General features: G+C 63.0%; 57 protein-coding genes (2 of these 57 only partly in view). 20 read left to right on the top strand and 37 right to left on the bottom strand.

All coding sequences use genetic code 11. The annotated features are described in order from the left end of the window. The 6 genes from tgt to coaD all read right to left on the bottom strand — a co-directional run. Positions 1–8: the 5' end (the start) of a tRNA guanosine(34) transglycosylase Tgt gene (gene tgt / locus EXZ48_RS11005; RefSeq protein WP_023515788.1), read on the bottom strand. Its footprint begins 1,123 nt before the window's first position; only the first 8 of its 1,131 coding nucleotides appear in the window; it begins with the start codon at positions 6–8; its stop codon lies off the left edge, out of view. Next, positions 5–1,072: a tRNA preQ1(34) S-adenosylmethionine ribosyltransferase-isomerase QueA gene (gene queA / locus EXZ48_RS11000; RefSeq protein WP_130515928.1), complete on the bottom strand. Its 1,068-nt coding sequence runs from the start codon at positions 1,070–1,072 to the stop codon at positions 5–7. Before queA ends, tgt begins: the two co-directional genes overlap by 4 nt. Positions 1,073–1,079: 7 nt before the next feature. Further along, positions 1,080–1,529 (bottom strand): DMT family transporter, encoded by a 450-nt coding sequence (locus tag EXZ48_RS10995; RefSeq protein ID WP_130515926.1) that lies wholly within the window; start codon positions 1,527–1,529, stop codon positions 1,080–1,082. A gap of 81 nt (positions 1,530–1,610) precedes the next feature. After that, entirely contained in the window at positions 1,611–2,126 is a 516-nt protein-coding gene (locus EXZ48_RS10990) for a peptidylprolyl isomerase (RefSeq protein WP_023515785.1), read from the bottom strand. 81 nt (positions 2,127–2,207) lie between these two features. Continuing rightward, positions 2,208–2,777 carry a peptidylprolyl isomerase gene (locus EXZ48_RS10985; RefSeq protein ID WP_023515784.1) on the bottom strand — a complete coding sequence of 190 codons (570 nt, stop codon included), beginning with the start codon at positions 2,775–2,777 and terminating at the stop codon, positions 2,208–2,210. Positions 2,778–2,809: 32 nt separating this feature from the next. Beyond that, the gene (gene coaD / locus EXZ48_RS10980; RefSeq protein WP_130515924.1) at positions 2,810–3,304 is read right to left on the bottom strand and encodes a pantetheine-phosphate adenylyltransferase; all 495 of its coding nucleotides are present in this window, start codon (positions 3,302–3,304) and stop codon (positions 2,810–2,812) included. 249 nt (positions 3,305–3,553) lie between these two features. On the opposite strand from coaD, the gene EXZ48_RS35785 reads away from it, so the two are divergent. Continuing rightward, positions 3,554–3,679 (top strand): hypothetical protein, encoded by a 126-nt coding sequence (locus EXZ48_RS35785; RefSeq protein ID WP_023517300.1) that lies wholly within the window; start codon positions 3,554–3,556, stop codon positions 3,677–3,679. Positions 3,680–3,692: 13 nt separating this feature from the next. Beyond that, on the top strand, positions 3,693–3,839 hold the full coding sequence (locus EXZ48_RS34830) for a hypothetical protein (RefSeq protein ID WP_023517299.1): 147 nt from the start codon (positions 3,693–3,695) through the stop codon (positions 3,837–3,839). A gap of 222 nt (positions 3,840–4,061) precedes the next feature. Here the strand turns inward: EXZ48_RS34830 and gyrA are convergent, their stop codons facing one another. Continuing rightward, positions 4,062–6,845, bottom strand: coding sequence for a DNA gyrase subunit A (gene gyrA, locus EXZ48_RS10975; protein ID WP_037408375.1), 2,784 nt, complete (start codon positions 6,843–6,845; stop codon positions 4,062–4,064). A gap of 242 nt (positions 6,846–7,087) precedes the next feature. On the opposite strand from gyrA, the gene EXZ48_RS10970 reads away from it, so the two are divergent. Continuing rightward, positions 7,088–7,717 (top strand): MarC family protein, encoded by a 630-nt coding sequence (locus tag EXZ48_RS10970; protein WP_023517297.1) that lies wholly within the window; start codon positions 7,088–7,090, stop codon positions 7,715–7,717. Between the two features lie 9 nt (positions 7,718–7,726). On the opposite strand, the gene EXZ48_RS10965 is transcribed toward EXZ48_RS10970, so the two are convergent. From EXZ48_RS10965 to EXZ48_RS10950, 4 genes are all read right to left on the bottom strand, one after another. Further along, a complete protein-coding gene (locus tag EXZ48_RS10965) occupies positions 7,727–8,347 on the bottom strand; it encodes a hypothetical protein (protein ID WP_130515922.1) in 621 nt (206 codons plus the stop codon). Positions 8,348–8,383: 36 nt separating this feature from the next. Further along, positions 8,384–8,824: a hypothetical protein gene (locus EXZ48_RS10960; RefSeq protein ID WP_023514612.1), complete on the bottom strand. Its 441-nt coding sequence runs from the start codon at positions 8,822–8,824 to the stop codon at positions 8,384–8,386. Positions 8,825–9,048: 224 nt separating this feature from the next. Beyond that, complete coding sequence (locus tag EXZ48_RS10955; RefSeq protein WP_130515920.1) at positions 9,049–9,456, bottom strand: cupin domain-containing protein; 408 nt, start codon at positions 9,454–9,456, stop codon at positions 9,049–9,051. 80 nt (positions 9,457–9,536) lie between these two features. Then, complete coding sequence (locus EXZ48_RS10950; RefSeq protein ID WP_023514614.1) at positions 9,537–10,049, bottom strand: single-stranded DNA-binding protein; 513 nt, start codon at positions 10,047–10,049, stop codon at positions 9,537–9,539. Between the two features lie 292 nt (positions 10,050–10,341). Here EXZ48_RS10950 and uvrA point away from each other — a divergent pair, with 292 nt between their 5' ends. From uvrA to EXZ48_RS10935, 3 genes are read left to right on the top strand one after another with little or no spacing between them, the layout of a single operon-like run. Beyond that, a complete protein-coding gene (gene uvrA, locus EXZ48_RS10945) occupies positions 10,342–13,260 on the top strand; it encodes an excinuclease ABC subunit UvrA (protein ID WP_130515918.1) in 2,919 nt (972 codons plus the stop codon). A 4-nt stretch (positions 13,261–13,264) separates the two neighbouring features. After that, on the top strand, positions 13,265–13,888 hold the full coding sequence (locus EXZ48_RS10940; protein ID WP_130515916.1) for a glutathione S-transferase family protein: 624 nt from the start codon (positions 13,265–13,267) through the stop codon (positions 13,886–13,888). 35 nt (positions 13,889–13,923) lie between these two features. Further along, the gene (locus EXZ48_RS10935) at positions 13,924–14,727 is read left to right on the top strand and encodes a DUF72 domain-containing protein (RefSeq protein WP_130515914.1); all 804 of its coding nucleotides are present in this window, start codon (positions 13,924–13,926) and stop codon (positions 14,725–14,727) included. 40 nt (positions 14,728–14,767) lie between these two features. On the opposite strand, the gene EXZ48_RS10930 is transcribed toward EXZ48_RS10935, so the two are convergent. Then, a complete protein-coding gene (locus EXZ48_RS10930) occupies positions 14,768–15,496 on the bottom strand; it encodes a 3-keto-5-aminohexanoate cleavage protein (RefSeq protein ID WP_130515912.1) in 729 nt (242 codons plus the stop codon). A gap of 54 nt (positions 15,497–15,550) precedes the next feature. Next, entirely contained in the window at positions 15,551–17,032 is a 1,482-nt protein-coding gene (locus EXZ48_RS10925; protein ID WP_130515910.1) for an NAD(P)H-hydrate dehydratase, read from the bottom strand. Positions 17,033–17,396: 364 nt separating this feature from the next. Here EXZ48_RS10925 and EXZ48_RS10920 point away from each other — a divergent pair, with 364 nt between their 5' ends. Continuing rightward, on the top strand, positions 17,397–17,735 hold the full coding sequence (locus tag EXZ48_RS10920; protein WP_003515720.1) for a P-II family nitrogen regulator: 339 nt from the start codon (positions 17,397–17,399) through the stop codon (positions 17,733–17,735). A 60-nt stretch (positions 17,736–17,795) separates the two neighbouring features. Beyond that, positions 17,796–19,205, top strand: a complete 1,410-nt coding sequence (glnA, locus tag EXZ48_RS10915) for a type I glutamate--ammonia ligase (protein ID WP_023512422.1) — start codon at positions 17,796–17,798, stop codon at positions 19,203–19,205. Between the two features lie 87 nt (positions 19,206–19,292). Here the strand turns inward: glnA and EXZ48_RS10910 are convergent, their stop codons facing one another. Next, positions 19,293–20,324, bottom strand: coding sequence for a TAXI family TRAP transporter solute-binding subunit (locus EXZ48_RS10910; RefSeq protein WP_130515908.1), 1,032 nt, complete (start codon positions 20,322–20,324; stop codon positions 19,293–19,295). A 38-nt stretch (positions 20,325–20,362) separates the two neighbouring features. Beyond that, positions 20,363–21,406, bottom strand: coding sequence for a hypothetical protein (locus EXZ48_RS10905; protein WP_130515906.1), 1,044 nt, complete (start codon positions 21,404–21,406; stop codon positions 20,363–20,365). Between the two features lie 154 nt (positions 21,407–21,560). Here EXZ48_RS10905 and hspQ point away from each other — a divergent pair, with 154 nt between their 5' ends. Continuing rightward, the gene (gene hspQ, locus EXZ48_RS10900; protein WP_050743998.1) at positions 21,561–21,893 is read left to right on the top strand and encodes a heat shock protein HspQ; all 333 of its coding nucleotides are present in this window, start codon (positions 21,561–21,563) and stop codon (positions 21,891–21,893) included. 91 nt (positions 21,894–21,984) lie between these two features. Here the strand turns inward: hspQ and EXZ48_RS10895 are convergent, their stop codons facing one another. After that, a complete protein-coding gene (locus EXZ48_RS10895; protein ID WP_130515904.1) occupies positions 21,985–22,614 on the bottom strand; it encodes an invasion associated locus B family protein in 630 nt (209 codons plus the stop codon). 289 nt (positions 22,615–22,903) lie between these two features. Between EXZ48_RS10895 and EXZ48_RS10890 the strand changes: the two genes are divergently transcribed. Together EXZ48_RS10890 and EXZ48_RS10885 are read left to right on the top strand one after the other, a co-directional pair. Further along, positions 22,904–24,703, top strand: coding sequence for an extracellular solute-binding protein (locus EXZ48_RS10890; protein ID WP_245462022.1), 1,800 nt, complete (start codon positions 22,904–22,906; stop codon positions 24,701–24,703). A 196-nt stretch (positions 24,704–24,899) separates the two neighbouring features. Next, on the top strand, positions 24,900–25,571 hold the full coding sequence (locus EXZ48_RS10885) for a DsbA family oxidoreductase (RefSeq protein WP_130515902.1): 672 nt from the start codon (positions 24,900–24,902) through the stop codon (positions 25,569–25,571). Positions 25,572–25,590: 19 nt separating this feature from the next. On the opposite strand, the gene EXZ48_RS10880 is transcribed toward EXZ48_RS10885, so the two are convergent. The 4 genes from EXZ48_RS10880 to EXZ48_RS10865 form a co-directional block, all read right to left on the bottom strand. Beyond that, positions 25,591–26,364 carry a bifunctional 2-polyprenyl-6-hydroxyphenol methylase/3-demethylubiquinol 3-O-methyltransferase UbiG gene (locus EXZ48_RS10880; RefSeq protein WP_245462003.1) on the bottom strand — a complete coding sequence of 258 codons (774 nt, stop codon included), beginning with the start codon at positions 26,362–26,364 and terminating at the stop codon, positions 25,591–25,593. A gap of 90 nt (positions 26,365–26,454) precedes the next feature. Next, entirely contained in the window at positions 26,455–27,093 is a 639-nt protein-coding gene (locus tag EXZ48_RS10875) for a glutathione S-transferase family protein (protein WP_245461999.1), read from the bottom strand. A 22-nt stretch (positions 27,094–27,115) separates the two neighbouring features. Beyond that, a complete protein-coding gene (mfd, locus tag EXZ48_RS10870; protein ID WP_130515900.1) occupies positions 27,116–30,622 on the bottom strand; it encodes a transcription-repair coupling factor in 3,507 nt (1,168 codons plus the stop codon). Beyond that, on the bottom strand, positions 30,619–30,927 hold the full coding sequence (locus tag EXZ48_RS10865; protein ID WP_037408428.1) for a succinate dehydrogenase assembly factor 2: 309 nt from the start codon (positions 30,925–30,927) through the stop codon (positions 30,619–30,621). The genes mfd and EXZ48_RS10865 overlap by 4 nt, the downstream gene beginning before the upstream one ends. 107 nt (positions 30,928–31,034) lie before the next feature. Here EXZ48_RS10865 and recG point away from each other — a divergent pair, with 107 nt between their 5' ends. Next, on the top strand, positions 31,035–33,140 hold the full coding sequence (gene recG / locus EXZ48_RS10860) for an ATP-dependent DNA helicase RecG (RefSeq protein WP_130515898.1): 2,106 nt from the start codon (positions 31,035–31,037) through the stop codon (positions 33,138–33,140). A 109-nt stretch (positions 33,141–33,249) separates the two neighbouring features. Beyond that, entirely contained in the window at positions 33,250–33,465 is a 216-nt protein-coding gene (locus EXZ48_RS10855) for a hypothetical protein (RefSeq protein ID WP_050744004.1), read from the top strand. A 176-nt stretch (positions 33,466–33,641) separates the two neighbouring features. Here EXZ48_RS10855 and EXZ48_RS10850 read toward each other — a convergent pair whose 3' ends face one another. The 5 genes from EXZ48_RS10850 to EXZ48_RS10830 form a co-directional block, all read right to left on the bottom strand. After that, positions 33,642–34,343: a DUF502 domain-containing protein gene (locus EXZ48_RS10850; RefSeq protein WP_023512649.1), complete on the bottom strand. Its 702-nt coding sequence runs from the start codon at positions 34,341–34,343 to the stop codon at positions 33,642–33,644. A gap of 35 nt (positions 34,344–34,378) precedes the next feature. Next, positions 34,379–34,873, bottom strand: coding sequence for a GNAT family N-acetyltransferase (locus EXZ48_RS10845; protein ID WP_207900400.1), 495 nt, complete (start codon positions 34,871–34,873; stop codon positions 34,379–34,381). Next, on the bottom strand, positions 34,873–36,699 hold the full coding sequence (gene glmS / locus EXZ48_RS10840) for a glutamine--fructose-6-phosphate transaminase (isomerizing) (protein ID WP_023512647.1): 1,827 nt from the start codon (positions 36,697–36,699) through the stop codon (positions 34,873–34,875). The genes EXZ48_RS10845 and glmS overlap by 1 nt, the downstream gene beginning before the upstream one ends. Before the next feature lie 113 nt (positions 36,700–36,812). After that, entirely contained in the window at positions 36,813–38,186 is a 1,374-nt protein-coding gene (gene glmU / locus EXZ48_RS10835; RefSeq protein WP_050744006.1) for a bifunctional UDP-N-acetylglucosamine diphosphorylase/glucosamine-1-phosphate N-acetyltransferase GlmU, read from the bottom strand. A 134-nt stretch (positions 38,187–38,320) separates the two neighbouring features. Further along, entirely contained in the window at positions 38,321–39,973 is a 1,653-nt protein-coding gene (locus tag EXZ48_RS10830; RefSeq protein WP_130515894.1) for a Na/Pi cotransporter family protein, read from the bottom strand. A gap of 281 nt (positions 39,974–40,254) precedes the next feature. Here EXZ48_RS10830 and EXZ48_RS10825 point away from each other — a divergent pair, with 281 nt between their 5' ends. From EXZ48_RS10825 to glp, 5 genes are read left to right on the top strand one after another with little or no spacing between them, the layout of a single operon-like run. Next, entirely contained in the window at positions 40,255–42,144 is a 1,890-nt protein-coding gene (locus EXZ48_RS10825) for a peptidylprolyl isomerase (RefSeq protein WP_130515892.1), read from the top strand. Between the two features lie 15 nt (positions 42,145–42,159). Further along, positions 42,160–43,182 carry an anthranilate phosphoribosyltransferase gene (trpD, locus tag EXZ48_RS10820; protein WP_130515890.1) on the top strand — a complete coding sequence of 341 codons (1,023 nt, stop codon included), beginning with the start codon at positions 42,160–42,162 and terminating at the stop codon, positions 43,180–43,182. 8 nt (positions 43,183–43,190) lie between these two features. After that, positions 43,191–44,006, top strand: a complete 816-nt coding sequence (gene trpC / locus EXZ48_RS10815) for an indole-3-glycerol phosphate synthase TrpC (protein ID WP_130515888.1) — start codon at positions 43,191–43,193, stop codon at positions 44,004–44,006. Positions 44,007–44,019: 13 nt separating this feature from the next. Next, entirely contained in the window at positions 44,020–44,517 is a 498-nt protein-coding gene (gene moaC, locus EXZ48_RS10810) for a cyclic pyranopterin monophosphate synthase MoaC (RefSeq protein ID WP_023512641.1), read from the top strand. Then, positions 44,517–45,740 carry a gephyrin-like molybdotransferase Glp gene (glp, locus tag EXZ48_RS10805; protein WP_130515886.1) on the top strand — a complete coding sequence of 408 codons (1,224 nt, stop codon included), beginning with the start codon at positions 44,517–44,519 and terminating at the stop codon, positions 45,738–45,740. Before moaC ends, glp begins: the two co-directional genes overlap by 1 nt. A gap of 120 nt (positions 45,741–45,860) precedes the next feature. Here the strand turns inward: glp and EXZ48_RS10800 are convergent, their stop codons facing one another. The 12 genes from EXZ48_RS10800 to EXZ48_RS10745 all read right to left on the bottom strand — a co-directional run bounded on the left by EXZ48_RS10800 (position 45,861) and on the right by EXZ48_RS10745 (position 53,837). Beyond that, the gene (locus tag EXZ48_RS10800) at positions 45,861–46,184 is read right to left on the bottom strand and encodes a hypothetical protein (protein ID WP_130515884.1); all 324 of its coding nucleotides are present in this window, start codon (positions 46,182–46,184) and stop codon (positions 45,861–45,863) included. A gap of 125 nt (positions 46,185–46,309) precedes the next feature. Next, positions 46,310–46,570 carry a hypothetical protein gene (locus EXZ48_RS10795; RefSeq protein WP_130515882.1) on the bottom strand — a complete coding sequence of 87 codons (261 nt, stop codon included), beginning with the start codon at positions 46,568–46,570 and terminating at the stop codon, positions 46,310–46,312. Positions 46,571–46,587: 17 nt separating this feature from the next. Next, on the bottom strand, positions 46,588–47,070 hold the full coding sequence (locus EXZ48_RS10790; RefSeq protein ID WP_130515880.1) for a phage virion morphogenesis protein: 483 nt from the start codon (positions 47,068–47,070) through the stop codon (positions 46,588–46,590). A 215-nt stretch (positions 47,071–47,285) separates the two neighbouring features. Beyond that, on the bottom strand, positions 47,286–48,257 hold the full coding sequence (locus tag EXZ48_RS10785) for a capsid protein (RefSeq protein WP_245461997.1): 972 nt from the start codon (positions 48,255–48,257) through the stop codon (positions 47,286–47,288). Between the two features lie 22 nt (positions 48,258–48,279). Further along, positions 48,280–48,822, bottom strand: a complete 543-nt coding sequence (locus tag EXZ48_RS10780) for a phage protease (RefSeq protein WP_130515878.1) — start codon at positions 48,820–48,822, stop codon at positions 48,280–48,282. Beyond that, entirely contained in the window at positions 48,822–49,397 is a 576-nt protein-coding gene (locus tag EXZ48_RS10775; protein ID WP_130515876.1) for a hypothetical protein, read from the bottom strand. Before EXZ48_RS10775 ends, EXZ48_RS10780 begins: the two co-directional genes overlap by 1 nt. A 229-nt stretch (positions 49,398–49,626) precedes the next feature. Continuing rightward, the gene (locus EXZ48_RS10770) at positions 49,627–50,034 is read right to left on the bottom strand and encodes a hypothetical protein (protein ID WP_130515874.1); all 408 of its coding nucleotides are present in this window, start codon (positions 50,032–50,034) and stop codon (positions 49,627–49,629) included. A gap of 101 nt (positions 50,035–50,135) precedes the next feature. Beyond that, complete coding sequence (locus EXZ48_RS10765) at positions 50,136–50,579, bottom strand: regulatory protein GemA (RefSeq protein WP_165909329.1); 444 nt, start codon at positions 50,577–50,579, stop codon at positions 50,136–50,138. Between the two features lie 2 nt (positions 50,580–50,581). Continuing rightward, on the bottom strand, positions 50,582–50,944 hold the full coding sequence (locus tag EXZ48_RS10760; RefSeq protein ID WP_130515869.1) for a hypothetical protein: 363 nt from the start codon (positions 50,942–50,944) through the stop codon (positions 50,582–50,584). Positions 50,945–51,040: 96 nt separating this feature from the next. Then, positions 51,041–51,817, bottom strand: coding sequence for an AAA family ATPase (locus tag EXZ48_RS10755; RefSeq protein WP_165909328.1), 777 nt, complete (start codon positions 51,815–51,817; stop codon positions 51,041–51,043). Then, positions 51,804–52,718, bottom strand: coding sequence for a hypothetical protein (locus tag EXZ48_RS10750; RefSeq protein ID WP_130515864.1), 915 nt, complete (start codon positions 52,716–52,718; stop codon positions 51,804–51,806). The genes EXZ48_RS10755 and EXZ48_RS10750 overlap by 14 nt, the downstream gene beginning before the upstream one ends. Before the next feature lie 57 nt (positions 52,719–52,775). Beyond that, the gene (locus EXZ48_RS10745) at positions 52,776–53,837 is read right to left on the bottom strand and encodes a helix-turn-helix domain-containing protein (protein WP_130515862.1); all 1,062 of its coding nucleotides are present in this window, start codon (positions 53,835–53,837) and stop codon (positions 52,776–52,778) included. Between the two features lie 312 nt (positions 53,838–54,149). On the opposite strand from EXZ48_RS10745, the gene EXZ48_RS10740 reads away from it, so the two are divergent. Further along, a complete protein-coding gene (locus EXZ48_RS10740; protein ID WP_130515860.1) occupies positions 54,150–54,725 on the top strand; it encodes a helix-turn-helix domain-containing protein in 576 nt (191 codons plus the stop codon). A 327-nt stretch (positions 54,726–55,052) separates the two neighbouring features. Continuing rightward, on the top strand, positions 55,053–55,694 hold the 5' portion of the coding sequence (gene lexA, locus EXZ48_RS10735) for a transcriptional repressor LexA (RefSeq protein ID WP_130515858.1). 84 nt of this gene lie beyond the right edge of the window; the window shows 642 of its 726 coding nt (coding positions 1–642); the start codon lies at positions 55,053–55,055; its stop codon lies off the right edge, out of view.

The raw sequence follows: 55,694 nt of genomic DNA, 5'->3' as shown, positions 1-55,694 counted from the left end.
TCGGTCATCGGTGGTCCCGGAAAAGCAGGCTGGAGTCGCCGTAGGAATAGAAGCGGTAGCCGGTGGCGATCGCGTGGGCATAGGCGCCGCGCATCGTTTCAAGGCCTGAAAAGGCGGAAACGAGCATGAAGAGCGTCGATTTCGGCAGGTGGAAGTTGGTCATCAGCATGTCGGCCGTGCGGAAACGGTAGCCGGGCGTGATGAAGATGCCCGTCGCGCCGGACCAGGGCCGGATCGTGCCGTCTTCGTCAGCAGCGCTTTCGAGAAGGCGCAGCGAGGTCGTTCCGACGGAAATGATGCGCCCGCCCCTCGCCCTCACGGCGTTGAGCGCCGCAGCGGTTTCCCCGGAGACGTAGCCGATCTCCTCGTGCATGACATGGTCGGTCGTGTCGTCAGCCTTCACCGGCAGGAAGGTGCCGGCGCCGACATGCAATGTCACGAAATGCCTTTCAACGCCGAGCGCGTCGAGTTTTTCGAAGAGAGCGTCGGTGAAGTGCAGACCCGCCGTGGGTGCTGCGACAGCGCCCTCCTCACGGGCATAGATCGTCTGGTAGTCGCGGCGGTCCGCCTCGTCCTCCTCGCGCTTGGAGGCGATGTAGGGCGGCAGCGGGATATGGCCGACGGTTGCGATGGCGCGGTCGAGATCGGGGCCGGAGAGGTCGAAATGCAGGGTGACTTCCCCGCCCTCGCCCTTCTGCTCCACGGTTGCCGAAAGGTCTTCCGCTGCGCCGAAGGTGATGCGGTCGCCGCGCTTGATGCGCTTGCCGGGCCTGGCGAACGCCTTCCAGCGGTCGCCGGCGATGCGCATGTGCAGCGTCGCGGAGACCTTCTGGCCGCCGGCGCCGTCGCGGTGGCGAATGCCTTCGAGCTGGGCGGGGATGACGCGGGTGTCGTTGAAGACCAGCGCATCGCCGGGACGCAGCAGCGACGGCAGATCACCGACAGTCCGGTCCTGATAGGGCACATCCCTGTCGGGCTCGACGACGAGCAGCCGTGCCGCTTCGCGCGGGCTCACCGGGCGCAGGGCGATGTTTTCTTCCGGAAGATCGAAATCGAAGAGGTCGACGCGCATGGGGGGCTCAGTAAAAACGGATCATCAGCGCACCGGCGACGAGCAGAATTGCCCCCGCGATGCGGCCGAGGGACACTTCGCGCACGGCCATGCCGAGAAAGCCGACACGGTCGAGCAGGATGCCGGCGAGAAGCTGGCCGGACACGGCGAAGGCCATGACGGCCGCAGCACCGATGCGCGGCGTCAGGAAGATGGCGGTCGTGACATAGATCGTGCCGATTGCGCCGCCGGCAAAATAGAGCCAGGTGTCCGGGCCGCGCCAGTCCGGCGCCCTGCCCTCGAAGGCGGTTACGGCGAGAACGACGCACGCGAGGACGAGTGTGCCCGCGAAGAACGAGATGAAGGCGGCCGCTGCCGGCATGCCGAGACCGCGGCCGAGCAGCGCGTTGATGGGGGCCTGGATGGCGATGCACGCGCCCGCCGCAATGCCGAGCAGCGCCCAGAGGAAAGCAGCCATATCGACGTCATCTCTTGAAAAGCGCACAAAGAAAAACCGCGCCCGCCGGGGCGAGCGCGGTCGAAAACGAAAGGTTCTCTATCAGGCCGCTACGTCTGCGGCAACCTTCATCGAGACGATGGTGTCGGGATCGCGCACCGGCTCGCCGCGCTTGATCTTGTCGATATTTTCCATGCCTTCGATGACCTGACCCCAGACGGAGTACTGCTTGTTCAGCCAGGGAGCGTCGGTGAAGCAGATGAAGAACTGCGAGTTGGCCGAGTTCGGCATCTGGCTGCGCGCCATGGAGCAGGTGCCGCGCACATGGCTCATGTTGGAGAACTCGGCCTTCAGGTCCGGCTTTTCCGAACCGCCCATGCCGGCGCGGGCCGGGTTGAAGTCCTTGCCGCCGGTCTTGCCATACTGCACGTCGCCCGTCTGGGCCATGAAGTCCTCGATGACGCGGTGGAAGACGACGCCGTCATAAGCGCCTTCGCGCGTCAGTTCCTTGACGCGCGCGACGTGACCCGGTGCGAGATCCGGAAGCAGCTGGATGACCACCTTGCCCTTCGTGGTCTCCATGATGATGGTGTTTTCCGGATCCTTGATCTCGGCCATGGTCTTTCTCCTTCAAAGGCAGTTGCGCAAAAGGTGTGTCGCCGTTTTGCGATTACAACAGGCGGCACACCAAAAAGTGAATTACTTGCCGACGGTGACCTTGATCATCCGGTCGGGATCGGTGACCGAGCCATTGTTGGCCTCGTCGCCGCGCTTGATCTTGTCGACGTTCTCCATGCCGGAAACGACCTTGCCGACGACCGTGTACTGGCCGTTCAGGAAGTCGCCCGGAGCGAACATGATGAAGAACTGCGAATTGGCCGAGTTCGGGTCCTGCGAACGGGCCATGCCGACCGTGCCGCGCTCGAAGGGCACGTCGGAGAATTCCTGCGGCAGATCCGGCTGGCTGGAGCCGCCCGTGCCGGCCGCATCCGGCTGGAAACCAGCCGACATATCGCCGTACTGGACGTCGCCGGTCTGCGCCATGAAGCCCTCGATCACGCGGTGGAAAGCGACATTGTCATATTCGCCGGCTGTCGCCAGCGCCTTGATGCGCTCGACATGCTTGGGTGCGACCTTGTCGTTCAGTTCGACGACGACGGGTCCGTCCTTCAACTGGATCGTGATGAATTCGGCCGCCTGGGCAACGACGGCGCTGGTGGTGGTCGCAAGGAACAGGGCTCCTGCAAAGGCGAAACGGAGGATGTTCATGATAGCTCCCTAAGGGGTTCAGGATGATGGGCTCAGCCCTTCTTGCGGGTTTTCAACGCCGCAAAGACGGGCGCCGGGACGAACGCGCTGACATCGCCGCCCATGGCCGCGATCTGGCGGACCAATGTGGCGGTAATGGGCCGCGAGGCGACGCCCGCCGGCAGGAAGACGGTCTGCACATCCGGCGCCATCTGGCGGTTCATGCCGGCCATCTGCATTTCATAGTCGAGATCCGTACCGTCGCGCAGCCCGCGGATCAGCATGAGTGCGCCATGCTGGCGCGCGGCATCGACGACCAGGTTGGAGAAGGAGACGACGCTGACATCCCCTGCCCGCGCCGGCAGTGCCTCGGCAATGGACGTGCGGATGAGATCCGCGCGTTCCTCGAAGGAGAAGAGCGGTGTCTTGCCGGGATGGATGCCGATCGCGACGATGACCCTGGGCGCCACGTTCAGCGCCTGCACCAGAACGTCGATATGGCCATTGGTGATCGGATCGAAAGAGCCAGGATAGAAGGCGACTGTCATCGGCGGGGTCCCGTTTGCCGCCTTTTGTCATGGACGGCCCCTTTCCGCAAGGGCGCGGCCTGTCGCAGCCCGCGCTGTCCCCTGCCAAGAACATGAACGCGGCATGAATGGGCCGTTCAAGAGCATTTCAGGCATGCCATGTCTAAATAGAAACATCAAAGCCGGGAACAAAGGTCGCCGTCGCGCATTCTCCCGGCACAATACAGTGAAACAAGTAATGCGTTTCCTTAGGCTTGAAGGAACACGACAATGGCCCTGGCTCTACTCTGCATGACCATGTTCATCGCCCTTACCGCCGCAACCATCCATGCGTTGCGGGAAGAGGATCGTCCGGCAGCGCCGAAAATCGCCGCCCGTGGCAAATGGCTGCGCTGAGCGGGACTTTACCATGGCCGCGCTCACCATCCTCTTCACGATCTTCATCAGCACCGTTTTCACCATCGACTTCGCGCGCACGATTCTTGAACTGAAACGCGACCGCGCAGCCCTGAAGGCGGCCAAGCTGAAAACCCAAGCAGGTGGCTTTGGCGTCTGAGAGCGCCCCCTGCGGCACGGCGCCCCGGCGCAAGACCTGCCGCAGTCCGTATGCCACCGTCAGAGCGGGTAGCATTCCCTCCGGGCTGCCCGCACACTTGAAAAGCCGGACGGTCGTTCCCTGCCCGTCCGGCTTTTTCGTTTCATGAAAAGGGCCTTTCCGGTGAACACCGGAAAGGCCCTTTCTTGTTTAATCGGAACGGCTGGGCTGCTTTCGCCCGGCCTATTCCTCGCTGACCGGGGTCGCATCATCCCCGGCATCGACATCGCCTTCAATGCCCGTACCATCGGCATCGTCCTCGCCTTCCGGCTCGCTGATGCGTTCGACCGAGACGACTTTCTCGTCCTTGGCGGTCGAGAAGATGGTGACGCCCTTCGTCGCGCGACTTGCGATGCGGATGCCGTCGACCGGCACGCGGATCAGCTGGCCGCCATCGGAGACGAGCATGAGCTGGTCCTTCTCCTCGACCGGGAAGGCGGCAACGAGTTCGCCGATCTCGCTGGTCTTCGACGTATCGGTGGCGCGGATGCCCTTGCCGCCGCGGCCCGAGGTGCGGAAATCGTAGGAAGACGACCGCTTGCCGAAACCCTTCTGCGACACGGTGAGGACGAACTGCTCGCGGGACCGGAGTTCCTGGTAGCGCTCCTCCGTGAGGTCGCCGATTTCACCGACCTCCTCGCCGACCAATGCGATATCCTCCTCGTCGACACCGCTGGCGCGGCGTTCGGCGGCGGAGCGCTTCAGGTAGGCCGCCCGCTCCCACGGCTCGGCATCGACATGGCTGACGATCGTCATCGAGATGATGCGGTCGCCGCCGCCGAGCGAGATACCGCGCACGCCGACCGAGTTGCGGCCGGCGAAGACGCGCACGTCATCGACCGGGAAGCGGATGCACTGGCCGAGCGCCGTCGTCATCAGCACGTCGTCATGCTCCGTGCAGGTCTCGACATTGAGGATCTCGTCGCCCTCTTCTTCGAGCTTCATCGCGATCTTGCCGTTGCGGTTGACCTGGACGAAGTCGCTGAGCTTGTTGCGACGCACCGTGCCGCGGGTCGTTGCGAACATGACGTCGAGGTTTTCCCACGTCGTCTCGTCCTCGGGCAGCGGCATGATGGTGGTAATGCGCTCGCCGGGCGTGAGTGGCAGCATGTTGATCAGCGCCTTGCCCTTGGACTGCGGCGTACCGATCGGCAGACGCCAGACCTTCTCCTTGTAGACGATGCCACGCGAGGAGAAGAAGAGTACGGGCGTGTGCGTGTTGGCGACGAAGAGGCGGGTCGCGAAATCCTCGTCCTTCATGGCCATGCCGGAGCGGCCCTTGCCGCCGCGGCGCTGCGCGCGATAGGTGGCGAGCGGTACACGCTTGACATAGCCGGCATGCGACACGGTCACGACCATGTCCTCGCGGGCGATGAGGTCCTCGTCGTCCATATCAGGACCGCCCTCGGCGATCTCGGTGCGGCGCGGCGTGCCGAACTCGTCGCGCACGGCGATGAGCTCATCCTTGACGATGTTCATCATGCGCAGACGCGAGGAGAGGATATCGAGATAATCCTTGATCTCCTCGCCGATCTTGTTGAGCTCCTCGTCGATCTCGTCGCGGCCGAGAGCCGTCAGGCGGGCGAGACGCAGCTCGAGGATGGCGCGGGCCTGCTCTTCCGAGAGATTGTAGGTGAGGTCCTCGTTGATGCGATGGCGCGGGTCGTCGATGAGCTTGATCAGCACGTCGACGTCTTTCGCCGGCCAGCGGCGCTCCATCAGCTGTTCGCGAGCCGTCTGCGGGTCCGGCGCGCGGCGGATCAGGCTGATCACCTCATCGATATTGGCGACGGCAATGGCGAGGCCGACCAAGACATGGGCGCGGTCGCGTGCCTTGCGCAGCAGGTACTTTGTGCGGCGGCTGACGACTTCTTCGCGGAAGGCGACAAAGGCGCGCAGCATGTCGAGCAGCGTCATCTGCTCCGGCTTGCCGCCGTTCAGCGCCACCATGTTGCAGCCGAAGGAGGTCTGCAGCGGCGTGTAGCGATAGAGCTGATTGAGGATGACCTCGGCATTGGCATCGCGCTTCAGCTCGATGACGACGCGGTAGCCCTGGCGGTCGGATTCGTCGCGAAGGTCGGAGATGCCCTCGATGCGCTTGTCGCGCACCAGCTCGGCCATCTTCTCGATCATCGACGCCTTGTTCACCTGGAAGGGAACTTCCGTAACGATGATCTGCTCACGGTCGCCGCGCATCGGCTCGATATGGGCGCGCCCGCGCATGATGACGGAGCCGCGGCCGGTCTCATAGGCCTGACGGATACCGGCACGGCCGAGGATCAGCGCGCCGGTCGGAAAGTCCGGGCCGGGAATGTGCTGCATCAGGTCGAGCAGCTCGATCGCCGGATTGTCGATCAGCGCGACGCAGCCGTTGATGACTTCGGCAAGATTGTGCGGCGGAATGTTCGTCGCCATGCCGACGGCGATGCCGCCAGCGCCGTTGACGAGCAGGTTCGGAAATTTTGCGGGAACGACGACCGGCTCGCTCATCGTGCCGTCGTAGTTGTCGCGGAAGTTGACCGTTTCCTTGTCGAGATCGTCGAGCAGCGAATGGGCGGCCTTTTCCAGGCGGCATTCCGTGTAGCGCTGGGCGGCCGGCGGGTCGCCGTCGATCGAACCGAAATTGCCCTGGCCGTCGATCAGGGGCAATCGCAGCGACCAGTCCTGCGCCATGCGCGCCAAGGCATCGTAGATCGCAGCGTCGCCGTGCGGATGGTATTTACCCATCACGTCACCGGTCACGCGCGCCGACTTCACGTATTTCTTGTTCCAGTCGACGCCCATCTCGCTCATCGAGTAGAGAATGCGCCGGTGAACGGGCTTGAGACCGTCGCGCACATCGGGCAAGGCGCGGGAAACGATCACGCTCATGGCGTAGTCGAGATAGGACCGCTGCATTTCCTCGATGATGGAAATAGGCTCAATGCCGGGAGGGTTCTTGCCGCCGGGTGTCGATTGGTCTGTCAATTTCGGTCACGATCGTTGTTCAGAATCAGAAGAGAATTTTATAGCCTACCGGCGCTGGGAGCGCCAATTTCGCCAGGGGTTTTGAACAGGCTTTTGCAAGTAAAATCCGCCAATTTGCGCATTTTCATGGCGGTGGCATCGCATTGCTCCGACCGCCCTTCCCTTGGGCGGCGCCCTCCCATAACAATAGCCGGACAAGGCTGGAGAAAATCGGCCGCGCAACGGCGAGGGGAACGCCCGACATGCTCAACATCGATCTTCTGGTCAATGCGATCACGACCCTGCTCGTGACCATCGATCCGCCGGGCCTCGCACCAATCTTCCTCGGCCTTACGGTCGGCATGACGCGCCCGCAGCGCACGCAGGTGGCGCTGCGCGGCTGCATCATCGCCTTCTGCATCCTTGCCGTCTTCGCACTGACGGGCGCCGGCGTGCTGTCGCTGCTCGGCATCTCCATCGGCGCCTTCCGCATCGCCGGCGGCCTGCTCTTGTTCTGGATCGCCTTCGAGATGATCTTCGAGCGCCGCAACGAGCGGAAGGAGAAGACCAGCGAGGTGGCGATCACCCGCGATCACATCCACAATATCGCCGTCTTCCCGCTCGCCCTGCCGCTGATCGCCGGTCCGGGCGCGATCTCCGCGACGATCCTCACCTCGGGTTCCTTCCCCTCTGCGCTCGAGCGCGCCGCCCTTATCGGCGTCATCGCGCTCTGCCTCGTCATCCTGTTCCTCTCACTGGTCATCGCCGAGCGCATCGACCGCTTCCTCGGCAAGACCGGCCGCGCGATCCTGACACGCCTTCTGGGCGTCATCCTCGCGGCGCTGGCGGTGCAGTTCGTGGTGGACGGGGTGAAGTCGGCCTTCGCCGGCTAACGGCGACGACTACCCCTTCAGTTCCCGGACATTCAGCAGGTAGAAGGCCCCCATCTGGTCAAGATACTGCTGGTAGAAGAAGCGCCACTTATTGCCCTTGCGCACGCCGACCATGGTGACCTTGACGTCGGTCTGGCCGGGCACGTTCATGTAGTCGGACTTGTGCAGCGTCGACTTGTGGAAGCGCATGCCCTGCCGCAGGCCGGCCTCGTCGATGCGCCCCATCGGCGTCTGCAGGTTTCCGTGCGATGCGGAATAGACGCCACCGCCATGGTTCGTGAAGCCGAACGAGCATCCGTCCATCGCCGGCGTCAGCATCACGTCGGCGTCGCTTTCGAGAACGACGACGTGCTTGAAATCCTGGTCATAGGGCAGCCAGTAGCAGTCCCAGCCGTTGACGTTCTGCGCATTGGTCGACTTTATCGACCAGACATCGACGGTCTTCTCCTTGAACTGGGAAATGATGCCCGTTCCCTTGCGCATGCAGGTGAAGTCGTCTTCCTTGTTCAGCAGAAAGCGTTTCACACCGGGGTTGCGGTATCCTGATTCATAGGCCTGGTACTGGATCAGCAACAGGTTGTTCTTCAGGAAGCTCTCGGGATCGGACGTGATGGCGGTCATGTTCGGCATTGCCGGCTACTCCAGATGTTCTTCTTCGATCACGGATCAGATGACGTTCATGACGTCCGAGCGGTAGTCCTTCTCCTGCTCGCCCGCCGAGAGGAACCAATAGGGCTTCATCACCGCGAAGTTCTGCTTGTCGTCCCGCAGAAGCACATAGGCGCAGTAGACCGTCTGGTCGGCAGGCCGCTCGAATGCCGCGATCCAGGGGTTCTGGCGGGTGCCGATATGCCGGGCATGGCCAAGCTTGCGCTCGATGTCGTTGCGGAATCCATAGAGAATGGCCTTGTGCCCGGCCCGGAAGCCGCGGGCGTCCAGTTCGGTGAAATTCTGCAGGACATGCGGCGGGTCGTCGCAATTTTCGACGTACCATTGAGCAACGGCCATGTAGTCGCTGGCGCGCGCATTGGCGCGACCGTAGCGCGCCTCCTTCTGGAAATCCGTTTTGCCAGCCCGTATCCGCTGGATGAAATTGATCAAACCCATTCGAAAGCCCCCTGTTTTACAAATGAATTTTACTAAAATGCACCTCCGGCCATGCAATAGACGACCCGGGCACGGATCGCTCCCCGTATCCGCGGCCGGATCATGCCGGGAAGAGACTAAGAAAGTCAGAACGACCGGAACGGGATGTTGGCATCTTCGCCCATATGGCCATCCACCCGAACAGCCGGTCCGATACGAAATGGTCTATCCCTGCGGCAGGGCGCTCAGGGATTGTCGGCAAACCATTTGACGATGGCCGGCATGTTTTCCTCGAAACCGCCCGGCAGGAAGACATTGAGCAGACCGACACGCGCATCCGTGCGGTTCTCGAAGTCGTGCATGACACTGGCCGGGATGCGCACGAAGCTGCCCGCAGGCGCTTCCAGCCAGTCCTCGCCAGCCAGAATGCTGGCCGTTCCGGCAATCACATAAAAAAGCTCGATATTGTCGGTGTGGAAATGGGCGCCCGGCCCTGTCGTGTTCGGCTCCAGCCACCATTCGGAAACGCTGTAGGCGCTTGCGGTTTCGTGGTGATCCGCCTTGAACACTGCGTTCATGCGACCGAGTGGATAGGCCCGGCCCTCGCCCGGACGCAGGAAAAGCACATCCGCGGCCGTCTTCTCGTCGCCCATGACGCACCTCCTACCGCATTGCTGCCCGCCGGACGCGCGTTGAGCGGAGGCCGACCTGAATGCCGGCCTCGCTGCCGTCCTCAGAACGGGATGTCGTCGTCCATGTCCCGCGAGAGCGAACCGCCCGAACGGTTGCCGCCGCCGCTGGCGCCACCACCCGAAGACGGGCGCGAGCCGTAGTCGTCATAGTTGGGCGCGCCGCCGAAATCGCCGCCGCCGCGGCTTGCGCCGCCGCCTTCACCGCGGCCGTCCAGCATGGTCAGCGTCGAGTTGAAGCCCTGCAGCACGACTTCCGTCGAGTAGCGATCGTTGCCGGTCTGGTCCTGCCACTTGCGGGTCTGCAGCGCGCCCTCGATGTAGAGTTTCGCGCCCTTTTTCACATATTGCTCGACGACCTTGCACAGGCCCTCGTTGAAGACGACGACATTGTGCCATTCGGTCTTCTCGCGACGTTCGCCGTTGTTGCGGTCGCGCCAGGTCTCGGACGTGGCGATGCGCAGGTTGGCGATCGGCCGACCGTCCTGCGTGCGCCGGATTTCCGGGTCCGCCCCGACATTGCCGATCAAGATCACCTTGTTGACGCTTCCAGCCATACCCGTAACTTCCCGTTGTCGCGCCGGGCGCAGATTGCCCGGCATCATTTCACTACACGAATGCGGCATCTTATCGGCTGCCGGCCATCGGCGCCGCCCCGCAGAGGTGGTAATCCACAGATGAATTGCAGATTTTTGTTCTTTTTTTGTTCTAATAAATCCCTACACTCTTGTCAACCGAATCGGAAACGGGCACGGAATTCTCTGACCCGCACATGGACAGGCCCCGTCCGATCCCTACATAGGGGCCTGATCCGAATTTGATGCGCAACGACCTTCGACGCTGGACACCATGAGCGAACTCAAGACCATTTCCATTCGCGGCGCCCGCGAACACAATCTCAAGGGCATCGACCTCGACCTGCCCCGCAACAAGCTGATCGTCATGACGGGCCTTTCGGGCTCCGGCAAATCGTCGCTCGCCTTCGACACGATCTATGCCGAGGGCCAGCGCCGTTATGTCGAGAGCCTGTCGGCCTATGCCCGCCAGTTCCTCGAGATGATGCAGAAGCCCGACGTCGATCAGATCGACGGCCTCTCGCCCGCCATTTCCATCGAGCAGAAGACGACCTCGAAGAACCCGCGCTCGACGGTCGGCACGGTCACCGAGATCTATGACTACATGCGCCTGCTCTTCGCGCGCGTCGGCGTGCCCTATTCGCCGGCGACGGGTCTGCCGATCGAAAGCCAGACGGTCAGCCAGATGGTCGACCGTGTCGTGGATTTCGGCGAAGGCACGCGCCTCTACATCCTCGCGCCCGTCGTGCGCGGCCGCAAGGGCGAGTACAAGAAGGAACTCGCCGAGCTGATGAAGAAGGGCTTTCAGCGCGTCAAGGTCGACGGCCAGTTCTACGAAATCGCCGACGTGCCCGCTCTCGACAAGAAGTACAAACACGACATCGACGTGGTGGTCGACCGCGTCGTCGTGCGCGCCGACCTTTCCTCGCGCCTTGCGGACAGTCTCGAGACCAGCCTGAAGCTCGCCGATGGCCTGGCGGTCGCAGAATTTGCCGACAAGCCGCTGCCCGTGGAAGAGACGGCTGCCGGCGGCTCGGCCAACAAATCGCTGAACGAAACGCACGAGCGCGTGCTGTTCTCCGAAAAGTTCGCCTGCCCTGTCTCCGGCTTCACCATTCCGGAAATCGAGCCCCGGCTCTTCTCGTTCAACAACCCCTTCGGCGCCTGCCCGACCTGTGACGGCCTCGGCAGCCAGCAGAAGATCGACGCCGACCTCATCGTGCCCGAGGTGGAGCGTACGCTGCGCGACGGCGCCATCGCGCCCTGGGCCAAGTCCTCCTCGCCCTACTACAACCAGACGCTGGAAGCGCTCGGCGCCGTCTATGGCTTCAAGCTGTCGAACCGCTGGTCCGAACTGTCGGCGGCGGCGCAGGGCGCGATCCTCAACGGCACGCAGGAAAAGATCGAGTTCAACTACAAGGACGGCGCGCGTTCCTACAAGACGGTCAAAACCTTCGAGGGCATCGTGCCGAACCTCGAACGCCGCTGGAAGGAAACGGACAGCGCCTGGTCGCGCGAGGAAATCGAACGCTACATGTCGGCGGCCCCCTGCCCGGCCTGCAACGGCTTCCGTCTGAAGCCCGAGGCGCTGGCCGTCAAGATCAACAAGCTGCATATCGGCGAAGCGACGGCCATGTCGATCCGCGTCGCGCGCGACTGGTTCGAGGCGCTGCCGGAGCATCTCAACAGCAAGCAGAACGAGATTGCCGTCCGAATCCTCAAGGAAATCCGCGAGCGCCTGCGCTTCCTCAACGATGTCGGCCTCGAATATCTCTCGCTGTCGCGCAATTCGGGAACGCTTTCGGGCGGCGAGAGCCAGCGCATCCGCCTCGCCTCGCAGATCGGTTCGGGCCTCACGGGCGTGCTCTACGTACTGGACGAGCCCTCCATCGGTCTGCACCAGCGCGACAATGCGCGCCTGCTCGACACGCTCCGGCATCTGCGCGACATCGGCAACACGGTCATCGTCGTCGAGCATGACGAGGATGCAATCCTGACGGCGGACTATGTGGTCGATATCGGCCCCGCCGCCGGTATCCATGGCGGCGAGGTGATCGCGCAGGGCACGCCCGGCGAGGTGATCGCCAATCCGGCGTCGCTGACCGGAAAATACCTTTCCGGCGAACTTTCCGTGGCGATCCCCGGGGAGCGCCGCAAGCCGAAGAAAAAGAAGGAAATCAAGGTCGTCGGCGCGAAAGCGAACAACCTGAAGAATGTTACCGCATCGATCCCGCTCGGCGTCTTCACCGCAGTGACCGGGGTTTCCGGCGGCGGCAAGTCGACCTTCCTGATCGAAACGCTCTACAAGTCGGCCGCCCGCCGCATCATGGGCGCACGGGAAATCCCTGCCGAACACGAGCGCATCGACGGGTTCGAATATATCGACAAGGTCATCGACATCGACCAGTCGCCGATCGGCCGCACGCCGCGTTCGAACCCGGCGACCTATACCGGCGCCTTCACGCCGATCCGCGACTGGTTCGCCGGCCTGCCGGAAGCGAAGGCGCGCGGCTACCAGCCCGGCCGCTTCTCCTTCAACGTCAAGGGCGGGCGCTGCGAGGCCTGCCAGGGCGACGGCGTCATCAAGATCGAGATGCACTTCCTGCCCGACGTCTACGTCACCTGCGACGTCTGCCACGGCAAGCGCTACAACCGCGAAACCCTCGACGTCACCTTCAAGGGCAAGTCGATCGCCGACGTGCTCGACATGACCGTGGAGGAAGGCGTCGAGTTCTTTGCCGCCGTGCCGGCCGTGCGCGACAAGCTGGTGACGCTGAACCAGGTTGGCCTCGGTTACATCAAGGTCGGCCAGCAGGCGAACACCCTGTCGGGCGGCGAGGCGCAGCGCGTCAAGCTCGCCAAGGAGCTGTCGAAGCGCTCGACCGGCCGCACGCTCTACATCCTCGACGAGCCGACGACGGGCCTGCACTTCCACGACGTGGCAAAGCTGCTCGAAGTGCTGCACGAGCTCGTCAACCAGGGCAATTCGGTCGTCGTCATCGAACACAATCTGGAGGTCATCAAGACCGCGGACTGGATCATCGACTTCGGCCCCGAGGGCGGCGATGGCGGCGGCGAGGTGATCGCCGAGGGAACACCCGAGGATGTCGTGAAGGTGGAACGCTCCTATACCGGCCATTTCCTGAGGGAGCTGCTGGAGCGGCGGCCGATGAAGACGATCGCGGCGGAATAGCGCCATGATCCTGATCGGCCAGTATGATTCGTCCTATGTGCGCCGTGTCGGCATCGCGCTGAAACTCTATGGCCTCCCCTTCGAGCACCGGCCCTGGTCGGTGTTCAGCGAGGGCGTCAGGGTGCAGGCGGCCAACCCGCTGATGCGGGTGCCGACGCTCGTGCTCGACGATGGCGATGTGGTGGCCGACAGCCATTCCATCCTCGACTACCTCGATGGCCTTGTCCCGCCGGAGAGCCGTCTTCTTCCGCAGGCCGAACCCGAGCGACGGCAGGCGCTGAAGGTGATGACCTTCGCAACCGGTTTCGCCGACAAGGGCGTCAGCCTGTTCTATGAACTGCACCTGCACGAGGCGCCGTCGACCTATTTCGTCGAACGCTGCCGCGCGCAGATCCTGACCGTGCTGGCGGCGCTGGACGCCGAGCGCGCGGCGCGGCCGGGAGAGCGCTGGTTCGGCCGGCTGACCCATGCGGATATTGCCGTCGCCTGCGCCTGGCGGCATGTCAGCGAGGCCCATCCCGGCCTGGTCGATCCGGCGCGCTACCCCGCCCTGGCCGCCCATTGCGCCGGCATGGAAGCCTTGCCGGTGTTTCAGGAGATTTCCCAGCCCTTCATCGCGCCCGCTTGAAAGGCGCCGCCATCTGTCTGTCGAGGAGAACTGACATGAGCACATCCGGCACCATCAGAACCGGCATCGGTGGCTGGACCTTCGATCCCTGGGAAGGCACGTTCTATCCCGAAAAACTGCCGAAGAAGCGCCAGCTCGAATTCGCCAGCCGCGAATTGACCTCGATCGAGGTCAACGGCACCTATTACGCCTCACAGAAGCCGGAAACTTTTGCCAAATGGGCCTCCGAAGTGCCTGACGGCTTCATCTTCTCGCTGAAGGCGAGCCGCTTCACGACGAACCGCAAGGTTCTCGCCGATGGCGGCGAATCCGTCGAAAAGTTCCTGACGCAGGGGCTCACCGAGCTCGGCGACCATCTCGGCCCGATCCTCTGGCAGTTCCCGCCGACGAAAAAGTTCGAGCCGGAGGACTTCGAGGGCTTCCTGAAGCTCCTGCCGGAGAAGCTGGACGGCCTCGCGCTGAAACACGCGCTGGAGGTGCGCAACGAAACGTTCCTCGTGCCAGAATTCGCGGCGCTTGCCCGCAAATACAACGCGGCGATCGTCTACGCCCAGCATATGGACTATCCCGAGATCGCCGACGTCACGGCGGATTTCGTCTATGCCCGCCTGCAGAAGGGCTCCGACGACGTCGAGACCTGCTATCCACCGGAAGCGCTCGACGAATGGGCGGAGCGGCTCAAGGCCTGGTCCGGCGGCGGCGAACCGACCGATCTGCCGAAGATCGACCCGGCGACCAAGCTGGCGGAGAAACCCCGCGACGTTTTCGCCTTCTTCATCACCTCAGGCAAGGTGAACGCACCGAACGGTGCACGCGAACTGCAGCGGCGTACCGGCTGAGACGGACCGCCGCCCGCCCGTGCCCTCTTCGGCACGGGCGTCAGCCCGGAACCGCCGAGCGGAAAAGCCGGACGGCATCGGAAACCATGTCGGCGTTTCCAGCGGCTCTCTCGCCGTCGAGGCGCAGGCAGCCGTCTTCCAGGCCGACCCGCGTGGACCAGCGTTCCCGGTGTGCGCGCCGGACGAAATGCCAGACAGTCAAATCTGCTCCGTGCAGGAGGATCGGCCGGCGGACACCGGCCTTTGCGAGAACCCGGGCGATCCCGTCCACGATGGCGTCCGCGCTTCGAAAATCCTGTTCCTGATCAATCTCGATGAGGACGCGCAGTGCGCGCCGGCACGCCGGCAGCGCGACGAACCGTTCCGCATCCGCGACGCGCGCCAGCCCCGCCTCGACGCCGACGCCTGTCTGGTGCAGCAGGTCGATGACCGCGGGCGCGTCCGGTTCGGAGAGATTGACCGAGGCGTAGTCGGGACGTTCCTGCCATGCCGCAATGAGGCTGCGTGTGCGCGCGGGGTCACCTTCGATCCAGGCGCCTGTCGACACCCCGATGAATGTGCCGGGGCATCGTTCACGCACGGCGCGCACCGTCTCGTCGACCGCCGCCAGGCTCTCGCGCCCGTCCGGGCCGCGCGGATGGATGTGGAGCTCCGCCGCGCCGGCGGCAATGCAGGCCGCGGCATCGATCGCCATCGCCTCCGCCGTCAGCGGCAGGCACGGATGGTAGTCCGCGGGGCGGGCACCGTTGATGCAGGCCTGGACGATCATGCCGGTCTCCCTCATTCCCGGTTCCGTTCAAGACATAGGCAGCCGGCAGGGTCGTTATGCTGGCCAGGGCGGAATGGTGTCCGGCAGATCCTCCGCCGTCAGCCCCTCGCCCGCCACGCGACCCGCTTCGCCATGGCGCCAGACGGCGCTGGCGGCCGCTTCGAAAGCGGGCATGCCCTGGGCAAGATGCGCACCGACGATGCCGGCAAGCACATCGCCGGAACCGGCCGTCGCCAGCCAGGGCGGCGCGTTTTCGTTGACGAGGACCCGGCCATCCGGCGCGGCGATCACGGTGTCTGCCCCCTTGAGGATCACGATGCCGTTGCTGCGCGCGGCGGCTTTGCGCGCACGGTCGATTTTCGAAAGGGCCTCGTCCATCGCAAGGTCCGGAAAGAGGCGCGCGAACTCGCCGTCGTGCGGCGTCAGCACCAGCCGCGGGGCGCCGGTGGAGAAGCGTGAAAAGAGCATCGCCGGATCCTCGCGGAAGGCGCTGATGCCGTCGGCGTCGAGCACCAGGCGCCGGCCGTTGTCGGCGATGAGGCGCACATAGTCCCTCGCCCGCGCGCCGTCGCCGAAGCCGGGACCGAGCACGAAGGTCTGCAGCCGTGCGTCGTCGATGAGGGCTAAGAGGTCGTCGTCGCTATCGACGGGCTTCAGCATCGCCGCGGTCAGCTGTGCGGCATTTACGGAAAGCGCTTCCCGCGGGGAAAGCAGCGTGACAAGGCCGGCACCGGCGCGAAGGCCGGCCGCAACGGAGAGGCGCGCGGCGCCCGTGGCCATGGCCGGACCGGAAAAGACGGCAAGATGGCCACGTTCGTATTTGTGGGTACCGCTGCCCTGCAAGGGCAGCGCGAGACGCCAGATTGCCGGCGTATTCACGCGCATATGCTCCGCATGCCGGGCCAGAAGGCGCGCGGGGATGCCGATGTCGAAGACTTCGAGCTCGCCCGCGAGGCTGCGGCCGGGCATAAGCAGATGGCCCGGCTTGCGGCACATGAAGGTGACTGTCGCGGTCGCCGCGAAGGCCGTGCCCCGCACCCGCCCGGTCCGGCCGTCGACGCCTGACGGAAGATCCACCGCCAGAACCGGAATGGTGCTGCGACAAACGGCGTCGATCGTCTCTGCGACCGCCTGGGGCACATCCCGCGAAAGCCCCGCGCCGAACAGCGCATCGACAACGACGTCGCCTGCGGTGGGCCTGTAGGCCGCCAGGGGCAGGACGGAGCCGGAAAATCGGGCGAAGGCGCTTGCGGCATCCCCTGCCAGGGCCGAGGGCTCCCCGAGCGCATGCACGGCGACGCAGGCCCCCGCCCCCAGCAGGGCGCCGGCCGCGACATATCCGTCGCCGCCATTGTTGCCCGGCCCGCAGAGCACGACAAAGCGCAGCGCGCCCGGAAAGCGGCGCAAGGCGGCGGCGGCAACCGCCTGCCCTGCCCGTTCCATAAGACCGTAGCTCGAGAGGCTGAGGGCCGCGGCCCGGTCGATCCGGCCCATATCCTCGGGCGTGACGATGAGTGTGTCCATGTCCTTGTGCATGTCGCCACCATGCGCGCAAAGCCATGGCGGAAACAAGCCCGGGGATCGGTCCGACATCAAGCCTGTTTTTTATGCATCTGCATATTCGATATGCTCAAAATTGCAGCTTTACGCGGCAGGTCAGTCGGCTCCACGCCTCGCAGCAGCCCACGATGGCGAAAAGTGACAATTTTTAGGCAGATTCCGCTGGCCCTTTCGCCCGGAAAGCCGCATCATCCACGGCGTGAGGACGGGCAGGAACACACCGGACACGGATTTCATCCGATCCGGCATAGGTTTTGCTCAAGTTGGCATGATACGTGCATTTGATTGTGCAGCGGGCGCACACCGCGCGCAAACGGGAGAAGCGGAGAGACATTTTCTCATGAAAAAGATCGAAGCGATCATCAAGCCCTTCAAGCTCGATGAGGTGAAGGAAGCCCTTCAGGAAGTTGGCCTGCAGGGTATCACCGTCACCGAGGCGAAGGGCTTTGGACGCCAAAAGGGCCACACGGAACTCTACCGTGGCGCCGAATACGTTGTCGACTTCCTGCCCAAGGTTAAGGTCGAGGTCGTTCTGGCGGACGAAAATGCGGAGGCGGTCATCGAGGCGATCCGCAACGCGGCCCAGACCGGCCGCATCGGCGATGGCAAGATCTTTGTCTCCAACGTCGAAGAAGTCATCCGCATCCGCACCGGCGAAACCGGCGTCGACGCCATCTAATCCCGCCCGGCCATCCGGCTGCGGCTTTCATCTCGTCATCTCACACAGGAACGCGACACAATGACGACTGCCAATGAAATCCTCAAGCAGATCAAGGAAAACGACGTCAAGTTCGTCGATCTGCGCTTCACCGACCCGAAGGGCAAGCTGCATCACGTCACGATGGACGTCGGCTGCGTCGACGAGGACATGTTCGCCGACGGCGTCATGTTCGACGGCTCCTCGATCGGCGGCTGGAAGGCGATCAACGAGTCCGACATGGTGCTGATGCCCGACCCGGCGACCGTGCACATGGATCCGTTCTTCGCGCAGTCCACCATGGTCATCATGTGCGATATCCTCGATCCGGTCTCCGGCGAGAGCTACAACCGCGATCCGCGCGGCACGGCCAAGAAGGCGGAAGCCTATCTCAAGGCCTCGGGCATCGGCGACACCGTCTATGCCGGCCCGGAACCGGAATTCTTCGTCTTCGACGACGTGAAGTACAAGGCCGACCCGTACAACACCGGCTTCAAGCTGGACAGTTCCGAGCTGCCGTCCAACGACGACACCGACTACGAGACCGGTAACCTCGGCCATCGCCCGCGCGTCAAGGGCGGCTACTTCCCGGTTCCGCCGGTCGACAGCTGCCAGGACATGCGCTCCGAAATGCTGACGGTCCTCACCGAGATGGGCGTCACCGTCGAGAAGCAGCACCACGAAGTGGCCGCCGCCCAGCACGAGCTCGGCGTCAAGTTCGACACGCTGGTGCGCAGCGCCGACAAGGTGCAGATCTACAAGTACGTCGTGCACCAGGTCGCCAATGCCTATGGCAAGACGGCCACCTTCATGCCGAAGCCGATTTTCGGCGACAACGGCTCGGGCATGCACGTCCACCTGTCGATCTGGAAGGATTCGAAGCCGCAGTTCGCCGGTGACGAATATGCCGGCCTGTCGGAATCGTGCCTCTACTTCATCGGCGGCATCATCAAGCATGCCAAGTCGATCAACGCCTTCACCAACCCGACGACGAACTCCTACAAGCGTCTCGTCCCGGGCTATGAGGCGCCGGTCCTGCTCGCCTATTCGGCCCGCAACCGCTCGGCCTCGTGCCGCATTCCGTTCGGCACCGGTCCGAAGTCCAAGCGCGTCGAAATCCGCTTCCCCGACCCGCTCGGCAACCCCTATCTCGGCTTTGCCGCCATGCTGATGGCCGGCCTCGACGGCATCAAGAACAAGATCCATCCCGGCAAGGCCATGGACAAGGATCTCTACGACCTGCCGCCGAAGGAACTGAAGAAGATCCCGACCGTCTGCGGCTCGCTGCGCGAAGCGCTGGAAAGCCTCGACAAGGACCGCAAGTACCTGACCGCCGGCGGCGTCTTCGACGACGACCAGATCGACAGCTACATCGAGCTGAAGATGGTGGAAGTCATGCGCTTCGAAATGACCCCGCACCCGGTCGAGTTCGACATGTACTACTCCGCCTGATCGGCAGCGACCCACGACGAAAAACCCGGCCTCTGGCCGGGTTTTTTGTTTATCGCGGAGCGTCGCGGCGGCGCGGGAATGCCCTGCCTACGGCTGGAGCCGCTGCTTCAACAGGTTGAGATATTCCTCGTTGCTGTCGTCCGTCGCGCTGGTGGCAGCCGCAGCGGGCTTGCAGGCGGGCTTGTAGTCGAGCGCCATGCCGGCCTTCACGCAGACGCCGACCTGCCAGCCCGGCGGCAGCGCGGTGAGATCCACCGTCTTCCACTTCGGATGGCCCGTCGTCTTCAGCTTGTCGAGGCCGGTGACGATGAGGTTGGAGAAGTCCGCCACCGTCTTGCAGCTGTCGCGGTGATAGGCGTTGCGCTTCGTGTCGTAGTCGTAGGTCATCATCACCGCCTTGACGGCGATAAGATCCACCGGCTTGTCCTGGAAGGAATAGGTGCCGGGCTCGATGCGCGAGGGCGTATAGGTGGCCAGCAGCGGCGCCTCGGTGATCGGTACCAGGTGGAATTTCGTCTTGTCGATGGCGTTGCCGGTAAAGAGCGAGGCGGGCGCGCCGGCAACGTAGAAGAAGGCGTCGATCTCGCCGGAGACAAGCTTCGGCAGCGCCTCGTCCGGGTTGATGTCCATGCGCTCGCCGGCCTTGACCTGAAGGATGTCCATGATGAGCGTGGCGGTGAGGAAGGTGCCCGAATCCTTCTTGCCGACAGCCACCTTCTTGCCGGCGAGATCCTTCAGGCTGCCAATGTCGGTGCGCGCGAGGACGTGGATCTCCTCGTTGTAGAGCGGGAACATGATGCGCACGCCCTTGACGGCCTTCTGCACCTCCGGATCGTTCTTCTCGAAGGTCTTCAGATATTCGAGCACGTCGCTCTGGACGATGCCGAACTGGGTGTTGCGGCGATTGCGCACGCCGACGAAATTCTCCAGCGATCCCGCGCTTTCCAGCACATTGAGCGTCTGGCCGCATTCGGCCCCGAGCGCGGCGATATCGCGGCCGATCTTGATATAGGTGCCCTGCGGGCCGCCGGTCATGATGTTGCGCTCGAAATCCGCGGCGAAAGTGCCCGCGGTGGAAAGCGCCAGTCCGAGCACGGCCAAAAGAACAGATCGCTTCATTCCTGGTCTCCCTTAGAGGATACGTTCAAGGTTACGGCTCAGCAGTCACTGTCGAGGTCGCGCATCAGGTTTCGCAGCGCAAGAACCGGGATGCGGCGGAAGACGCCGCCAAGCGCGCTCGTCACGCATTCGCCGGCCGCAAGCGAGCGTTCGAGCTGGTCGCGTTGTACGCTGGTCAAGGCATCGAGACCGGGCGTTTCGCGCATCGCTTCGGCCACCCGTGCGCCGTTGCGCGGGTTGAGGGTCGGGATGACGGCATCCCGGGCGGCCTCGCCGGTCGCCTCCTTCTCCGGCACCGTCTTGCGGCCATTGTCGTTCGGTTCCTTCGGCAGCGCCATGCAGCTCGCGGCCTCGAGCGCTTCGACCTGCCCCGTCAGAGCCCTGGTGCGCTCGCCAAGGGCCGCGATTTCCGTGTCCTTGCGCTTGATCTCGTCTGCCAGCGCCGGGAGGTTCTTCGTGCGCAGCGCCTCTTCGGCCTTGCGAACCTTGTCCAGCTCCTCACGCAGGCTGGCGGTCTCGGCCTTCAGCGTTTCGGCCTCAGCGCCGCGCGCGGCAGCCTGCTGGGTGCAGGTCTTTTCAAGACCGGCGATCTTGTCGGTCTGGAGCGAAAGGCGCCGCTCGCGGTCCTTGACGGCCTCCTCGGCCTTCTTCCGCTGCGCCTCGGCATCCGCGACGCGCTGGCCGAGCAGTTCGATCTCGTTCTCAAGCGCGGGCACGACCTCCTGCGCAAGCTTGGTGCGTTCGGCGGCGATCGTCGCCACATCCGAATCCGATGCATTCGCATCCTTGCGCAGGGCCTCGACCTGGCGTTTGAGCTTGCCGCTCTCCTCGGTCAGCGCCTGTGCCTTCTGGGTACTTTCCTCGACCTGAGCGGCGCGGGCGTCGAGTTCGCGCGCAAGGTCGGCAATGCGCGTGTCGCGCGCGTCGATCTCGCTGCGCGGAATGGCGTCGTCCATCAGCCGGAAGGCGCCGTAGCCGCCGGCGGCCCCAAGCGCCAGACATATCACGGAGGCGAAGAGGATGCCCCCGACGCCGCTGCTTGCCGCCGATCCGTTACCGCTCCTGCCCCATTGATTGTTCATGCCACCCGATCCACGCGAGACGCCCCCTTTCGAGGTACGCCGAAACCACCGGTGGCGCAAGCGCCCCACCCCCTTGGATAAAGACGTGTCAGGCGGCTGAACTATTGATGTTTCGGCGTATTTACCCAAATATAAGTGGAAAGGTAGGTACGCCATGAAGATGCGTAACGCAAAATTTGCCATTGGCGACATCGTCCGCCATCGGGTTTTCCCCTTCCGTGGCGTGATCTTTGACGTCGACCCGGAATTCGCCAACACGGAGGAGTGGTGGAATGCCATTCCCGCCGAAATCCGGCCATCGAAGGATCAACCGTTCTATCATCTCTTCGCGGAGAACGAGGACACGGAATATGTCGCCTATGTCTCGGAACAGAATCTCGTGCCCGACGAGAGCGGCAAGCCGATCCGCCATCCGCAGGTCCGCGCCCTGATGGATGTGGACAAGGGGCATTATCGCTGGAAGGAGCAGAGCGGCATCTTTCACTGAAGCCGCGCGCTTCGGCCAACCGCCCCTGCTTCGCCCAACAAAAAACCCGGCCGATGGCCGGGTTTTTCATAAGTCTTGCGAAGCGTCTCGCTTACTGGCTCTTGGCAGCCTTCTGGGCTTCCTCGAGCTTCTTGCGGGCTTCTTCCGCCTTCTTCTGCATTTCTTCCTGCAGCAGACGCTGGCGCTCTTCGAGCTGCGACTGCTGGATCGCTTCGCCGTCGAACACGCCGGTGAAGCCTTCAAGCGAAATCTTGATCGGGTTCGGCGCGCGCTGGAAGTTGACCGAGGTCAGGACGAGTTCGCCGCCCTTCTTGAGGCTGGCGAGCATCTGGTCGGTCAGCGGCACTTCGGCGACGCACTTGTCGGGCATGCAGATGGCGTAGTCGAGCTTCTGGGCCTTGCCACCGTCGATCTGCATCTGAACGCCCGGCGGGATCAGACGGGCGCTCGGCACCGAGACCTGCATGATCTTGCGGTTGGTCTTGCCGGCAACGGTGATGAGGCCGACTGCGGTGATGAGCTGGCCGCTATTGGCCGTCAGCAGGTTCTGCACGATGCAGACGTCGTTATCTTCCTGCTTGGTGCAGACCTTGAACCAGCCCTTCGGCGGAACAGCTGCCTGCTGCTGTGCCAGCGAAGCGGAAGGAGCAGCCGCCAGGGCAACGGAAGCAGCAAAGGCGGAAAGCACGGTCCGCTTGATGAGGTGCGATGTGAAGATCATAACGATTTCGGTCTCCTGAAAATCCGGTGCCGGAGCGACAGCGCCCCCTTTGGGTCCCTTTCGGGCGATTTGGTCAGCCGTGCGCTCTCCTGTCGGCGAAATGAGGCATTTGCATGACCCGCTTCGGGGAACCCTGTTACAATGGGCCGCGCCGGATATCCAGCCTTTCTTGATGAAATTCCCGCGTGTATTCGATTTCCCTCACCTGCCACGCTGCCGTCCCGTTTCAAGCGCGTATAATGGCAAAGAATCATCCGGACCCCACGAGGAGACACAATTGCGCCCCTTCCTGACGGCCCTTGCCGCCTGCCTTCTCGGCCTGCCCGCGACCTTCGCCCATGCCGCCCCGGTTCACGGCATCGCCATGCACGGCGCGCCGGCCCTGCCGGCGGACTACAAGCATTTCAGCTACGTCGATCCGGACGTGAAGAAGGGCGGGCGCATCTCCTACGGCGTCGTCGGCACTTTCGATAGCCTCAATCCCTTCATTCTCAAGAGCATGCGCACCACGGCGCGCGGCATGTGGGACCCCGAATTCGGCAATCTCGTCTACGAATCGCTGATGGTGCGCTCGCGCGACGAGGCCTTCACCATGTACGGCCTTCTGGCCGAAAGCGTGGAGTGGGACGACGATCGCAGCTTCGTCGAGTTCCACCTCAACCCGAAGGCACGCTGGGCGGACGGCAAGCCGGTGACGCCCGAGGACGTCATCTTCACCTTCGAGCTGATGCGGGACAAGGGCCGCGCGCCCTTCAGCATCCGCCTGAACAGCGTGGAAAAACTCGAAAAGACCGGCGACAACAGCGTCCGCTTCACCTTCAACGACAAGGGTGACCGCGAGGCACCGCTCCTGATCGCACTCTCGCCGATCCTGCCGAAGCACGCCACCGATGTGGAGACGTTCGACCGGTCGTCGCTCGCCCTGCCGCTCGGCTCCGGCCCCTACAAGGTCAAGCTGGTGAACCCCGGCGAGCGCATCGTCTACGAGCGCGATCAGAACTATTGGGGCAAGGACATCCCCTCCAAGGTCGGTTTCGATAACTACGACGAAATCTCGGTGGAGTACTTCCTGCAGGACAACTCGCTGTTCGAGGCCTTCAAGAAGGGCGCGGTCGACATCTACCAGGAAGGCAATCCGACCAAATGGGCGCGCGGCTACGATTTCCCCGCTGTCCAGTCCGGTACGGTCATCAAGGATGCCGTGAAATCGAAGCTGCCGCCCGTCATGTTCGGCTTCGTCTTCAACACAAGGCGTCCGATGTTCCAGAACGCGGAACTGCGCAAGGCGCTGCTCTATGCCTTCGACTTCGAATGGGTCAACCGCAGCCTGTTTGAAAACGCCTATACCCGCACGGAAAGCTTTTGGCAGAACACCGCGCTGTCCGCGCTCAGCGCACCGATCGACGCACGGGAGCGCGAGATCCTCGGCGATGCGGCGAGCCGGATCGATCCGGCCATCCTCGACGGCACCTACCGTCTACCGGTAACCGATGGTTCGGGCCGCGACCGCAAGGTGCTGCGCGAGGCGATGAACCATTTCAAAGCTGCCGGCTATTCCATCAAGGATGGCCGCATGGTCGATGCCTCGGGCAAGCCGCTCGCCTTCGAGATCATGACGCAGAATGCCGATCAGGAAAAACTCGCCCTCGCCTACCAGCGCTTCCTGGGCGCGCTCGGCATTCGCATCACGCTCAGGACCGTCGATGATTCGCAGTACCAGAGCCGGAGCCAGACTTTCGACTACGACGTCATCATGAAGGCCTTCCTCTCCTCCCTGTCGCCGGGCCTCGAACAGGTGCGGCGCTGGGGATCGCAGGCACGCGACACGGAAGGCAGCGAAAGCTTTGCGGGCGTTGCCGATCCCGACCTCGACCGCGTCATGGCTGCCATCCTTTCCGCCCGCACGGCAGAGGATTTTGGCTCGGCCGTGCGGGCCCAGGACAGGATGCTGCTGTCCGGCAACTATGTCGTGCCGCTCTATCATCTCGGCGAGCAATGGATCGCGCGCAACAAGAACATCGGCCGCCCGGACATGACGCCGCTCTGGGGCTTTCAGCTTCCCGTCTGGTGGGATGAACGGGTGCAATAAAAAGAGGCTATCCCCAGAATTGGGGTTACCTCCAGGTAACCTGTTGAAAGCGGCGGCAAGCCGGCCTATCTCGGCAGTAAGAGCACGGCGCGCCCTATCGGGCCGCCGCCGCCGCAGATGTTTGACACTGCCACGCAGACCGCGCATGCGGCTGCGCGGTGGCCGGGATTGTCCGGCGCCTTGAAAGGAAATGCAGATGGAAGCCATTACGATCGATGTCGTCTCCGACGTCGTCTGCCCATGGTGCTATCTCGGCAAGAAGCGTCTCGAACAGGCGATCGAGGCGGTCAAGGACGATCTCGCGGTCGCCGTGACGTTCCGCCCCTACCAGCTCAATCCCGACATGCCGGCCGAAGGGGTCGACCACAAGAAGCACCTGGCTGAAAAACTGGGTGGCGAGGAGGCGGTAGCGCGCGCGCATGAAATGCTGGCGGGGCTCGGCCAGGAAGCCGGCATCGACTTCGACTTTCCTGCCGTGAAGATCAGCCCGAACACGCTCGACGCCCACCGCCTGCTGCGCTGGGCGATGATCGAAGGCCCCGAGGTGCAGAGCCGCGTCGCGGTTGCGCTCTTCAAGGCCTATTTCGAGGAGGGCCGCAATGTCGGCGATCGTGCCGTCTTGCTCGACATAGCCGAGACCTGCGGCATGGACCGCGCCGTCGTCACTGCGCTCTTTTCGGCCGGCGCGGATGTCGATTCGGTCAAGGAGGAGATCGGCATGGCCCGCGACATGGGCGTGACCGGCGTTCCCTGCTTCATCATCGACAACAAATATGCCGTGATGGGTGCGCAGTCGGTGGACGTGCTGACCAATGCCTTCCGTGAAATCGCGGCCCTGAAGGCGCAGGAGCGCATCGGGAAGAACTGAGCAGGAGGGCGCGGCACCTCTATCCGCCGCGCCGTGCCTCGAACGTCATGGTTCCGGTGTTCTTTCCAGGTGCCTGGCCGAAGACATAGTCGCTGGACACGATGACATCGGAAAACCCGGTCGCCTCCAGGGCAAGCCTGAGTTCCTGCATGCCCCACCAGCGCAGCGTGAAGAGGTCGAGCTCGCTTTCGAGCAGTGCCCCTCTCGACCACCGTTCATAACGCAGGTACGCCGATGTCGTCTGGGACACATAGTCCGGCTCGGCGCGATGGTCGAGCAGGGTTAGGAGATCGCCTTCTGCGGTTTTCCAGCTGCGCGCCGGCGCCGCCGAGCCGAAAAGGCCATCGATCCCGCCTATGTCGATGATGAGCCTTCCGCCGGGCAGAAGGTGAGCATGAAGGCGCCGGAGGAAGGCGAGCGCATCGTTCCCATCGGTGATGAGCTGAAAGGAACCGGCGGGAATGATGGCCGCCGCGAACCGCCTGTCGTAATGAAATGTCTCGAAGGTCTGCTGCGAAAGTCTGGCGACGATGCCGCGGGCCTGACACGCCTCCCGGCCATAGGCCAGCATCTCCTCGGAAGCATCGAACCCGTCTACGTCTATGCCCGCCTCGCGAAGCGGTACATAGACGCGCCCATTGCCCACTGCCGGTTCGAGGACGGGCCCACCGCATTCCTGGAGTCGTGCACGGTAATATTCGACATCACCGAACGAGCGGCCGACGGGTTTGTCCATATTGTAAACAAGTGACGCTAAAGCGCTGTATCTATTATTCATATCTATATTCTCCACGAGAAAAATCTCGCATGCTCAAATTTCCAGTCCCGCGAGATCCAGGAACCGGCAAAGCTGCAGGTTTGAAAAGTTTCCCGAGCTTTGGACTCACGCCCCCGTCGTTGCCACGGAGGAACGCGTCCTGATCCCCTCCCACCAGGCCCGGATTTGCGCAAACTCCGCGAGAAGCGCAGTGCCTTCCGGTGCCTGCTCGAACAGGGCAAACATCGGTACCGCATGAAAATCGGCGAGCGAGGGTTCCGATCCGGCCAGCCAGGGCCCCTCGCCGAGCAGGCCCGAAAGCGCCGCAAGGAAGGTGCGAGCCTTTTCCAGTCCGGCAGCGATGAGCGCCTCATCCGCCGGCTCGGTCTCCATGCGCTGGACATAGACGTCCCAGACCATCGGCCGATAGGCATAGTTGTCCAGCATGGCGACGATCTGGTTCATCCGCGCCCGTTCACGGACATCGCGGGGCTGGAGCGACGGGCCGGAGAAGGCCTCGTCCACATAGCGGGTGATGGCGCTCGTCTCGTAGAGGCGGAAACCGTCATGCTCGAAAGCGGGAATGCGGCCGAAGGGATGACGCGCCTGGTAGTCCGCCGGCAATCCCTGCTCGGCGAACACGTCGATCGGCACGAGATCATAGGACACGCCCTTTTCGTGAAGGGCGATCCGAACGATGCGGACATAGACGCTGTAGGTGGCGCCGTAGACAGTGGCGGACGTATTGGCGGTCGTCATCTTCATCCTCCATCCAGGCGCAACGCACCTACTGTTTCGCAAGCCCTGCAAGCTGCGTCATCACCTGCGCCGCACCCGTCAGCCGCTTTTCCGGCGTCGGGTAGTCACGGGCGAGGAACAGGCTCTGGTCGGGCCGGATCTTGGCCATCGTGCCCTGCTTGGCAATGTAGCCGACCAGCGCCGCCGGGTTCGGAAACTCCTTGTGGCGGAACTGCACGACGACGCCCTTCGGTCCGGCATCGAGCTTCTCGACATTCGCCACGCGGCAGAGCGACTTGATGTAGACGATCTTGAGGAGGTGCTGCACCTCGATCGGCAGCGGCCCGAAGCGGTCGATGAGTTCGGCGCCGAAGGCGTCGATATCGCGCAGTTCGGTGATCTCGCCGAGGCGGCGGTAGAGGCCGAGGCGCAGATGCAGGTCTGGCACGTAGTCGTCGGGGATCATCACCGGCGTGCCGACGGAAATCTGCGGCGACCACCCGCTATCGGCGACCTCCTCGTCACCCTTGATTTCGGCAACCGCCTCCTCGAGCATCTGCTGGTAGAGTTCGAAACCGACCTCCTTGATATGGCCGGACTGCTCCTCGCCAAGCAGGTTGCCGGCGCCACGGATGTCGAGGTCGTGGCTGGCAAGCTGGAAGCCCGCGCCGAGCGTATCGAGCGATTGCAGCACCTTCAGGCGGCGCTCGGCCGTGCCCGTCAGCGTGCGGTTGACCGGCAGCGTCAGGAGCGCGAAGGCGCGCACCTTCGACCGGCCGACGCGGCCGCGCAGCTGGTAGAGCTGGGCAAGGCCGAACATGTCGGCCCGGTGGATGATCATCGTGTTCGCCGTCGGCACATCAAGGCCGGATTCGACGATGGTCGTCGAAAGCAGCACGTCGTAGCGGCCTTCGTAGAAGGCATTCATGATGTCTTCGAGTTCGGTGGCCGGCATCTGGCCATGCGCGACGGCGACCTTCAGCTCCGGCACGTCCTGGCGCAGGAAATCATGGATTTCCGAGAGGTCGCTGAGCCGCGGGCAGACGTAGAAACTCTGGCCGCCGCGATAGTGCTCGCGCATCAAGGTCTCGCGAATGACGAGCGGATCGAAAGGCGAGATGAAGGTGCGCACGGCCATGCGATCGACCGGCGGCGTGGTGATCAGCGAGAGTTCGCGCACGCCCGTCATGGCAAGCTGCAGGGTACGCGGGATCGGTGTCGCCGAGAGCGTGAGCACATGCACGTCGCTCTTCAGCTCCTTCAGCCGCTCCTTATGCTTGACGCCGAAATGCTGCTCCTCGTCGATGACCAGCAGGCCGAGATTGGCGAACTTGATCGACGAACCGAGCAGCGCGTGGGTGCCGACGACGATATCCGTCTTGCCTTCGGACAACTCCTTTTTGGTGAGCGCCAGTTCTTTCGCGCCGACGAGGCGGGAGGCCTGTTGCACGCGGATCGGCAGGCCCCGGAACCGGTCGGAAAAGGTCTTGAAATGCTGGCGGGCGAGCAGCGTCGTCGGCACGACGACGGCGACCTGCACGCCGTTCATCGCGGCGATAAAGGCCGCGCGCAGCGCCACCTCGGTCTTGCCGAAGCCGACGTCGCCGCAAACAAGGCGGTCCATCGGCCGGCCGGCACCAAGGTCTTCGCGCACGGCATCGATGGCATTCGCCTGGTCGTCGGTCTCGTCATACGGGAAGCGGGCCGCGAACTCGTCGTAGATGCCCTCCGGCGAGGCGAGCACCGGCGCGTGGCGCACCAGACGGGCGGCGGCAATCTGGATGAGGCCGCCGGCCATGTCGAGCAGGCGTTTCTTCAGCTTGGCCTTGCGCGCCTGCCAGGCGACGCCGCCGAGCTTGTCGAGCAGCGCATCGGTACCCTCGCCGCCGTAGCGCGTGAGCAGATCGATGTTTTCGACCGGCAGGAAGAGTTTCGCCTCGTCCGCATAGACGAGTTCGAGGCAGGCATGCGGCGCGCCGGCCGCCTCGATGGTGCGCAGGCCGACGAAGCGGCCGATGCCGTGCTCGGCATGCACGACGATCGAGCCCTCATCGAGCCCGGCGACCTCGGTAAGGAAATCCGCGCCACGCTTGCGCCGTTTCGAGCGCCGCACCATGCGATCGCCCAGAATGTCCTGCTCACCGATGACGACGATGTCGCCAGCCTCGAAACCGCTTTCGAGGCTGAGCACGGCCGACCCCGCCTCACCCGGCTTCAGCTTGCGGATATCGGAGAATTTCTCGACGGAAACGACATTGCCGAGACCGTGTTCGGCCAGCACCTGCAGCAGACGGTCGAGCGATCCTTCCGACCAGCCCGTCACCAGCACCTTGGCACCGGACGCCCGCTTGTCGGCAATGTGCTTTACCGCCTGGTCGAAGACGTTGATACGGGCGCTGTCCGCATCCTCGCTGCCGGCAGGCCGGGCCCAGCGCATGCCGGGCCGCGCCGCGATGGTTTCGACATGCCGCGTCTCGCCCTCATGCTCGTTGAAGGGGGAGAGGCGGATGGCAGCGCGTTCGTCGAGCTCGCGGCCGAAGCGCTCGGCATCGAGATAGATGAGGCCCGGCGGCACCGGCTTGTAGGGCGTCGCCTGTGCCACTTGGCCCTTGCCGGGCGTCGCGGAGGCCACGCGGGCGTCGTAGTAGTCGCGTACGAGACGGGAGCGCTCGACAGCCGCCTCACGCACCGTATGGTCCGTGACGATACGGAAGCCGGCGAGATAGTCGAAGGCGGTTTCCAGGCCGTCGTAGAAAAGCGGCAGCCAGTGCTCCATGCCGGCATAGCGCCGACCTTCGGAAACGGCCTGGTAGAGCACGTCGTCTCGCGTCGCAGCGCCGAAGGAAGAAAGGTAGTGCTTGCGGAAATGCGAGATCGTCTCCGGTGTCAGCGTCACCTCGCTCATCGGATTGAGGTCGAGGGAGCGCGCCTGACCGGTCGTGCGCTGGCTGGCGGGATCGAAGGAACGGATGCTCTCCAGCGTGTCACCGAAGAAGTCGAGGCGCACCGGCTCGCCGCTGCCGGGCACGAAAACGTCAAGGATGCCACCGCGCACGGCATATTCGCCAACCTCGCGCACCGTTGCCACGCGCTCGAAGCCGTTGCGCTCCAGCCGTGCGGCAATGTCGTCCATGCGCACCTGGTTGCCGGGCTTGGCGGAGAAGGCAAGGCCCTCGATGATGTCGCGCGGTGCCGTCTTCTGCAGCATGGCGTTGACGGTGACGAGCACAATGGCCGCATGCGGCTTCTTCTGGTGGGCGATCAGCGCGGAAAGGGCGGAAAGGCGGCGTGCCGACACTTCCGCGCTCGGCGAGACGCGGTCATAGGGCAAACAGTCCCAGCCCGGCAGCGTCAGCACCGGAATATCCGGCGCGACGAAGCCGAGCATCTGCTCAAGATCGGGGATGCGCTGGCCGTCCGACAGCACGTAGGCGAGCGGGCCGGAAGAGCGGGCAAGCTCGGCGAGAATCAATGGCTCGACGCCGGATGGTACGGCGCCGATGGTCATCGGCCGGCCGGCGGCCGCAATGTGTTCGGGAGAAAATCCGGGGATCATGCGCGGTCATCTTTGAAGAGCGGCGAGAAATCGGGCCGATAGGCGGCGATGCGCGGGAAGAGGCCGTCGCGGAATGTCTCCGGCACCGGCTTTTCCCCCGTCACCCACTTGATGAGGTCGTTGTCCTCTTCCGCCATGATGCGCTCGAGTTCGTCGAGCTCGATGTCGGAAAGCGTTTCGATCTCCGCATCGGCGAAGGCACCGAGCACCAGATCCATCTCGCGGATGCCGCGGTGCCAGCAACGGAAGAGGATGCGCTTGCGGCGCGGGTCGATGTCGGCGCTGGAGCGTGTCGTACCCGTCATGATCGTGCTCGCTTTCTGCCAGTTCATGCAATTCCGCGTTTCTATAGACCGGCAAAAGCCGCTTGTCAGCCTTGCCAAAGCGTCCTCGTCCGGCGATTTTGGCCGCCATGAGACCTGCATTGCTCGATCCGCTCTTCGCTCCCCTCTCCTCGCTTCCGGGCATCGGCCCAAAGCTCGGCGATCTCTTCGCGCGCCTGCTCGGTCAGGAGAGCATCGAGGACTGCCGGGTCATCGACCTCGTCTTCCATTTCCCGCATTCGATCGTCGACCGGCGCAACCAGCCGGGTGTTGCCCATGCGCCCCAGGGCGTCATCGTTACCATTACCGGCCGCATCGACCGCCACCAGCCACCGCCACCGGGCAAATCGAGCCAGCCCTACCGCGTTTTCCTGCATGACGAGACCGGGGAGCTGGCGCTCACCTTCTTCCGCGTCAAGGGCAACTGGCTGGAAAAAGCACTGCCGATCGACGAGACGGTGGTGGTGAGCGGCAAGGTCGACTGGTTCAACGGCCGCCCGTCGATGGTGCACCCCGATTACATGGCGCGGCTCGGCGAGGCCGACAATGTGCCGCTGGTCGAGCCGGTACACGGCCTTACCGCAGGCCTCACGTCACGCGTGCTGCGCAAGTCGGTGGAAGCGGCCGTCGCCCGCGTACCGCAGCTGCCGGAATGGATCGAGCCGACATTGTTGCAGCGGCAAGGCTTTTCCTCCGCCTTCGACGCCATCCACCGCCTGCACGACCCACGCGACGAGACGGATCTCGACCCGCAGGCACCCGCCCGCCGCCGGCTCGCCTATGACGAATTCCTGGCAGGCCAGATCTCGCTCGCTTTGGTGCGCCAGCGCCTGCGCAAGGTCGCCGGCCGCCCGGTGATGGCGACGGGCGTGCTGAGCCGTCCGGTGATCGATGCCCTGCCCTTCTCGCTGACGAACAGCCAGCAGACGGCCATTGCGGAGGTGCTGAAGGACATGGCAGGCGAGCAGCGCATGCTGCGGCTTTTGCAGGGCGATGTCGGCGCAGGAAAAACCGCGGTGGCGCTGATGGCGATGCTGGCCGCGGTCGAATCGGGCGGCCAGGCGGTGCTGATGGCTCCGACGGAAATCCTGGCGCGCCAGCATTTCGCCACGCTCTCGCGCATGGCGGCGCCTGCCGGTGTCACCATCGACGTCCTGACGGGCCGCACCAAGGGCCGCGAGCGCGACGCCATTCTCGAACGCATCGCCTCCGGCGAGACGCAGGTCGTCATCGGCACCCATGCGCTCTTCCAGGACAATGTCGCCTACAGGGACCTCGTGCTCGCCGTGGTGGACGAGCAGCACCGTTTCGGCGTGCACCAGCGCCTGCGGCTGACCGCCAAGGGCATCTCGCCCCACATGCTCGTCATGACCGCGACGCCCATCCCGCGCACGCTCGTGCTGGCCGCCTTCGGCGACATGGATGTGTCCAAGCTCACGGAAAAACCCGCCGGCCGCAAGCCGATCCAGACGGTCGTCATGCCGCTGGAGCGCATCGGAGATATCGTCGACCGCCTGCGCACCGCGCTTTCCGAGGGCAAGAAGGCCTACTGGATCTGCCCGCTGGTGGAGGAGACGGAGGAGAGCGAACTCATGTCCGTCGAGGAGCGGCATGCGACACTCGCCAGCATCTTCGGCGATGCGGCGGGGCTCGTGCACGGACGGATGAGCGGACCGGAGAAAGACGCCGCCATGCTCGCCTTCAAGAACGGCGAGACGCGGTTGCTCGTCGCGACGACCGTGGTGGAGGTTGGCGTCGATGTACCGGATGCCTCCATCATGGTGATCGAGCATGCCGAGCGCTTCGGCCTTGCCCAGCTCCACCAGCTGCGCGGCCGCGTCGGGCGGGGCGAGGAGGCGTCGAGCTGCATCCTCCTCTACAAGGGGCCGCTCAGCGAGAACGGCCGGGCACGGCTTTCGATCCTGCGCGAGACGGAGGACGGTTTCCGCATCGCCGAGGAGGATTTGAAGTTGCGTGGCGAAGGCGAGCTTCTGGGCACCCGCCAGTCCGGCACGCCCGGCTTTCTGGTGGCAAGCCTCGAAGCCCATGGCGACCTTCTCGAAATCGCCCGCAAGGACGCCGCCTATGTGCTGGAGCGCGATGCGGACCTGACGAGCGAACGCGGCGAAGCGATCCGCACGCTGCTCTATCTCTACCGCCGCGACGAGGCGATCCGCTTCCTGCGTGCCGGATGAAGCGCAGGAGGATTTCGCACAGGAGCGCTTCCGCCACAAAAACGTGATTTCGCCGATGTCCGGCGTGAAGGCATACTTTCCATCGCCCCAGCGAAGAAGGAGAAATGCCATGAAGACAGTTCTCGTAGTCGCAGCAACGCTCGGCCTTTCGGCATCCGCCGCCTTTGCGGAATGCGCCTGGCACAACAAGGTCAATGCGGAAGCCAAGGTCGACAAGACCATCACCACCGCAAGCGTCACCACAACCAGAAAGCAGTCCCGCCTGCCCGCCGAGGAGGGCAAGGTCATCCTGGAAGAGCAGACGGACGCAGCGGTTACCGAATAGCCTTTTCCGGCCGCCCCTTCACGGGGCGGCTCGAAGGCTGAACGCCGACATCACCCGTAAACCTTCCCTCCGTCATCCTCGGGCTTGACCCGAGGATCCATGCCCCAAGCAGGGCCGTGCCGTGACGCATGGATCCTCGGGTCAAGCCCGGGGACGACGTCGAGGGTTCGGTTCCCTCAGCTCTTCTTCTTGCCCTTCGCCTTGCGCTGAGCCTCGCTCTCGACGAGCTGGAGCGGCTTGTCCGGCGGCGTGACGAGGCCGACGGAGATGATGAGCTTGGCGGCGTCCTCCGCGCTCATGTCGAGCGGCACCAGCTTTTCGCGCGGCACATAGACAAGGAAACCGGCGGTCGGAAAGGGCGTCGGCGGCAGGAAGCAGGCAACCATGTCCTTGCCCATCGCACGGAATTTCGTCGCGATCTCGCCGCGCGCATCCGTGGCCACGAAAACGATCGCCCACAGGCCGGGGCTCGGATATTCGATCATCGCCGCCTTGTTGAACGAGGTCCCCTTGTCCTTCAGCACCGTCTCGAAGATCTGCTTCAGGCTCTTGTGTACCGTGCGCACCAGCGGCGTACGGTTGAACAGCCCGTCGCCGAACTCGACGATGGTGCGGCCGATGAGGTTCTTGCCCAGAAACCCGACAAGCGTGATCAGCACCAGCGCCGTCAGGAGCCCGAAGCCGGGAATGGCGAACTGCAGATAGTTTTCCGGATTGTACTGTGCCGGAATATAGGGTTTCACCCAGCTGTCGGCCCAGCGGATGAAGGTCCAGGTCAGCCATATGGTGATGGCGATCGGCGCACAGATGACGAGGCCGGTCAGAAAATTGTTGCGCAGCCGCATGGCGAGCGACTGTCTCGGAACGAGGTCGGTCATCGGATATCCAGCATCTGGCGAGCGTGGGAGGTCACTCAGCCGTAGAAACCCGGATGATAGGAAACCGTTCCCCCGCCGTAAACCGGAGAAAACGCCACGCGCATGAAATACTCCGGTGGCACCCCGTCGAGCGTCAGCTTCGGATCGGCCACAAAGCCGAACCGGCTGTAGTAGGCGGGATCGCCGAGCAGAACGCAGCCGGCCGCGCCCAGGGCCTTGAGGCGCTGCAGCCCCTCCCCGATCAGCCGGCCGCCGATGCCCTCGCCCTGGCGGGCCGGGTCGACGGAGATCGGGCCGAGGCCATACCAGTCCGTACTTCCATCGGACACCGTGACCGGTGAAAAGGCGACGTGGCCCACAATGGCGCCGTCCGCCTCCATCACCAGCGAAAGCGTCAGGGCACCCGCGGCGCGAAGACGGTCGATGATGATATGCTCCGTACCATCGGCATGGGGCGCGGTCTTGAAGGCCGTTTCCGTCAGCATGCGGATGGCATCCACGTCCTCGGGTCGTTCCGGGCGCAAGAAGATCATTCGACGGTCACGGACTTGGCGAGGTTGCGCGGCTGATCGACGTCCGTGCCCATGAAGACCGCCGTGTGGTAGGCGAGAAGCTGGATGGGCAGCGAATAGATCATGGGCGCGATGATCTCGTCGACATTCGGCAGCACGATCGTCGCCATGGTCTCAAGCTTCGAGGCCGCAGCGCCCTTCTCGTCGGTGATGAAGATGATCCGGCCGCCACGGGCTGCGACTTCCTGCATGTTGGAAACGGTCTTTTCAAAGAACCGGTCATGCGGGGCGATGACGATGACGGGCATGTTCTCGTCGATCAGCGCGATCGGGCCGTGCTTGAGTTCACCGGCAGCGTAGCCTTCGGCGTGGATGTAGGAGATTTCCTTGAGCTTGAGCGCTCCTTCCATGGCCAGCGGATAGCTGGTGCCACGGCCGAGATAGAGCACGTCCTTGCACTTGGAGAGGTCGCGCGAGAGCTGCTCGATCGACGGCTGGATGGTGTTGAGCACGCCGGCCATGATGCGCGGCATTTCGGCGAGGTTGCGCACCAGCGCCTTTTCTTCCGCCTCGTTGATCGTGCCGCGCGCCCGGCCCGCTCCCACGGCGAGTGCCGCCAGGACGGCGAGCTGGCAGGTAAAGGCTTTGGTGGAGGCGACACCGATTTCCGGGCCGGCAAGGATCGGGAAGACGGCGTCCGATTCGCGGGCGATGGTCGATTCGCGCGTGTTGACGACCGCGCCGATCTTCAAGCCGTTCTCCTTGCAATACCGCAGCGAGGCGAGCGTGTCTGCCGTCTCGCCGGACTGCGAGATGAAGAGCGCGGCGGAGGCCGGATTCAGCGGGATTTCGCGGTAGCGGAATTCCGAGGCGACATCGATCTCGACCGGAAGGCGGGCATACCGCTCGAACCAGTACTTTCCGACGAGGCCGGCGAGATAAGCCGTGCCGCAGGCGGAAATGGCCAGGCTCGGCACCTTGGAAAAATCGATCTCGGACGCGATCGGGCGCACCGTATGGGCGAGAAAATCGACATAGTGGCTGAGCGCATGGGAAATCGCCTCGGGCTGCTCATGGATTTCCTTTTCCATGAAATGCCGGTGATTGCCTTTGTCGACGAGATAGGCGGCAGCGGACGAGAACTGGCGCGGCCGCTCCACACGGTTGCCGTCGATGTCGAAGACGAAGGCGCCGTCGCGGCCGATCACCGCCCAGTCGCCATCGACGAGATAGGTGATCTCGTTGGTGAAGGGGGCGAGCGCAATGGCATCGGAGCCGAGGAACATTTCGCCGCGACCGTGGCCGATCGCAAGCGGCGGGCCGCTGCGCGCGGCCATGATGGTCGACGGATCGTCCTCGAAGACCACCGCGAGCGCATAGGCGCCGGTGACGCGGCGCAGCATGGCATGCATCGCCTCGCGCCGGCCAAGGCCGTCGCGACGGTGCTTTGCGACGAGCTGGGCGACGACCTCGGTGTCGGTCTGCGTCGTGAAGGTGGCGCCACCGGCGATCAGCTCGTCCTTCAGCTCGGAAAAGTTCTCGATGATGCCGTTGTGCACGACGGCAACGCCATCGACGAAATGCGGATGGGCATTGGCCTCGGTCGGCGCGCCATGCGTCGCCCAGCGTGTGTGGGCGATGCCGATCGTGCCGGCGAGCGGTTCTTCGGCGAGGCGCTTTTCGAGATTGAACAGCTTGCCTTCGGCGCGGCGGCGCACCAGCTTGCCGTCGACGATGGTGGCAACGCCGGCGGAATCATAGCCGCGGTATTCAAGGCGCTTCAGGGCATCGACGAGGCGGCCGGCAACAGGCTGGTTTCCGACGATACCGACAATTCCGCACATGGACCGCTCCGCAGGTTCATTTCGTTCTACTGCATTCGTTTCGTAGAGGTTTTTCGCCGCGGCGCAACACGACGACACTCACTTTCGATTGCAAGCGTTAACGCGGGCAGCGGCTATCCGGCAGCCTTCTTCCTGGCATCCTTGATCGCCTGGTTGCGCTCGCGGATCAGAACGGCCCTGCCCTCCTTGTTCTCCTGCCGGGCCCGGCCGAAGGCGACCGCATCGTCGGGCACGTCCTCGGTGATGACGCTGCCGGATGCGATATAGGCGCCATCGCCGATCGAAACGGGGGCGACGAGCGACGTGTTGGAGCCGATGAAGGCGTGGCCGCCGATGCGGGTCAGGTGCTTGTTGATGCCATCATAGTTACACGTGATGGTGCCCGCGCCGATATTCGTCTTTTCGCCGATGATGGCGTCGCCGATATAGGTAAGATGGTTGACCTTGGCGCCCGCACCGATCTCCGCCTTCTTTACCTCGCAGAAATTGCCGACCTTGGAATGCGGGCCGAGATTGGCGCCCGGCCGCAGGCGGGCATAGGGGCCGATCTCCGCATCCTCGGCGATATGCGCCCCCTCGATATGCGAAAAGGAATGGATGAGCGCGCCGCTTTCCACGGTGACACCGGGGCCGAAGAAGACGTTCGGCTCGATGGTCACGTCAGGCGCGATCTTCGTATCATAGGCAAGGAACACGGTCTCCGGTGCAATCATCGAGACGCCGTCCAGCATCATCCGGTGGCGGCGGCGCTGCTGCCAGAGCCGCTCGATGACCGCAAGTTCGGCGCGTGTGTTGCAGCCGGTCAGCTCCTCCTCCGGAGCCTCGACGGCAATGGCCCGGCCGCCGGCTCCGCGCACCACCTCGACGATGTCGGTGAGATAATACTCACCCTTGGCATTGGCGTTGCCGATCCGGCCGATGAGATCGAGCGCCTTGCGCCCGTCGATCGCCATCAGGCCGCCATTGCAATAGGTGATCGCGCGTTCGGCCTCGCTTGCATCTTTCTGTTCACGGATCGCCAGCAATTCGCCGTTCTCCACGATCAGCCGGCCGTAACCGGTCGGGTCCGCCGTCTCGAAACCGATGACGACGACATCCGCACCTCCGGCAAGGCCCGCGCGGGCGGCCGTTAGCGGCGCATCGGTGACGAGCGGCGTGTCGCCGAAGATGACGAGCACGTCGTCATAGCCCCGGGCGATGGCGTCGCGCGCGGCCAGCACGGCATGGGCGGTGCCCAGCCGCTCGGTCTGGATGTGCACGGAGCTGGTGACCGCCGGGTTCGCCGCCGCCGCCTCCACCTTGTCCGCATCGCGGCCAAGCACCAGTGCGACATCGGAAATGCCGGCGCCGACCAGTGCATCGACCACATGGGCGATCATCGGCCGGCCGGCGACGGGATGCAGCACCTTCGAACGGGAGGATTTCATCCGCGTGCTTTCGCCGGCAGCCAGAATGACGGCCAGGCAGGTGCGCTTCGTTGCAGTCATGGGAATCCTCGTTCACCCGAAATCGACGCCGTTCCTTAGCAAAAACGGAACGGAGGAGACAAAGGGATATTTCTCGGGCGGTCCGCGCAAGCCGCCCGGTCCTTCTATTGGCTTAGCCCTGGACCGCGGGCGCCTCAGCTCGCGCTGCTGCTGCGCAGGCGGCTCTCCGTCAGAAGCCCGCTCTCGTCGAGGATAGGATAGGCGACCGAGACGAGATGGGCGTTGACGCGCTTCAAGTCGCGCAGCATGTCGAGATGCAGCGAGCTCGTCTGGAGGCTGTCGAGCCGGCCGTCGCGAAGGCGTGCCAGATGACGTTCCGAGGACTGCTTCTCCATCCGTCGCACATCCACCTTCACCTCGACCAGCTGACGGGCAAGCCCGGCGTCCCGCGTGACGAAGATCGTCTGGGCGATGCGCAGGTTCTCGATCGTCAGGTTGAAGAGGTTGGCCAGTTCCTTGTAGCCGTCGTCGGAAAATTTCAGGCCATTGGCGATCTTCTTGCGCACCTGCTCCTGCAGGCCCTTCTCGATGATGTCGCCGACATGTTCGAGATTGATCGCATAGTCGATGATGACGATGGAACGCGCGGCGCTCTCGCCGGTGATGCCCTGACGGCCAAGGCGCGACAGGTAGATCTTCACCTCCTGCTGCAAGGCGTCGACCTGCCGTTCCAGTTCGCCGACATCCTTCAGCGGCGCCAGATTGTTGTCGTTGAAGGCCCGCATGGTGCGGATCAGCATCGATTCGATGATGTCCCCGACGCGCAACACCTCGCGTGTCGCGCCAGACAGCGCGACAACCGGGTTGGAGAGCGCGGAATCGTCGAGATATTTCGGCCCCGTCTCCGGCTGCTTTTCTTCCGGAACGAGCCTTTCCATCAGCTTTGAGAGCGGCCCCGACAGCGGCCAGAGGATCAGCGCGACCACGAGGTTGAACGCCAGATGCACATCGACGGGAAGTTTTGCGGCGGGGAGCGGCAGCAGCGCCAGAAGCTCGGCGACCTGCCCGGCAAAAGGTAGCACCGCAAGGCAGCCGACCCCGCGCACGATGAGATTGCCGAGCGTGACGCGCCGGGCCGAAGCCGCCGCCTTCATGGTGGCGATGACCGGCGGCACGGCGCCGCCGAGATTTGCGCCAAGCACGAGGATGACCGTCAGCGCCGGCGACAGGATGCCCATCGCCGTCAGCGAGATGATAAGCACGACGACCGCGAGGCTGGAGGACGAAATGATGGCGAGAACCGTCGAGAAGGCAAGCGCGACGGGCCAGGCCCCGTCGAGCAGCGTCAGGAAGGCGCCGAGCGCGGGCGACTGGCGCATCGGCTCGGTCGCAAGGCTGAGCAGGTGCAGCGACAGGAGCATGAGGCCAATGCCGACCAGAGCAGAGCCGAGACCCTGCCGGGCAGTGGAGCTGCTCGACTTGTAGAAGACAATGCCGATGAGGATAACCAGCGGGGAAACCGATTCGATGCCCGTCGCCACCAGCCAGGCCGTGACGGCCGTGCCGACATTGGCGCCGAGCAGCACGATCTGCGCCATGCGCGCCCTGACGAGGTTGCGCTCGACGAAAGAGGCGATCATCAGCGCCGTCGCCGTCGAACTCTGCAGCGCGACGGTGGCGACGAAACCGGCGAAGAAGGAGCGGAACGGCCCGCGCGTGCCGAGCGCCAGGCCGGAACGCAGGCGGACGCCGAAAGCGCGGGTCATGCCGTCCTTCACCTGTGCGAGGCCGAACAGCAGCAGCGCGACCGCGCCAAAAAGATTGATCATGACAATCGTGGATTCCACGGTTTTGCCCCCTTCCTCCCGGTGAAAACAGGACTCACCGGCCTGATCGCGCATCCGAACACGAAGTTTCGCATCGTGATAGGCCATTTTGGCGGTATTCCGTCAATAATTTCAAAAAACTTTTGTTTGCCGGCAAAATAAATCGACACCGCCTGACACATTTGCGTCAGGCCCTGTTTTCCCGAGCATTGCGTAACCCGGGCGGACTTCAATTCCCGCGAACTTTCCGTTAAGAGACGATTTCCGGCCGCACGGCCGCTGAGATTGAGGAAATTTAGACGATGCTCGAAGCCCTGAGACGCGCCTCCCAGACCTGGGTGGCAAAAGCCCTGCTGATCGTTCTGGTCGGTTCCTTCGCTGTCTGGGGCGTTTCGAGCTCTCTCGTGACCGGCACGGCCAATTCCGTGGTCACAGTCGGCGATGTCAGCGTTTCGCCGACAGACTTTCGTCTTGCCTATGAGCGCCAGGTCGCGACCATGTCGCAGCGCTTCGGCATGCGGCTGAATGCCGAGCAGGCCCGTGCCTTCGGCATCGAGAATCAGGTTTTCGCCGAGCTCGTCGCCGGCGCTGCGCTCGACCAGCTTTCGCGCGACATGAATCTCGGCCTTTCCGAAGGCCGCCTCGCCCAGCTGATCGCCGATGACCCGGCCTTCCGCGGCGTCAACGGCCAGTTCGATCGCATGGCCTTCTCCTCCGTCCTGCGCAATGCCGGCCTCCGGGAGAACGACTACATCAACAACCGCAGCCAGGTGGCGATCCGCGCCCAGGTCGTCGAGGCCGTTTCCGACGGCTACAAGGCGCCCGACGTGCTGACCGCGGCCCTGCGCCAGTACCGCAGCGAAGCCCGCACCATCGACTATCTCATCCTGAGCAACGCCAATATCGACCCGGTCAAGGCACCGGGCGACGACGTGCTCGCCCCCTGGTTTGAAGAGAACAAGGCCAAGTACCGCGCGCCGGAATATCGCAAGGTCGTCTATGTCTCGCTCGAGCCGAAGGACATCGTCGACACGGCCGCGATTACCGACGAGGCACTTCAGGCCGACTATGAGAAGAACAAGGACAAGTACCGCACGCCGGCCACCCGCACGATCGAGCAGCTGACGTTCGCCGACCGCGCGAGCGCAGACGCGGCTGTCGCCAAGCTCGCATCCGGCACGACCTTCGACGCCATCGTCGCCGAGCAGGGCAAGACGGCCGCCGACGTGCTGCTCGGTGATTTCACCGAAGCGAACGTGCCGGACCAGAAGTTCGCCGCGCCCGCCTTCGCCGTCGCTGAAAACGGCGGCACGACCCCGGTCATCGACGGCACATTCGGCCCGATCATCCTGCGCGTGACGAACATCCGCCCCGAAAACACCAAGACCTTCGACGAGGTGAAGGAGGATCTGCGCAACGAGCTGGCGCTGAGCGAGGCCGCCGATGGCATTCTCGCCGTACACGACCGGCTGGAAGATGCGCGCGCCGAAGGCCTCAGCCTTGCCGAAGCCGCGGCCAAGAACAACCTGAAGGCCGTGACGATCGACGCCGTCGATGCGCAGGGCAACGACCAGAAGGGTGAAGAGATCACCGGCCTGCCCGAAAAGGCCGCCCTTCTCGGCGAGGTCTTCAAGACGGATGTCGGCACGGAAACGCAGCCGATCAATGTCGGCCGCGAGGGTTATGCCTGGTTCGAGGTGCTTGACGTGATCCCGGACCGCGACCGCACGCTGGACGAGGTGCGCGAGCGCGTGGTCGCCGACTGGACCGCCGAGCAGCAGCGCCAGACACTCGCCAAGAAGGCCGAAGAGCTGGCCGAGCGCGTGCGAAAGGGTGGCGACATCGCCGCCATTGCCGGCGAACTTGGCATGGCCGTCGAGAACAAGGCGGGCCTCAATCGCGGCGCCCAGGACCCGGTGCTGAGCCCGGTGGCCGTCGCTGCCGCCTTCGCAGGTCCGCTCGGCCACGTCGCCAATACGCCCGGTGTCGACGGTGAAGGCCAGATCCTCCTGAAGGTGACGGAAGTGAACGCCGAGACCGCCACCGATGCGCTCTCCGGCGACGAGCAGCAGATCGCCGCCGTCGCCCGTGCCAGCGGCGACGACATCCTCGACCAGATGGTGAGCGCCCTGCAGACGTCCTACGGCGTTTCGATCAACCGCACGCTCGCCGAACAGAGCATCGCGCGATAGGGAGACGGCAACCGCATGTCCGACCTGAAACCCTATATCGCCAAGGTTGCCGGGGGCGCGACGCTGGACCGCGAGGACGCCCGCGGCGCCTTCGAGATCATCATGTCCGGCGCCGCCACGCCCTCGCAGATCGGCGGCTTCCTGATGGCGCTGCGCGTGCGCGGTGAGACCGTCGACGAGATCTACGGCGCCGTCGGCTCGATGCGCGCCCGCATGCTGCCGGTCAATGTTCCCACCGATGCGGTGGACATCGTCGGCACGGGCGGCGACGGCGCCGGCACCTACAACATCTCGACGCTCGCGGCGATCATCGTCGCGGGCGCCGGCGTTCCGGTCGCAAAGCACGGCAACCGGGCGCTCAGCTCGAAGTCGGGCACGGCGGACGCCCTCTCCTGCCTCGGTGTAAAGCTGGACATCGGCCCTGCGGAGATCGCACGCTGCGTGCACGATGCCGGCCTCGGCTTCATGTTCGCGCAGCTGCACCATCCTGCCATGAAGCATGTCGGCCCGTCGCGCGTCGAACTCGGCACGCGCACGATCTTCAACCTGCTCGGCCCGCTTTCGAACCCCGGCAGCGTCAAACGCCAGCTGCTCGGCGTCTTCTCGCCGCACTGGTTGCTGCCGATCGCCGAAGTGATGCGCGATCTCGGCTCGGAGAGCATCTGGGTTGTGCATGGCGAAGGCCTCGACGAGATCACCACGACGGGCACGACGACGGTCGCCGCGCTCGAAGATGGCAAGATCCGCACCTTCGAACTGACGCCCGCCGATTTCGGCCTTCCCCAGGTCGCACTGGACGACTTGCGCGGTGGAGACGGCGCGCACAATGCCGCCGCCCTCCTGTCCGTGCTCGGCGGCGCACACATGCCTTACCGGGACATTTCGCTCGCCAATGCCGCGGCCTCGCTGGTCGTCGCCGGCAAGGCGGAAACACTCAGGGACGGCATGCGCCTCGCCACCGAAGCGCTGGAAAGCGGACGTGCGCGCACCGTTCTGGAACGCCTTGTCGCAGTTTCCAACGAAGGCCAGGCGGAGTAGGATTGTCCATGACCGATATCCTGAAGAAGATCGAAGCCTACAAGCTGGAGGAAATCGCCGCCGCCAAGGCGCGTGTTTCCCCTGCCGAGCTTCGCGCGCGCATCCGCGACCAGGAGCCGCCGCGGGGCTTCTTTGCGAGCCTCAAGGCGAAAAAGGCGGAAGGCCGCTTCGGCCTCATCGCCGAGATCAAGAAGGCAAGCCCCTCCAAGGGCCTCATCCGGCCGGATTTCGATCCGCCGGCGCTGGCGAAGGCCTATGAGGCCGGCGGAGCCGCCTGCCTTTCCGTTCTCACGGACACACCGAGCTTCCAGGGTGCGCCGGAATTCCTGACAGCGGCGCGGGCGGCCTGCGCCCTGCCGGCGCTGCGCAAGGACTTCATGTTCGACAGCTACCAGGTGCTGGAAGCCCGTGCCTGGGGTGCGGACTGCATCCTTCTCATCATGGCCTCGCTCAGCGACGACGATGCGAAGATGCTGGAAGACGCCGCCTTCGCGCTCGGCATGGATGTGCTCATCGAGGTGCATGATGCGCCTGAAATGGAACGCGCGCTGAAGCTCAAGTCCAAGCTCGTCGGCATCAACAACCGCAATCTGCGCACGTTCGACGTGGATCTTGCCGTTTCCGAAAAGCTCGCAGGCATGGTGCCGGATGACCGCCTGCTCGTTGGCGAGAGCGGCATCTTCACCCATGCGGATTGCGAACGCCTCGGCAAGGTCGGCATCTCCACCTTCCTCGTCGGCGAAAGCCTGATGCGCAAGGATGACGTGGCGGCCGCCACTCGCGAGCTCCTTACCGGCTCGGCCGGCATGCTGGCAGCGGAATGATGGCGGTCTCGAAATGACGGGCGAGGCCCGCACGCTCACGCATATCGGCGCGTCCGGCGAAGCCAACATGGTGGATGTCGGCGGCAAGGCCGAGACGGTGCGCATCGCGGTTGCCGAAGGGTTCATCCGCATGGCGCCGGCAACGCTGGACCTCATCCTCAAGGGCGACGCCAAGAAGGGCGACGTGATCGGTACGGCGCGGCTTGCCGGCATCATGGCCGCCAAGCAGACCGCCAGCCTCATCCCGCTCTGCCATCCCCTGATGCTGAGCAAGGTCGCGGTCGACATCCGCGAGGACCGCAGCCTTCCGGGACTGCGGATCGAGGCAATGGCCAAGCTGACCGGCCGCACCGGCGTGGAGATGGAGGCGCTCACCGCCGTCAGCGTCGCCTGCCTCACCATCTACGACATGGCGAAAGCCGCAGACCGCGAGATGGAGATCGGCGGCATCCGCCTCGTCGAAAAATCCGGCGGACGCTCCGGCGACTACCGGCGCGGAGACGCAGGCTGATGTCGCTGCTGCCTGTCGAAGACGCCCTCCATCGCCTGCTTTCGGCCGCCCGGCCGACACAGCAGACAGAGCTGGTCCGGCTGCACGAGGCGGATGGCCGCGTGCTCGCCGAGGATGTCGCTGCCAAGTTGACGCAGCCGCCCTTCGACAATTCCGCGATGGACGGTTATGCCGTGCGCCACGCGGATATAGCCACGCTCGGCTCGATCCTGAGCGTTGCGGGCATGTCGTCCGCTGGCCACGCCTTCCAGGGCACCGCAGGCCCCGGCGAGGCCGTGCGTATCTTCACCGGCGCCCCGCTGCCGGCCTTCGCCGATACCGTGCTCCTGCAGGAAGATGCCGAGGTCCTGGAAGACGGTCGCATCCGCACCACCTTCCTCACACCGAAGGGCCGCCACATCCGCCCGCGCGGCCAGGATTTTTCCGAAGGCGAAATCGTCCTGAGGACCGGCGACGTGCTCGATGCCGGCCGCCTGACGGTCGCGGCAGCCATGAACCATGCGGCGGTGACCGTCTATGCACGCCCGCGCATCGCCGTGCTCGCCACCGGCGACGAGCTTGTGTCGCCGGGCACGCCCCCAGGCGCCAGCCAGATCATTGCATCCAACACCTACGGCGTCGCTGCGCTCGCCCGCGCGGCAGGCGCGGAGGTGATCGACCTCGGTATCGTCGGCGACGACAAGGACGCAATTCTGAACGCCGTGCGCCACGCACTGTCGCTCGGTATCGATGCGCTCGTCACACTCGGCGGCGCATCCGTCGGGGATTTCGACCTTGTGCAGCCCGTGCTCGGCGAAGCCGGCATGGACCTCGATTTCTGGCGCATCGCCATGCGCCCCGGCAAACCCCTGATGGTCGGCCGCCTCGGCGACGTGCACGTCGTGGGCCTGCCCGGCAACCCTGTTTCGAGTCTCGTCTGCTCGCACCTCTTCCTCGTTCCCCTCGTGCGCTGCCTCGCGCGCCTTCCAGCGGAAAACCGCGAACGTCCGGCCATTGCCGCCGTGCCGCTCAAGGAGAACGACCACCGGCAGGACTATGTTCGCGCACGCATTGCCCGCGACCCCGCCGGAGACCTGCTCGTCACGCCCCTCGACAAGCAGGATTCCTCCATGATGAAGGCCTTCGCCGCATCCGAGGCCCTTCTCGTCCGCGCACCCCACGCGCCGGCGGCCCCTGCAGGCGCGCCCTGTACAGTGCTTCTCCTGCGCGAACCATCCGCCTGAACAGTACTGTACCTGTTACAGCTAATCCGGAATACCAGCCTCTAGGCCGGAATTGATCTAGTAAAATGCAGTAAGTCCAGCCTTTATCCGATTTGTCTCAGGCGGCTTTCAGAAGTTGGGTCAAGCACTGTTTCGGACCTTCATCAGCTCGATAAACCGATAGACGGATGAGCGCGAGGGTATTCCGTCGCCGAATTTTGCTTTCGCGCGCTTGACCACTTCTGAGGTCGTTAACGTGACCGCGTTTTCAAGAATGAAATCCGCCAATGCAGGATTCCGCGCGATGGCGGAATGCGAAACTGCCCGATATGAACTGATTGCTTTCCGGTCTCGACCGATCTCGGCATAACGGCACAGCGCCTCGTATTCCTCGGCTGAGATTGTTACGGTTTCGCCGCTGAGTGCAAGGCGACCACAATCGCCACACCGCTCCATTGTAGTCATCTCGACCCCTTATGTTTCATGGCAGGACGGTCGCCAAAGTCCGCCCTGCCAATCTAACCGCTCGCCAGTACATCCGTGGTCAGGCGGTCGGATTGCTTTGATACCATCGTACGAGAGTTTCGACTTTATTGGGTGACGCCGGTTGCCGAGAAATTTTGAAGCATGAAATGGCTCACCAGTTCCTCCAATCGCGCACCCCAAGCACCGATAGCCGCTCGCTCTTCGGCTGTCAGATTCGGATTCCGCAGAAGCAGATTTATGACGGCCCTGTCATTTTGGGCGATCTCCTCAAGGAGCGCATCATAGGCAGCGATGACCTCGGAAACCGTCAACGCGTCATCGTCTTCCTTGGGTAGCTCGATGCAATCTGGCGGCAAGGCGTGCATAGAAAACTCCGTAGGGGCTATGGCCCCAAAAGCTCCGAAAGAAAAATCTCAGTGACGTGGATGACTTCCTGCTCATCATCGGCGGATAGCCCAAGATAGGGCCGAGCGGGGATGTTGACGCTGGAAGCAAAAACGAGTTGCCCCCCAGCCATAAACGCGAGCGCCGCCGCCGTGTTGGGCTTGATGGTCCCGCCAAGCTGATGAATGCGGGCATATACAAGGCCACTCCCGACAATGGCTGTGTCTGACGTGGTGAGATAGTCGATGGAATTGTACAACTGTCCGCTTCTTTCGAGCGTCCTGGTCCTACTAGCGTTCGGCTTCCATGGAGTTCCCTCAGGGGATTCCTTGTCTTGCGATATCCTCTTGCGTGTCCGCTCCTGGATCAGCCGTCCCACCCGCTCCATAAGCGGATAGGTCTCGATATCCGCGAGCGCTTCAATCCGAGTGAGCGCTTCATCCAGCCCAACCGAATGCACCTCAACAACGACGCCAGACATCCCGATACCTCAATGGCCATTCAGATGAAGCGCCCCGGCTGAACAACGGCAATTGTGCCGGGGCGCTACTGTCGCTGGCCCAAGGAGAAAGCCAGCAACCTTGTCGGTGGATGGCGGCCATGAGCCAAATCGCCATCCACCAGTTTGCTCCAGCCAACCGGTGCCGGAGTGCTCTGCGCGGCTGAGGACTTCCGCGCCTGCCTCTTAAACGCGCCCTAAATCGCGTTCTGAATGATGTAGCCGAGCGACTTGGCGCAGACGACTTCCTTGACCATCTCCCCGACACGCACCTGTTTGCCGCCCTTGATGCCGACGTTTGGTGCGGGAATAGAGCCGGCAATGCGTGTCTCCTGCTCGGCCGTGAAACCCCATGTCAGGATATTGTCCATGGTGGATTGCTTCCGGGGATCGACATAGTGGCACTGGATGGACTTGCCCCAGACGCGCGCCAGATTGACGGCCTGTCCCTTGGCGGCAATGTTCACCATCGACGCGCCGATCAGCAGGTTTTCCGGCGCGATCTCCAGCAGCTCGGCGAACTGCGCACGGCTGATCGCGCCATCCTCCGCAAGCCCACCCTTCACGGCCTTGATGAGCTTCGGGTGCCGTTTGGTCACTTCCCAGACCTCCATCCCCATCGAAACCGTATTCGCGCGATAGACGAGCGGCTTTGTCATGGCTGCATTCAAAACGCCGTAGGGATCGGAGTTCGCGAAGTCTGAGAACTTGTCGCCGCCGGTGAGAGCCAGCCGGCGCGCGGCGTCGTAGTTGTCGGGGTTCTGCACGAGCTTCGAGGCGCGCAGTTCGCGGCCAAGCATGACGAGACGCGTCAGGCTCTCGACGGCGGCGTTTTCGGGATCGTACGTGCTGGTTCTGGCTTTCCGCGCTGCCGCCGCCTCGTCAATGTCCGTAATCGGGATCACGTCATCAAGGCCGTAGTGGGAAATGGAGCCTTCCTCTTCCTTCGCCGTGAATTCGACCTGCGCCGGCTGACCTTTCCGGCCGACTTCCAGTTCCGGCACTGTGAACGCCTCTTCAATCGGATAGCTCAACCAGGCGAAGCGGCCGGACGTGACCGGCACGGCCGGAAGAACTTTCGCGTGGATCATTTCCGAGGGATCGTTGCGATAGGCGATGGCAATCGCCGTCATCGTTGCGTCTACGGGAAAGGGGCGGTTCATGGTCATGTTACGGCTCCGTTTTTGGCAGTCAGAAGGCGGCGCGGCCGGCGGACATTGCCGCAACCGTCGTGACCGCTTCCGAGATTGTAATTGCGCGACCAAGGGTCGCCTGTTCTGTCTGGTAGACCTGTGCCTTGCTGGCGAGCGCGCGGGCTTCCCGTTCCGTTTCGCCGGTCTGGTCGGGATCGAGCGCGGCGACCGGCAACGCGGGCCGATTGACCAGCGCCGCGCCGTCAAGGCCGATGATGCGACCGCCGTTCGCAAGACGCATGCTGGATGAAAGGAAGCGATATTCCCGCTCCCGGATCATAGCCGACGCACGCTCGGTCCATTCGATCTTGCCCCAGAGCGCGCCGTCGCGGTCTTCCATCGCGACGATCCAGCCAGCGGCCGGCGCAGCCTCACCCTTGAGAAGGTCTTGCCCATGCTCGTAATCGACCGCAAGTGGACCTTGGTTCGCGACGAAGGCCGCGACAACCTCGGCAGGGTTATACGTCCAGCGGCGATCATCGCGGGCCGTCAGATCGGGACCTTTCGGAAGGAGGTTCCCCCATATGACCAGCGCCACCATCAGAGTTCTTTCCGATTGGCGCGCCGCCGCTCAAGCGCACGCTCCTTGTCGCCATCGAGAATGGCGATGATGTTTTTCAAGTGCAGAATGGGCATTTCCATTTCATGCGCGATCTGCTCGACGGAATACCCTTCCGCGCGCAAATTCTTGATGCGCGTTCCCAAACGCTTGGCGCGCTGCCGGTAGACGCGCTGTCGGACGCGAAAGATGGTTCGTTCATGGAGGTTGAGCGCAATCGCGGTGTCATAGGCGGAGACGCCTTCGTCCATCAATCTGGCAACATCGGCGAGAGTGTTCTTGTGGTGATGATCAATCCCTTTCGGGATTTTTACGCGCGCGCCCGCGGATCGAACGCGATAGTACGAGCAGAGCTTTTCGGCTGCTTCCCAGCCCAGCGCGCGCACAACCCAATGCCCTTCCAGTGGTTCGGCCGGGACGTACATGGTGCGTCCGCCGAAAAGATCGCAAAAGTGGCGCGTCAGTTCAGGCCCAATAAGCTCTTCCAGAACCTCATAGGTGGTAAGCCCCTCGAAAAGCGAACTCTCCTTATCGTCCTTGATCTCAACCGTTGCCACAAAACCACCTCTTCACCGGGTTGATTGAAGAGATAGCGTGGCACTGACAGTGTCGGCGACACTGACAGTGTCAGTTGCATGGCTGTATAGGGACTCATAGGAGAGATTGCGCGGAGGGGCGGCACTCCCTCGCGGATCCGGACAACCGTCCCGGTGTACCTTGCTCGCGCCCGCGCAGAGTCGCATGAATGGTCACCCGGGGCAAGACGGGTCGAAAAAGGCCTGTGTTCTATCGGCTGGAAAAGCCGCTAGTCTTTATCAAGATCGTCACACAAAATCTGAAACAGACGATCAACCTCGCTGTAAGGCCGAATTCTGAGGGTCTGCTGCAAGCCGCGCGCTCGCTCAACCTCTTCCAGTATCGGTACACCACTGCAAGAGTAGGCGTGTTTTCCGCCCCGAACCGGCCACTGCATTCGGTTATGAGTGTCGCTGCGCTCTTCGTGTTGATGTTTTCCGCGAAGAATGCCGCAACCGTCGGCCGCTCGTCGATGAATGACGGCCTTGGCCGTTTATGTGTTTTCCGGAGCAGAGTGGCCGTCACATATTCCTCGTATTCGCGCAGCGGCACGACGGCATATTTGCGGTGGTCGATTGTCGCCACCCGTACCTCGACGTATTTGATTTTCTTACTCATGCGTTTTCCTTTGGATTGGCGCATAGGGAGCGCTTGAGTGGTGGCAGGCCAAGGTTGTTCGCCCAAAGCCGGGAATGCGCCCCACGGCCTTTAAACCAGCTTTAAATTTGATCCAGTTTGCGGGCGGCCATCGCCTTGAGCGCCGAAATGACTTTCGCCGCCCGTTTGTTGTCAACAAAGCGCAAGGAGGAAACCTTGTGCGACCGTTCCAGCCACTTGTTCAGTTCCACGTCACCATTATCCGGTTTGCCGGTGAATTTCCCCCAGAGTGACCGGATAAGATCGACCTGCGCAGGCGTTGCCATCGTCGGCCGATAGCCATAGGTCCGTTGCGTCCAGGTCGAGCGGAAGCCCATAGCGGTGAAATACTTGATGACAGCGGTGAAGCCGGGCTGAGTGAGATCGGCCGCGCTTTCGCACCTGCCGTACCGGGCGAGGATCGCCCGGTAGCTGTCGTCATCAAGGGAAAGCTGCTTCTTCGCGACGTGAAGAAGGGCTATCTGTTTTGGCGTGATAGGGGATGTGAAAGCGCTACTCTTCGCCATCGTCATTCTCCATATACGGGAGCCATGGAAGGTGAGGCATCATGCCCATCGCGTCGAAAATCGTCACTCGCCCGAAGGGCCTCAAGGGAAACCCATTCGAAATCATCCTCAAGCGTTCGTGCGAGATCGCTTATGGCATCCATTTGAGTATCAACATACGTATAGAAGGCAGAGAATACCGCTTGAAGCTCGTCAAGAGTATCCTCGCGAAGTGGTCTATCCATGCCGTATTGGTCATATACCTGCATCACACGGCACATTGCGCGGACATTTTGTTCGGTCTCGCATAATATACTGGCGAGCATCCGTTCTTCGTTGGTAAGCAGCGTGCGGAGCATGCTATGTTCGTTGATCTTGTGAAGCATGGTGTTTCTTTCTCTTGGACATAGCTCCGCACTACGCCGAACAGATGCACGGAGAACATTGGTTTCAGATGGTACGCGGGTGGGTGGAGGCGGCTGCTAGGCCGCTTCCGGTCTCAAAAGCCTCAAGTCCGCCTGATCAGGTTTTGCCTTCATGACGGTTTTGATGTGCTGTAAACGGATACCACCTGTGCCGGTGGTCAGCATTTTGGCCTCGCGCAACAACCGCCCAAGGTGGCGGGCAGTTGTGCGCATGCCGAAATTCCCTATCGCTTCGTAGGCGTCCATTCCTTCGACACCGTAGGCTGCGCCGATCACATCGCAGTCGCGTCGATCCAGTTTCGGAAGCTGAATTTTCATGCCAAGGCGCTCATCCACCTGCTTCCAGGCGGACTGGTCTACCTTCGATTTCGCGAGCCGGGAGCCGTTGCCGCTCATGATGAGCGCGAGGTCGCACGTCTCCTGAAGGTTCTGGAGTTCCCGCTGCGCCGTCGCTTCCAGCGTCTGGATTTCATCAACAATGAGCAAGCGGCGCGGGTTATGCTGCCGATCCCAATCAGTTCTGGCGAGCTTGCGGACAAGCACGTTGTAAAGATCGCGGGTGTACGTGCAGTCATGATAAATCTCGAAGGCGGCAAGAAGCATTCGATACATGTCCGGCACGGTCTTGTGAGCCTGCCCGGCAAGGCAGTAGACTCCGCCGAGTTCCTTCGCCAGATAATAGAGAGCAGTTGTTTTGCCATGACCGGGATCGCTTACAACTTGCACCGGCTCTCCGAAATTCATGGTGTAATCTAGCCCGTCGCGAATGCGCTTAACGGCGCTGATCTCCACGAAGTACTCCCTCGCCGGCACATATGGCTTAATGAGTTCCATCGTACTTCCTTTGATTGTGAGCGGCGGCGGCGCGAACAAGCAGCGACCGGGCCTCATCCATTTCCCGCTGTTTCTCTTCCAATTGCTGGCGGGTCTTTTTCGCAGAACGTACAGGAACGATGGCGTGGCTGCCGCCGCCGTCCAGATCGACCGAGATCACCCCGGCTGGCGCGTTTGGAACGATTTGCGCTGCCCCCTCGCCGATCTCGATCAACTTGCCGAGAACGTCGATTTCAGGCACGGAACGCTGCATCTTGCGGAGCGCCTGCTTACGGTTTTTATCGCGCGCCGCGCTGGTCTGTGCACCGCGAGGATCATCATAGAGGAATTCGCAATCCGGCGTGGCCCATCCGATGCGCTCGCCCTGGACGGTTTCCACCAGCAACTCATTGAAGCCGTGATAGGCAGGGACGCGGACGATGACAGTGGTTTCAAAGCACCTGTCGAGTTCCGGTCCGGTCCACAACCGCCCGCCGAGGCTGAAGGCGTGCTTTTCCAGCTTGCGGCGCTCCGGCTTGGCGAAGGCCATGTAGAACTGGCTGTCGTCTATCAGCGTGGAAGCCCATCCGGCCTTCACATGCCCCTCGAAAGCCTGCGACGGCGACTTGCCGGCAAGCGCGCCTCCCTGAGGCAATGCCTCGTAGGTCTTCAGAAGCTGGAAAACCAGTTTGCAGAATTCGTCAAAGCCGTTCTCGTATGGAGGCATCGGCTTGCCGAGTTCCCGGCGCTTCGGGTTCATGCGGTTGTCGTCGATCCAGCCGGGAATATGTCGAAAATATTGCTGGTTCATCTGGCGGAAGAAGCCTTCAACCACCTTAGCGGATGCGTTATAGGCCCTCGCCCGGATGACACGGTTACGATCCTCTGCCGTGTAAGGCGTGATGCTGCAATTCAGCTTCAAGGCGTCCTCAAGGTAGTCGGCAAAACGGTATTCGGAGCCATTGTCGCAATAGAGCTTCTACGGCATGCCGAAGGCCGGATGCTGGCACATACGCTTGAATGCCTCGATCACATCGACGTTGCGCACGCCGCCGCGCTCGTTGAGAAAGACGAGTTCCCCGAAAACACGGTTCGTCGCCACATCGTGGAAGGCCAGAAACTTAGGGCTCGCGACCGTGCCGTTATTCCGGCGCACCATCACATTGATATGGTGCACGTCCATCACCACAATCTCCATGGGCTGGCGACCAGCTATCGTGCGACGGATGCGTGGCTTGTTGTCCTCGCTGGCTTTCCGGTCGAAGTTATGCCGATAGACGGCCTTAAACCGGGCTTCGGCCGACACGATGCTGTCGGGGATATTAAACAGCTTCGTGGCCTCGGTCTCATCGGTGACGACATAACCATATGCAGCGGTGAGGCGGCGCAGCTCGGCAGAAGCCATGAACCGGATCAGCTTGCGCGTGGTGCCTTTGACGATCAGCCCGCGAATGAACTGGACGATATCCTCGGCAATGGTTTCCTTGGCGATATCGTCAAAGGGAACCGTCTGCATCCACGCCCGGTTGATTAGGGCTTTCTTTTCGCCCTTGTCGCTCCGGACTTTCTGCGCAAGGCCCTGAAATCCCTCTGTTTCGAAAATCTTGATCCACTCATATAGGGTGGATTGGGTGAGCTTGCGTTTATGGCCGGTCCAGTCGAGCCGATAGGTACCGTGCAGCTTCTCGATTTCGGCCTTGCGTTCCGGGCTCCGGTACGGATGCTCCAGCGCCGGCGCGATGATGTCGTGTTTCCACGCGCGTTCCAGCCGAGCCATATCGTCACCGAGGCGGAAGCTTAAAACCGCTTTATCGGCTATTTGAAGGGTCTTTAAATGCTCTTGAAGATGGGGCGGAAGGCTGGAAACCCGTACCTGATACTGGATGCCGGAGCGACCGCCACGGCCGTGGAAGGTGCGGACTTCAAGGGCGTCGCCCCGCCATACCTGACCGCTTCTTGCCAATGAAAGTGCGCGGCGCGCTTTACGAAATGATATTCCTGCCACTTGGGCAAAGTCGTCTGCCGTAAGCCAGTTCGACATTTAGGCCGCCCGTCGTTCGATAGCTTTCAAGATCGTCTCCACGAGACGTTTGGCGTTCTCGCTACAAATGTCGCCGCTTAGTGACTGTTCAGCGGTCCTGCGAACAACGCCATTGGCTTTGCACCATGCATTGAAGGAGGAACCTTGAAGGATGAACTCTACGCGAACGTAGACCAGAAGCTCCTTCGAAGGAGTTTTGGATTTGGCTTTCATTTCAAGGCACACCTTGATAAAACTGCATTATGCAGACCGCATGTCCGCACAATGCAGATGTCATGCGGCTCCGTCCGCATTTTGTAGACGAGGGTGCCTGTGAGCGATGCGACAACGTTAAATGTGCCAGAGATTTTGGATCGGATGAAAGCGGCGTGTGGCATAAACACGGATGCCAATCTCGCTACTCATCTTGGAGTTTCAAACAAAACAGTTTCCTCATGGCGATCCAGAAATTCCTTGCCAATCGAGGCAGTCCTCCAGCTAACTGTAGAGACTGGCCGCAAGATCGATTTCTTTCTCTTCGGTGAAGATCGCACGCCTCTGTCGGGCGAAGATTTTGTTCAGCTTTTTAAGTTTGAAGATTTAACAATCAGAGATTTTGAGATCGCCGGAGAGGCCATAATCGCTGAATTGCTCGGTCAATTTGCGGCCGAGGAATTGGCGTTCATGAGCGAGAGCGAGGTAACCGAGGCTGGGAAAAGCTTAGGGGCGGCAATTCTGCGTACCCTTGCATTGGTTCGACATGAGCGGCGGTCGCTTCTTGACAGTGGTAAGATGGATGAAGCCGCATTCGATGAGTATGGTCGAAAGAGTTTCCGCAGTGATTTACCTCATTTCATAAGAGCAATTGAAAACCGGACGGAGCGCCGCAAAAAGCAGGGTCCGCAATAGGGTCCGCAATCCCACGTGGGGTGATCGGCCATGAAGGTTAAGGGCCGCAATAATCGTTGTATTTTCAATTAGTTATTATATCCGCTGGAATGGCCGTGTTTGGGGTTACCAATTGGCGCATTGGGAACCCCCACTTTCGCGGCAAAAGCCCTTTAAAAACAAGGCAGCGCCTGTTTTTGAATTCCAGATTATCTATGCGCGCTATTCCGGATTAGCTCGCGCGCCTCCACCAGTACTATTATTGTTTCAGCAGCCCCTTGCAGAACACATATGGAACAGATAGTGTCTGTTCTGGATTTGTTTCACTCGATTCTCGGTGGAGGAGCCATGCTCACGCGGAAACAACAGGAACTTCTCCTGTTCATTCATGAACGGATGAAGGAGTCCGGTATTCCTCCCTCCTTCGACGAGATGAAGGACGCGCTGGATCTCGCGTCGAAATCGGGCATCCACCGCCTCATCACGGCGCTGGAGGAACGCGGCTTCATCCGGCGCCTGCCGAACCGGGCCCGCGCGCTCGAGGTGATAAAGCTTCCCGAAGCCTATGCCCAGAGCCTGCAGCCGCGCCGCGGCTTTTCACCTGCCGTCATCGAGGGCAGTCGCGGCAAGCAGCCCCCCGCTCCCGTCGCCGCCCCGCCGCGGCGCACGCCCGTGGCCGAGGTTTCCTCATCCGTCTCCGTTCCTGTCATGGGCCGCATCGCTGCCGGCGTGCCGATCTCCGCCATCCAGAACAACACCCATGACATCACCGTTCCAGCCGAGATGATCGGCAACGGCGATCACTATGCGCTGGAGGTCAAGGGCGATTCGATGATCGAGGCCGGCATTCTCGATGGCGACACGGTGATCATCCGCACGGCGAGCAGCGCCAATCCCGGCGAAATCATCGTGGCGCTTGTCGACGACGAGGAAGCCACGCTGAAGCGCTTCCGCCGCAAGGGCGCGTCGATCGCGCTCGAAGCGGCAAAC

Source organism: Shinella sp. JR1-6, from assembly GCF_004284735.1.
GTDB lineage: Bacteria > Pseudomonadota > Alphaproteobacteria > Rhizobiales > Rhizobiaceae > Shinella.
This window is presented reverse-complemented; position numbering and strand designations above follow the sequence as displayed.

Coding starts and splice junctions, on each gene's coding strand:
- EXZ48_RS10960 (WP_023514612.1), bottom strand. CDS start 8,824: ATGGGTTTGATCAATTTCATCCAGCGGATACGGGCTGGCAAAACGGAT.
- EXZ48_RS10935 (WP_130515914.1), top strand. CDS start 13,924: ATGAGCACATCCGGCACCATCAGAACCGGCATCGGTGGCTGGACCTTC.
- EXZ48_RS10950 (WP_023514614.1), bottom strand. CDS start 10,049: ATGGCTGGAAGCGTCAACAAGGTGATCTTGATCGGCAATGTCGGGGCG.
- EXZ48_RS10990 (WP_023515785.1), bottom strand. CDS start 2,126: ATGGCCGAGATCAAGGATCCGGAAAACACCATCATCATGGAGACCACG.
- EXZ48_RS10850 (WP_023512649.1), bottom strand. CDS start 34,343: ATGACCGACCTCGTTCCGAGACAGTCGCTCGCCATGCGGCTGCGCAAC.
- EXZ48_RS35785 (WP_023517300.1), top strand. CDS start 3,554: ATGGCCCTGGCTCTACTCTGCATGACCATGTTCATCGCCCTTACCGCC.
- queA (WP_130515928.1), bottom strand. CDS start 1,072: ATGCGCGTCGACCTCTTCGATTTCGATCTTCCGGAAGAAAACATCGCC.
- EXZ48_RS10965 (WP_130515922.1), bottom strand. CDS start 8,347: ATGCCGAACATGACCGCCATCACGTCCGATCCCGAGAGCTTCCTGAAG.
- EXZ48_RS10800 (WP_130515884.1), bottom strand. CDS start 46,184: ATGACTACAATGGAGCGGTGTGGCGATTGTGGTCGCCTTGCACTCAGC.
- glmU (WP_050744006.1), bottom strand. CDS start 38,186: ATGACTGCAACGAAGCGCACCTGCCTGGCCGTCATTCTGGCTGCCGGC.
- recG (WP_130515898.1), top strand. CDS start 31,035: ATGAGACCTGCATTGCTCGATCCGCTCTTCGCTCCCCTCTCCTCGCTT.
- EXZ48_RS10825 (WP_130515892.1), top strand. CDS start 40,255: ATGCTCGAAGCCCTGAGACGCGCCTCCCAGACCTGGGTGGCAAAAGCC.
- moaC (WP_023512641.1), top strand. CDS start 44,020: ATGACGGGCGAGGCCCGCACGCTCACGCATATCGGCGCGTCCGGCGAA.
- EXZ48_RS10855 (WP_050744004.1), top strand. CDS start 33,250: ATGAAGACAGTTCTCGTAGTCGCAGCAACGCTCGGCCTTTCGGCATCC.
- EXZ48_RS10795 (WP_130515882.1), bottom strand. CDS start 46,570: ATGCACGCCTTGCCGCCAGATTGCATCGAGCTACCCAAGGAAGACGAT.
- glmS (WP_023512647.1), bottom strand. CDS start 36,699: ATGTGCGGAATTGTCGGTATCGTCGGAAACCAGCCTGTTGCCGGCCGC.
- mfd (WP_130515900.1), bottom strand. CDS start 30,622: ATGATCCCCGGATTTTCTCCCGAACACATTGCGGCCGCCGGCCGGCCG.
- EXZ48_RS10875 (WP_245461999.1), bottom strand. CDS start 27,093: ATGAAGATGACGACCGCCAATACGTCCGCCACTGTCTACGGCGCCACC.
- EXZ48_RS10895 (WP_130515904.1), bottom strand. CDS start 22,614: ATGATCTTCACATCGCACCTCATCAAGCGGACCGTGCTTTCCGCCTTT.
- EXZ48_RS10905 (WP_130515906.1), bottom strand. CDS start 21,406: ATGAACAATCAATGGGGCAGGAGCGGTAACGGATCGGCGGCAAGCAGC.
- EXZ48_RS10745 (WP_130515862.1), bottom strand. CDS start 53,837: ATGTCGAACTGGCTTACGGCAGACGACTTTGCCCAAGTGGCAGGAATA.
- EXZ48_RS10790 (WP_130515880.1), bottom strand. CDS start 47,070: ATGTCTGGCGTCGTTGTTGAGGTGCATTCGGTTGGGCTGGATGAAGCG.
- EXZ48_RS10765 (WP_165909329.1), bottom strand. CDS start 50,579: ATGGCGAAGAGTAGCGCTTTCACATCCCCTATCACGCCAAAACAGATA.
- trpC (WP_130515888.1), top strand. CDS start 43,191: ATGACCGATATCCTGAAGAAGATCGAAGCCTACAAGCTGGAGGAAATC.
- EXZ48_RS10760 (WP_130515869.1), bottom strand. CDS start 50,944: ATGCTTCACAAGATCAACGAACATAGCATGCTCCGCACGCTGCTTACC.
- EXZ48_RS10940 (WP_130515916.1), top strand. CDS start 13,265: ATGATCCTGATCGGCCAGTATGATTCGTCCTATGTGCGCCGTGTCGGC.
- EXZ48_RS10925 (WP_130515910.1), bottom strand. CDS start 17,032: ATGCACAAGGACATGGACACACTCATCGTCACGCCCGAGGATATGGGC.
- EXZ48_RS10865 (WP_037408428.1), bottom strand. CDS start 30,927: ATGACGGGTACGACACGCTCCAGCGCCGACATCGACCCGCGCCGCAAG.
- uvrA (WP_130515918.1), top strand. CDS start 10,342: ATGAGCGAACTCAAGACCATTTCCATTCGCGGCGCCCGCGAACACAAT.
- EXZ48_RS10770 (WP_130515874.1), bottom strand. CDS start 50,034: ATGAGTAAGAAAATCAAATACGTCGAGGTACGGGTGGCGACAATCGAC.
- EXZ48_RS10920 (WP_003515720.1), top strand. CDS start 17,397: ATGAAAAAGATCGAAGCGATCATCAAGCCCTTCAAGCTCGATGAGGTG.
- glp (WP_130515886.1), top strand. CDS start 44,517: ATGTCGCTGCTGCCTGTCGAAGACGCCCTCCATCGCCTGCTTTCGGCC.
- glnA (WP_023512422.1), top strand. CDS start 17,796: ATGACGACTGCCAATGAAATCCTCAAGCAGATCAAGGAAAACGACGTC.
- trpD (WP_130515890.1), top strand. CDS start 42,160: ATGTCCGACCTGAAACCCTATATCGCCAAGGTTGCCGGGGGCGCGACG.
- EXZ48_RS10955 (WP_130515920.1), bottom strand. CDS start 9,456: ATGGGCGACGAGAAGACGGCCGCGGATGTGCTTTTCCTGCGTCCGGGC.
- EXZ48_RS10780 (WP_130515878.1), bottom strand. CDS start 48,822: ATGGTGGCGCTGGTCATATGGGGGAACCTCCTTCCGAAAGGTCCCGAT.
- EXZ48_RS10995 (WP_130515926.1), bottom strand. CDS start 1,529: ATGGCTGCTTTCCTCTGGGCGCTGCTCGGCATTGCGGCGGGCGCGTGC.
- EXZ48_RS10970 (WP_023517297.1), top strand. CDS start 7,088: ATGCTCAACATCGATCTTCTGGTCAATGCGATCACGACCCTGCTCGTG.
- EXZ48_RS10885 (WP_130515902.1), top strand. CDS start 24,900: ATGGAAGCCATTACGATCGATGTCGTCTCCGACGTCGTCTGCCCATGG.
- EXZ48_RS10985 (WP_023515784.1), bottom strand. CDS start 2,777: ATGAACATCCTCCGTTTCGCCTTTGCAGGAGCCCTGTTCCTTGCGACC.
- coaD (WP_130515924.1), bottom strand. CDS start 3,304: ATGACAGTCGCCTTCTATCCTGGCTCTTTCGATCCGATCACCAATGGC.
- EXZ48_RS10910 (WP_130515908.1), bottom strand. CDS start 20,324: ATGAAGCGATCTGTTCTTTTGGCCGTGCTCGGACTGGCGCTTTCCACC.
- EXZ48_RS34830 (WP_023517299.1), top strand. CDS start 3,693: ATGGCCGCGCTCACCATCCTCTTCACGATCTTCATCAGCACCGTTTTC.
- hspQ (WP_050743998.1), top strand. CDS start 21,561: ATGAAGATGCGTAACGCAAAATTTGCCATTGGCGACATCGTCCGCCAT.
- EXZ48_RS10785 (WP_245461997.1), bottom strand. CDS start 48,257: ATGACCATGAACCGCCCCTTTCCCGTAGACGCAACGATGACGGCGATT.
- EXZ48_RS10755 (WP_165909328.1), bottom strand. CDS start 51,817: ATGGAACTCATTAAGCCATATGTGCCGGCGAGGGAGTACTTCGTGGAG.
- EXZ48_RS10930 (WP_130515912.1), bottom strand. CDS start 15,496: ATGATCGTCCAGGCCTGCATCAACGGTGCCCGCCCCGCGGACTACCAT.